Genomic DNA, 55,773 nt, shown 5'->3' on the forward strand with positions numbered 1-55,773 from the left:
ATGCTCGCCCTGATGTAAGGATCGAGCATTTATTATTTTAGAACAAAAACTTAACGCGTAAAGCTAATGTACTACATTAGCCTTAAAGCATGAGCTGATAGCTGCTTGGCACATAGCTGAACGCGCTGTCTTTGGCCTCGACATAGCCGACGGCGGGCCAGGGCATGTGATACCCGATGAACGGAATCTTATCGCTGGCCAGCATGCCGAGAATACGACGCCGGGTCGCGGCAGCGGCGGATTTGTCCATGTCGAACTTTACTTCCCAGTCGGGCTGTGCCAGCGACCAGACGTAGTGGTTGGCAAAATCGGCCGCGAGCAACAGCGACTTGCCGCCGCTTTCGATCATATAGGTCATATGCCCCGGCGTATGCCCGAAGGCGGCCATGGCGGTGATGCCAGGGGCCACGCTTGCGCCATCGCCGATCATCGTGGTCTTTTCGGCCAGCGGGCGCATGTTGGCGTCAAAGCGCTCGTTCCCGGCCGCCGCCCAGTGGTCGAACTCGGCGCTGCCGGTGACATAGCGGGCATTGGCAAAGGTCGCCTCGCCGCCCTCGCGCATCAAGCCGCCGATGTGATCGCCGTGCATATGGGTCAGCACCACGACATCAACCTGATCGGGGGTATAGCCTGCCTCATTGAGCGCGCTTGTGATCGCATCGGGATTAAGGCCGGTATCAAACAGGATCAGCTCGGAGCCGGTGTTGATCACGGTCGGGGTAAAGAAGAACTGTGCCGCATCGGTGGGGATATTGGCGGCGGCAGAGACCTCGTTGAACTCTTCGGCGCTGACGTTCAGGCCGAAAATCGAATGCGGATCAGGGCGCGGCATGGTCGCGGCCAAAAGCGCGGTCACTTCGCAATCGCCAAGCACAAAACGGTTATGGCGCGTGGTTGACGCCCCCATCATCGGGGCGCTTGCGCGGGCGGGGCCAAAGCTTGCGGCCAGCGGGACGGCGGCGGCGGCGGTCAAAAGGCTGCGGCGGGTGAGGGTCGTTTTGGTCATGTGATTCCTCCTGTTGCTGCAAGGGAGGATAGGGCATTTTATGCACACTCCTAGGGCTTCACGGCGTTTTGACGCATTCGCACGGGAAAATCCGCAAGACGGGGGGGGCAAAGCGGGGATTTCTGGACAATGACGCGCACCTGTGACACATCCACCGCGAAGCAGGAGAAGCCCATGACCACCACCCGATTTGCCCCGTCGCCCACCGGATATATCCATGTCGGCAATTTGCGCACCGCGCTGATGAATTACATGATCGCCGCCAAGGCGGGGGGCAGTTTCATCTTGCGGATCGACGACACCGATCCTGAGCGCTCGAAACAGGAATATGTCGACGCGATCAAATATGATCTGGAATGGCTCGGCCTGCACTGGGATCGCACAGAGCGCCAGTCAGAGCGGCTTGACCGCTATGCCGAGGCGGCGGACAAGCTGCGCGAGATGGGCCGGTTCTACGAGGCCTTCGAGACCCCAACAGAGCTTGACTTGAAGCGCAAGAAACAGCTCAACATGGGGCGTCCGCCGGTCTATGACCGCGCCGCCCTTGAGTTGAGCGAGGCCGAGAAGGACGCGATGCGCGCCGAGCGCGGCAATGGCGTGTGGCGCTTCAAGCTTGATCAGGAACGCATCAACTGGAATGACGGCATTCTCGGCGATATCTCGATTGATGCCGCTTCGGTCAGCGATCCGGTGTTGATCCGTGGTGATGGTCAGGTGCTTTATACGCTGGCCTCGGTGGTGGATGACGTGGAAATGGGCGTGACCCATGTGGTGCGCGGCTCGGACCATGTGACCAACACCGCGACGCAAATCCAGATCATCACCGCGCTTGGCGGCACCCCGCCGGAATTCGCGCATCATTCGCTCTTGACCGGGCCGCAGGGCGAGGCGCTGTCAAAGCGTCTTGGCGTGCTGTCGCTGCGCGATCTGCGCGAGCAGGGCGTCGAGCCGATGGCGCTCTTGAGCCTGATGGCGCGGCTTGGTTCGTCGGACCCGATCGAGCTTCGCACCGATATGGCCGAGTTGATCGAGGGCTTTGATATCGATCGCTTTGGCGCGGCCCCGACCAAGTTTGACGAACAGGATCTGTTCCCGCTGACCGCGCGCTATCTTGCCGCTCTGCCGCTTGACGCGATGGCCGAAACCATCGCCGAGGTCGGCGTGCCGGCCGAGCAGGCCGAGCAATTCTGGCAGGTGACACGCGAAAACATCACCACGCGCAAGGACCTTGCGGCGTGGTGGGAATTGTTCCGCGATGGCGCAGAGCCGGCGATCGAGGACGAGGACCGCGCCTTTATCGCCGAGGCAATGGCGCTTTTGCCCGAGGGCCCGCATGACACCGAAACCTGGGGCAAGTGGACCGCCGCCGTCAAAGAGGCCACTGGCCGCAAGGGCCGTGGTCTTTTCATGCCACTGCGCAAGGCGCTGACCGGGCAGGCGCACGGGCCCGACATGTCACAGGTTTTGCCGCTGTTGCAGGTGATCAAGGCCAAGGGCTAGGGTTATCGCTCCGGTCGCGAAGCCGCTTTTTTTCGCTCTCTAGCGGCAAGGCCAGATCGGCATACTCAAGCGCGCGCGCGGCCAGATCGCGCGCGGCACCGGCAAGCTCTGGTTCGGGCCCCTCTGCCAAGGTGCTGAGCGCGTCTTGCAGGCGTTCGGCCACCTCGATAAGGCCCGCCCCGTCGCGGGCGGTGCTGGCGAAGGTGTTCTCGATCAAGGCGCGCCGCGACACATCCGGTAGAAACAGCCGAGGAAACAGCGGCGTGTCGCTATCGGGGGTGCCATGCGCCCAGTCCAGCAACAGCTTTTCCTGCCGACAGATCACCGCAATCGCCGTGCCGGGATCGTTGATGCCCGGCGACAGCGCCCGTGATGCGGTTTCCGACAGCACCAGCAAGCCGTAAGAGGCATCCTGTTCAAAGGTGCGATAGCGCCCGATGGTCAGGCTTTTGGTGATCAGGGTTTCCGCCATCTCACCAAGCCCGGTGGCATGGCCGATCACTTGGCCTTTGATCACGTAGTCGCCGGGGCGCACGTAAAGATAGACCCGGATCTGATCGCTGGTCAGCTTGTCGCTTATGGCGCGCAGGTCGATGAATTGCACATAGCCGGTGGCGCGCGAGGCGAGCGGCTCTGCCTCACTTGGCAAAACCATGTCGCGCGTCAAGCGCTGCGCCCCAAGCGAGGGCAGGCGGCGGGTCCGCATAAGACAGGCGCGGGTGATCTCTTCGGTCGAGGCAAGCGTGGCATCCATGCTTCCAAGATCGCTGAGGTGATGAATCCAGCGCAGCAGCGCCAGAATGACAAGCACCACCACCGCCACGGTAAAGCCAAGCACAAGAACGCTCGCGCCCTCGGGATAGAACCCGGCCTTGAACAGGATCATCGCGCTGAGCGAATAGACAAACGCGCCGATAAAGGTGGCCAGAACCGTGTGCGTGGTGGTGTCGGCCAGCAAGATGCGATGCACCCGCGGTGTCGCCTGACCGGCGGCCGCATTATGCGCGGTCACCATGACGTTCAGCGAAAACGTACTTACCGCGAGCATGCCCGAGGCAAGGATCGTCAGGATCGGCATGACCGAATTGGAGGTAAAGCGGTTCTGAAGGCCGATCGGGATATAGCTCTCAAACAGGATTGCGATGGCCGAGGCCAGCACCGCCAGCAAGGCCATGAGCGCGACCCTTATCCAGAGCTTACGGCTCATCCGCAAAAGGGTCATGCCGGTGGTTGAAAGAAGCTGAAGTTTCACGAGGATCACGCCCTTTTGGCACCAGTTTGGCGCGGGGCTGCGCCCGTGTCCATATCCTGTGGCTCAGGCGGTATCGCGGATCAGGCGGGCGTTCACGCGCTCAAGGTGATCGTCGGCAAGCCCGCGCTCGGCCGCACTCAGGATTTGGTGGCGCGGATAGCGCGGCGCGGCGCGATCATCAAGGATCGGGGCCTCCCAGCCGTGGGTGGTATCAAAAAAACGCGCCACACCCTCGGGGCCAAACTCGCGGGCATAGCCCTGTACCACCACATCAAGATAGCTCAACAGGATCGGATGGGCGATGCTTGGCGTGCCATGTGCGCCCTCAGGGATGCTATAGACCGCGATCTCGGGGCGATGCGGCAAGCTGTGGGTGACCTGATCGTGTGCGGGCACGCGGGCATAGGCCGCCTCGCGCAGATCAAGCGCGGGCCAATCGGCCCCCGGCACCGCCGCGATCAGCCCGTCGATGGTGCTGGCGGGGTCGGGCACAACCGTCAAAAAGGCCACCGGGCGCAGCTCTGTAGGCCTCCAGACCCGCCGCCAGCCGCGAAGCTTCGCGGGATGGGCCGCATCGAACACATGGGTGTCGCGGTTCACGAGGCTGCCGTAGCCAAAGAAATATGCATCGCTAAGTGAGGGTATAACGTGCCCCTTTTGATCTGAATCATGGTCGCGGTGGAGTTTGCAGGCAAAGTTGGCAACATTCAAGCAAGGGGGCGGTTTCGCCATGCGGGTCACCAAACGTGCAAATATCGCCATCAGGCTGCTGATGTTCTGTGGTGCCAATCCGGGTCGGATGGTAACCAAATCCGAGATCGCGGAACGCTGTAATACGTCGGAAAGTCATCTGGCGCAGGTGATCAACAAGCTGGCCCAGCTTGGGTTTTTACATACGCAGCGCGGGCGGCACGGCGGCGTCATGCTTGGCCGTGCCATGAGCGCGATCACCGTCGGCGAGGTGTTTCGCGCGATTGAGGCCAATACGCCGGTGGCGGAATGTTTTGCCGATGTCGACAATACCTGCCCGCTGGTCGATGCCTGTCGGCTCCGTCTGGCGCTGGCCGATGCGGTCGAGGCATTCTATGCCCACCTTGACGAGATCACGCTTGAGGCGCTGGTCTGTAACAACGAGGCACTGTTCACATTGTTTTCAACACCGCCCTGCCTGAAATAGGCTTGAAGCGGCTCAAACAGTATACTAACGTACACGCAGATCGGATAGGGAGAACTGGCTTTGCCAGTGCCGAAGGAGCAACCGCCCCGGAAACTCTCAGGCGCAAGGACCTGTCCGACGACAAGAGACTCTGGAGAGATCCCGGATATATGCCGGGGCGCCGAAGGGATAGCGATCTCAGGCAAAAGGACAGAGGGGGCATCGTGACGCGGCTTTCAGGGCCAATGCGTCGTAACGGTGCCGGTGTGATCATCTGATTATCCGGGCCCAAAGGTAAGGGAGGATGCAGATGGCCGATTTGCTCACAACGCCACTGAACGCACTGCACAGGGAACTGGGCGCCAAGATGGTGCCCTTTGCCGGCTATGACATGCCGGTGCAATACCCGGCGGGCGTGATGAAGGAACATTTGCATTGCCGCGCCAAGGCCGGGCTTTTCGACGTGAGCCACATGGGGCAGGTGATCCTGCGCGCGCCGGGCGGTTATGCACAGACCGCGACCGAAATGGAAGCGCTTGTGCCGGTTGACCTTATAGGACTTGGCGAGATGCGCCAGCGCTATGGGTTTTTCACCAATGACGAGGGCGGCATTCTGGACGATTTGATGCTGGCCAATCGCGGCGATCACATGTTTGTGGTGGTCAATGCCGCTTGCAAGGTGGGCGATATCGCCCATATGCGTGCAGGCCTGCCCGGCTGCGAGGTCGAGGAAATCACCGACCGCGCGCTTTTGGCGCTGCAAGGCCCGGCCGCCGAGGCGGTGCTTGAGGGCATGGTGCCCGGCGTCGCGGCGACGCGGTTCATGGATGTGGGCATTTTCGCCTCGGAATTCGGCGAGCTGTGGATTTCACGTTCGGGTTATACCGGCGAGGATGGCTATGAGATTTCGGTGACTGAAGCCGAGACCGAGGCCCTTGCGCGCGCTTTGCTGGCGCATGATGACGTAGAGCCCATCGGCCTTGGCGCGCGCGACAGCCTGCGCCTTGAAGCGGGGCTTTGCCTGTATGGCCATGACATCGACGAGACCACGAGCCCGGTCGAGGCAAGCCTGATCTGGGCAATCCAGAAGGCACGCCGCGCGGGCGGCGCGCGCGAGGGCGGTTTTCCCGGCGCAGAGCGCATCCTTGACGAGATGGTCAATGGCGCTGCGCGTGCGCGCGTCGGATTGCGCCCCGAAGGGCGTGCGCCGATGCGCGAGGGCACGCCGCTTTTCGCGGCTGCGGAGGGCGGCGAGCCGGTGGGGCAGGTCACCTCGGGGGCTTACGGGCCGACGATCGAGGCACCGATGTCGATGGGATATCTGCCCAAGCCCTTGGCAACCGAGGGCACGGTCATTTACGGAGAAGTGCGCGGCAAGCGCATGCCGGTCAAAGTGGCGAAACTGCCGTTTACACCTGCCAATTTCAAACGCTGAACATCATCAGGGAGAAGAGCATGAAATTTACTGAAGAACACGAATGGCTGCGCGTTGAAGACGACCTTGTGGTGGTCGGAATCACCGAGCATGCCAGCGAACAGCTTGGCGATGTCGTCTTTGTCGAGCTGCCCGAGATCGGCACCCAGGTGACCAAGGATGACGAGGTGGTCGTGATCGAAAGCGTCAAGGCCGCAAGCGATATCCTGGCCCCGATTGACGGCGAGGTTGTCGAGGTCAACGAGGCGCTGGCCGACACGCCCGGCAAGGTCAATGACGACCCGACCGGTGATGGCTGGTTCTTCAAGATCAAGGCGAGCGACCTTGGCCAGATGGACGAGTACATGGATGAGACCGCCTATCAGGATTACATCAGCTAGCGTCTGATCGCGCAGTGCGGGACGCGCGCCGCGCGGGAGTATTTTTGGAACGATGAAAGCCGGGGCGCTGGGCCATGATGGTCCGGCATCTCGCGCCTGTCAGAGGGAGATCTGGGATGCCTTTCAAGCCAACAGACTATTTGCCGTATGATTTTGCCAACCGGCGCCATATCGGCCCGTCGCCCAAGGAAATGGGTGAGATGCTGGAGCGTCTTGACGTGCCCAGCCTTGAGGCGCTTATTGATGAAACCGTGCCCAAGTTGATCCGGCAGGAGGCGCCGCTTGATTTCGGCAAGCCCAAATCCGAAAGCGAGTTGCTGCATCACATGTGGCAGACCGCCTCGAAGAACAAGGTTCTGACTTCTCTCATCGGGCAGGGCTATCACGGGACGGTTACGCCGCCCGCGATCCAGCGCAACATCTTTGAAAACCCCGCCTGGTACACGGCCTATACCCCCTATCAGCCGGAAATCAGCCAGGGGCGGCTTGAGGCCCTGTTGAACTTTCAGACCATGGTCAGCGATCTGACCGGGCTTGAGATTGCCAATGCCTCGCTTCTGGACGAGGCGACGGCGGCGGCCGAGGCGATGACCATGGCGCAGCGTGTCGCCAAATCCAAGGCGCGCGCGTTTTTTGTCGATGAAAATTGCCATCCGCAGAATATCGCCGTGATGCAGACCCGCGCCGCGCCGCTTGATATCGAGATCATTGTCGGCGCGCCCGACGATCTTGAGGCCGACAGGGTCTTTGGCGCGATTTTCCAGTATCCCGGCACCCATGGTGCCCTGCGCGATTTCACCCCCGAGATCGCGGCGCTGCATGCGCAAAACGCCATTGGCATCGTGATTGCCGATCCGCTGGCGCTTACCCTGTTGAAAGAGCCCGGCGCGATGGGCGCCGATATCGCCGTCGGCAGCACGCAGCGCTTTGGTGTGCCGGTGGGCTATGGCGGCCCGCATGCCGCCTATATGGCGACCAAGGATGCCTATAAACGCGCGCTTCCGGGGCGGATTGTCGGCGTGTCGGTCGACAGCCATGGCAACCGCGCCTATCGCCTTAGCCTGCAAACCCGCGAACAGCATATCCGCCGCGAAAAGGCCACCAGCAACGTTTGCACCGCGCAGGCGCTTTTGGCGGTCATGGCGTCGATGTATGCGGTGTTTCACGGCCCCGAGGGCCTTCGGGCGATTGCCGAGCGCATTCACCGCAAGACCGTGCGTCTGGCCAAGGGGCTTGAGGCTGCGGGATTTCATGTAGAGCCAGAGGCGTTCTTTGACACGATCACGGTCGATGTCGGCCTCTTGCAGCGCGGCGTGTTGCAATCAGCGGTGCGCGAGGGCGTGAACCTGCGCCATGTCGGCGAGACCAAGATCGGCATCACGTTGGACGAGCGCACCCGCCCGGCCACGATCGAATCCGTCTGGCGCGCCTTCGGGATCATCATGGAGGACACCGATTTTACCCCCGATTACCGCGTGCCCGAGGCCTTGCACCGCGAGACGGATTACCTTGATCACCCGATTTTCCACATGAACCGGGCCGAGACCGAGATGATGCGTTACATGCGTCGCCTTGCGGATCGCGACCTTGCGCTTGATCGCGCGATGATCCCGCTTGGCAGTTGCACGATGAAGCTCAACTCGGCCGCAGAAATGATGCCTGTAAGCTGGCGGGAATTTGCCCTGTTGCACCCGTTTGTGCCCGAGGATCAGGCGCTTGGCTATAAGCAGATGATCGACGATCTAAGTGCCAAGCTCTGTGATATCACCGGCTATGCGGCGATCTCGATGCAGCCCAATTCCGGCGCGCAGGGCGAATATGCCGGCCTTTTGAGCATCGCCGCCTATCACCGCGCGCAGGGGCAGGGGCACCGCAAGGTTTGCCTGATCCCGGTCAGCGCGCATGGCACCAACCCGGCCAGCGCGCATATGGTCGGCTGGGATGTGGTGGTGGTCAAATCCGCCGCCAATGGCGATATTGATGTCGATGATTTCCGCGCCAAGGCCGAGAAGCATTCGGACAATCTTGCCGGCTGCATGATCACCTATCCAAGCACGCATGGCGTCTTTGAGGAGACCGTCAAAGAGGTCTGCGAGATCACCCATGGCCATGGCGGGCAGGTCTATATCGACGGCGCCAATATGAACGCCATGGTCGGGCTGAGCCGTCCCGGCGATCTGGGCGGCGATGTGAGCCACCTGAACCTGCACAAGACCTTCTGCATCCCGCATGGCGGCGGGGGGCCCGGCATGGGGCCGATTGGTGTGAAGCAGCATCTTGTGCGGCACCTGCCGGGGCATCCCGCAACGGGGGGCGAACAGGGCCCGGTCAGCGCCGCGCCCTATGGCTCGCCTTCGCTCTTGCCTATCTCATGGGCCTATTGCCTGATGATGGGCGGCGCGGGCCTTACCCAGGCGACGAGGGTTGCGATCCTGAACGCCAACTATATCGCCAAGCGTCTGGAGGGGGCCTATGAGGTGCTCTACAAGGGGCCGACGGGACGGGTGGCGCATGAATGCATCCTCGATACGCGCCCCTTCGAGGACAGCGCGGGCGTGACCGTGGACGATATCGCGAAGCGGCTGATGGATTGCGGCTTTCACGCGCCAACGATGAGCTTTCCTGTGCCCGGCACTTTGATGGTGGAACCTACCGAAAGCGAAACCAAGGCCGAGCTTGACCGTTTTTGCGATGCGATGCTGGCGATCCGCGAAGAAATTCGCGACATCGAAGAGGGCCGGATTGATGCGGCCAACAACCCTCTCAAGAACGCGCCGCACACGATGGAAGATCTGGTGCGCGAATGGGACCGGCCCTATAGCCGCGAACAGGGCTGTTTCCCGCCGGGGGCGTTCCGGGTCGATAAATACTGGCCGCCGGTCAACCGGGTCGACAATGTGTATGGCGACCGGCACCTGATCTGTACCTGTCCGCCGCTTGAGGATTATGCCGAAGCCGCCGAATAGCGCCCCTCGGTTGGATATGAAACACGGCCGCAGGGGCACCCCCTTGCGGCCGTCGGTTTCAGGCGGGGCAACAGACGAAAAAGGCGGCCCTTGCGGACCGCCCCTCATCGTTTGAAAATTTACTCTTGAAAACCAGAACGACCAAATAATCGGTCAGTGTCAAGCAGGGCCGGGTGCGCCATCACGTCATACCAGTCCACTCACGCAATATCACGGTAGCGTGAATAAGATGAGTCTGTCATACCCCATATAGGGTAAAATAGTGATTATTCCGCAATAAGTGCTGTGAGGCGATCCAGAACATCGCGCCAGCGCCGGAAAAACGCCAGCTGACCGGCATCCTCGAACAGGTGGAATTCGATCCAAGTGTAATCGCGCTGAAATTCTTGCAGGGTGGCAAGCGGCACCTGCGGATCCTGGGTGCCGCTCATGAAGACCACCGGAAGCTGGCCGCGCAAGGCATTGACCTCATCGCTCCAGTCACCAAGCTGACCCGAGGTTAGCTGTCGGGAAAAGGGTTCATGCGCGCAATGGGTGTCGGACAGGGCGGTGTCCGATCCGGTAACGATGGCCTCGAACACTTCGGCATCTTCAAATGTGGCCATATCGCCGGGCGAATTGCCGAAAACCGAGTGGAAGAAGCCGCGTTTGCCGATCTTGCGGGCCAGCAGAAAGCCGGCCTTGACCATGAACGGCAACAGATGCGGCGTATATTTCGCGCCCGCCAGAATGAAGCGGTGCCATTTGTCCATGCGCTCGAATTGTTCGCGCCGGGTTAGCGGAAGCATGCCGGAACAGGCGATGATCGCACTGATCATCTCGGGGTTCTGGCGGGCCAACAGAACGGCGTAATAAAAGTCGCCACTCTGACAGATGATCGGGCAGCGGGTCACGCTTTCGGCCTGCAATATCTGGATCGTATCGGCGGTCAGGGCGGCGTCGTAATCGGTGCTGCGCGCCACCATGTCCGACAGGCCATAACCGGGGCGCAAAGGCACGATAATGCGCCAGCCGCGCCTTTCGGCCTCGGCCTCGGCCGAGGCGGGCCACCGCACAAGCCCGAAATCCAGCGGCAGATACAGCACCGGCGTGCCGCCCGGATCGCCAAGCACGAGGTAATCAAGCCGCCGTCCGTCCGGGGTAACCAGCGATTGAAAATCCAGCTCCTTGAGCATGCCATCGCCGCCACTCACCACGCGGGGGCCGGTGGCCGATTTCAGGGTCAGGCTGGTCATGTCCATGACCGAAAGCGCGAGGCGCACCAGCTCCAGCTGGGAATGGGTTTCGGTTTTGGCGAGGATTGATTTGATCTGGGCGCGGATCGTATCCACCGAGCGGCCGCGCTGCGTGGCGATCTCGTTGACGGAGCGGCAATCGACGAGATGGCGCACGACTTCGGCCTCGGCGCCGCTCAGGCTGAAGGCGCTGCGCAGGATATCGCAAAAGCCCTCTGGCCAGGCGACCTCGTTTGACGCGGCAATCACAAGCGGCGTGCCATCCGCTGCCAGATGACGTTGCAGGCGCAGCACGATCAGGTGCCCCTCGACGCGCGAGCGCACGCGCAAGACGGCGCTGTCCTTGTCGCTGTCATGGATCAGAAGGCGCACGGTGGCGGCAACGGCCTCGATGTCATCGGCGTTGATCGACAGATCGCCAAGCCGCGCCTTTTCGGGCAGGTTTAGCCGTATGCGCGCCGCCTCATTTGCCGCGCGAATGCAGTTCTCTTGATCGAACACGAGCGCCGCGACCCTGTCAAAGGGGGCAAGGATGGCGTCGATCTCATCGGGGTCTTCGCTCAGCGCGATCCGGTCCAGAAATTCCCCGGCACGTCGGAAATGGCTGGCGATTTGCGGGTCATCAAGCAGGCGCGGCGCCGCGAAATCGGCGCGCGCGCGCAGCGGGCTGATCGCGCTTTCCCAATGATCCAAAAGCGCCTCATAGCGGGCCGGATCAAGCGCGACGTCATAGAGACAGCCGATCGCCTCGGCCCTGTCCTTGTCGGATAGGGTGGGGAAATCGGTATTATCCGCCTGTCGCTGGTTGGTCACCATGCCTGAGCCCATGTTGGATCAATCGGAAGTAGAATGATCTAATGTCATACGTCTTTGTTCGTTTTGAGGCGGGAATTAGGATTTTTCGTCCCAGGCCTCGCCCAGCAAACCGGCGAAATGATCGCGCAGCCGGGTCCAGGTGTCTTGATTTGCGGCGCAGAGCAGAAAGCCCTCGGAAATCTCCGTGTTATAGGCGCGCCCGTCAAGCATCATGGCAACCCCACCCGCCTGTTGGCAAGCCACAACCCCGGCCGCATGATCCCAAGGGTTAAGCATGCCCGACATCACGAAATCGACCGCCCCCTGCGCCAGAACGCGGTACTCATGGCACGAACAGCGCAGCGATGTCACCCGCGCCAGACCCGGCAAAAGCCGCGCCACAAGCTCTTGTTGCTCCTGTGTCATCAAGGAATAATGCATGTACCCCTGCAACTCGGACAACTCGCCCCCCGAGGATACCTTTGCCGGGCGCTCTGCGCCAAGGGCGGCGCCAAGGCGGGTTGGCGTGGCCTCATCCGCGATGATCCAGTCATCCGCAATCGGATCATAAAGCAGGCCAAGCACCGGCCGCCCGAAACGCGTCACGGCGATGATCACCCCGAAAAGCGGCAAGCCGTGGGCGAAATTCCAGGTGCCATCCACCGGGTCGATGATAATTGCCAGCTCTGCGGCGGAGACATCCTCGCGCAGCGACGGTTTGGCCGCGACCGCCTCTTCGCCGATGATGAGGGCATGCGGGAACATCCGCTGCAATCCGCGCGCAATCATCGCCTCGGCCTGGTGGTCTGCCTCGGTCACAAGGTCGTGCGGGCCCGATTTGGTGGTGATATCGCCCTGTGCCAGATTGCGAAACCGCGGCATGATCTCGGCGCGCGCGGCCCGGCGCACCAGGTTGATCAGCGCGCTCTGCTGGGCGGGTGTCATCGGCGAGCTAAGCGGGATGGGCAGCGAATCTGTCATGGCGTCTCCTGTCATGCTGGGTCGTTAAGGTGCCACTGCCCGCGCCGGGTTTCAATGCGGCTTACTCGCGCGTGCGAAGGGTTTGCGCGGGCCGCGCCGTCAGTGGCCCAAGCGCAAAGCCAAGCCCGGCCAGAAGGGTCACAAGCGCACCACCAAGGATGATCGCGATGGCCGAGGGCCAGATCACCGCAAAGCTGGTCTCCATCACGAAATGGCTCACCGCCCAGCCCCCGGCGATCCCCGCGCCAAGCGCCACAAGACCGGCCGCCGCCCCCAGAATGGCGGCGCGCAACACGAGGCTGGTCAGGATCCGGCCCCGCGTGGCGCCAAGCGTCTTGAGGATCGCGGCCTCATAGGTACGGGCGCGCTGATCGGCGGCGGCGGCGCCAATCAACACCAAAAACCCGGTCAAAAGCGTCACCGACGCGCCCCAGGATGTGGCCGAGGCGAGACCGGCCAGAAGCTCAGACACCTGCGCAATCGCGTCGCGCACCCGGATCGCGGTGACATTGGGAAAGCGGTCGTTGATATCGTTCAGGATCGCCGCCTCGGCCTCTTGCTCGGCATAGACCGTGGCGATGAAACTATGCGGCGCACCGGCAAGGGCCGCAGGGTTCATCAGCATCACAAAGCCCATGCCGGCGGTCGAAAAATCAACCTCGCGGAACGAGGTGATCGGCGCGGTGATGTCGCGCCCCAGAATGTTGAGGGTGATCAGGTCGCCAAGTTTCAAGCCGATTTCCCCGGCCTCTTCGGCGGCAAAGCTAAGCTGTGGCGTGCCGGTATAATCCTCGCCCCACCATGTTCCGGCGGTGAGTTCGGTGCGCGCGGGCAAGGCATCGGCATAGCTGATCGCGCGGTCGCCTTCGACCACCCAATGGCCGGGGGCGACCTCGGTTGCGGGGCGGTCGTTGATCCGGCTGATGATCCCGCGCAGCATCGGCGCGCTGTCGATCCGGCTCACGGCCGGGTCACTTTCCAACCGTTCCAGAAAGCCGGGCATCTGGTCCTTTTGCATGTCGACAAAGAAGTAGGACGGCGCGCGCTCCGGCAGGTCGGCGGCAATCGCGCGGCGCAGGTTGCCGTCAATCTGACCAACCGCGGCCAGAACGGTGAGGCCCAGACCGAGCGAGAGCATCACCGGCCCCGCCGTGGTGCCTGGCCCGCCGATGGCGGCGAGCGCCCAACTCAGGGCCGGGCGGCGGCGCAGGCGCGGGCGAAGGCCGCGCGCGGCGCCTTGTACCAGCCATGCGGCGGCGGCCAGAGAGGCCAGTGCCCCACCGATGCCGCCCGCCGTCCAGAGGGTCAGGCGCAGGTTGCCGGAAAACAGGATGGCCGAGGCCAGAAGCGTGGCGATCAGCAGCGCCGTGGCCAGCAGGTAGGGCCAGCTTGGCCAGCGGCTTGATCCCGAAACCGCATCGCGAAACAGCGCGGCGGCGCGCACGTCGCGCGCCCGCGCCAGCGGCCAGAGGGTAAAGATAAGCACGCTGAGGGTGCTATAGAGTGCGGCCTCGGCCATCGGGCGGGGATAGGGCGCAAAGACCGCCGGCACCGGAAGGCCGTCGGCAAAGACCGGTGCCAGGGCAATCGGTACACCCACGCCAAGGCCTATCCCGACCGCGATCCCGACAAGCGCCAGAACGCCGACCTGGATGAAATAGGTCAGAAAGATCGTCCGCTGATCCGCGCCAAGCGTGCGCAGCGTGGCGATCACGCGGGTTTTGCCCGCCAGATAAGAGCGCAGCGCCGAGGAAATGCCGACACCGCCCACCGCCAGCCCCGAAAGGCCGACCAGCACGAGAAACGCGCCAAGGCGTTCGACAAACTGGGCAACGCGGGGCGTGCCGTTTCGCGCATCAAGCCAGCGAAAGCCGCTTCCGGCAAGGCCGGTCTTGGCGCTCTCTTCCGCCGCCGAAAGGTTGGCGCCATCCGGCAGATCAAGCCGGTATTTGGTCTTGAACAGCGATCCGGGCGTCAAGAGGCCGGAGGTTTCAAGCGCCTCTGTCGCCACGATGGTGCGCGGGCCAAGGCCGAACCCGGCGCGCGACTGATCGGGTTCGCGCACAAGTTCCGCCATCAGGCGAAACTCTTGCGTGCCAAGGCGAAATGTGTCGCCGACCTCAAGGTCAAGCCGCTGGATCAACAGCGCATGCATCACCGCGCCGGGCAGGCCGTTGCTGTCGGCAAGCGCCTCTGCAAGCGCCATCTCGGGCAGCAATTCAACGGCGCCGACAAGCGGATAGGCGGCATCGACCGCCTTGACTTGCGTGAGCTCGCGCGCGCCCTCGGGGATCACCGCAAGCGAGCGGAAATCGGCAACTTCCGAGGTGCGGCTGGCGAATTGGTCGATCCAGTCGCGCTCGGCCGCGGTCGCAAAGCGATAGGTCAGCTCAAGTTCCGCATCGCCGCCCAAAAGCGCGGCGCCCTGCGACACAAGCCCGGCCTTGATGCTTTCGCGGATCGTGCCGACGGCGGCAATCGCGGCCACGCCAAGGATGACGCAGGCCAGAAATACCCGAAAGCCCCGCAAGCCGCCACGCAGCTCGCGCCGGGCCAGTTTTACCGCGACCCCAAGGCTCATGCGGCGGCCTCGGCGGTTTCGATCCGGCCGTCGCGAAGGCTAATCACCCGGTCACAGCGCGCCGCAAGCTCGGGGTCGTGGGTGACCAGAACCAGCGTGGCATCATGGCGGTCGCGCAGATCGAACAGCAGGTCGATGATCGCAGCGCCGGTGCTGCTGTCGAGGTTGCCGGTGGGTTCATCGGCCAGAATGATCGCCGGGCGCGGCGCGGCGGCGCGCGCCAGGGCAACGCGCTGTTGTTCGCCGCCCGAAAGCTGTGAGGGGTAATGCCCGCCGCGCGCATGCAGGCCGACCGCCTCAAGCTCTTGCGCGGCGCGCTCCTGTGCATCGGGCTGATTGGCAAGTTCAAGCGGGGTGGCGACATTTTCGATCGCGGTCATCGTCGGGATCAGGTGAAAGGATTGAAACACAATGCCGAAATTGTCGCGCCGCAGGCGGGCAAGCTGATCTTCGTTCATCGCCGAGAGGTCATGATCAAGCGCCATGACCTTGCCCGAGGTGGCACGTTCCAGCCCGCCCATCAGCATCAGCAGCGAAGACTTGCCAGATCCCGACGGCCCGATCAGCCCGACCGTCTCGCCACGGTGGACATCCAGAGAAATCCCGTGGAGTATCTGGACAAGTCCGGCATTGCCCTCAAGCGAAAGTGTGGCGTCGGTAAGCGATAAAATCGGAGAGGTCATACGAGTGCGCCTGATCAATAAGGATTTTGTGACATATGGGGCCTGCCGGGCCTTGGGCAAGGCAATAGCCGCCTTTCTCATGCTTGTCAGCCCCGCCTGGGCCGGGCCGGTCACGGTGCTCGCATTGGGCGATAGCCTGACGCAGGGCTATGGCCTTGTCGAGGATCAGGGCTTTGTGCCTCAGATGCAGAAATGGATTGCGGATCAGGGGCTTGAGGCGCGGCTTGTCAATGGTGGCGTGTCGGGCGACACCACCACAGGTGGCGCGGCGCGCGTGGAGTGGAGCCTGACACCCGAGGTTGATGCGATGATCGTGACGCTTGGCGGCAATGATCTTTTGCGTGGGCTTGATCCGGCCATGAGCCGCGGAAATATCGAGGAAATTCTCAAGGTGGCCAAGGCCAAGGGCATCGAGGTTCTGCTTGTGGGGATGACGGCGCCGGGCAATTACGGGGCCGAATACAAGGCCGATTTCGACGCGATCTATCCTGAGCTGTCAGAGGCCTATGGCACGCTTTACGCGGGCAATTTCTTTGCCGGTCTGGGCGAGGGCAGCCCGGCCGATCTTCAGGCCTATTTTCAGGCGGATGGCATTCATCCAAATGCCGAGGGCGTAGCCCGGATCGTCGAGGCGCTTGGGCCGAAGGTGGTCGAGTTGATCACCGCCGCAAAATGAAAAGGGCCCACGCGGGGCCCCATTCGCAACGTAAGGTAGCGCGCTTTATGCGAGGGCGATATTTGCCGCCGATTCACGGCCATCACGGCCCGCTTCCACGTCGAATGTCACTTTCTGGTTGTCGGCCAGACCGGTAAGGCCTGCGCGCTCAACAGCCGAAATATGAACGAAAATGTCCTTGCCGCCGCCATCGGGCGCGATAAAGCCATAGCCTTTGGTTGCGTTAAACCATTTCACGGTGCCACTTGCCATTCTGTGGTCTCCTTCTCAAGTGTTGCTGCCCGCGTTGGTGCGGCAGCCCGGCAAAGTCGTGCAAGATCGAGTGACTGAGCCGTTGATAGGAGCAGATGGTCGATAGCTGTAACGTCGCAGTGAAAAATATGGGAGCAGATTTTTTAAAAATCAAGAGACAAGACGCGATGCGCGGATTGCTGCAATCCTGATGAAATTTCACGCTTTACTGGTGTTAAAGGCAAAACCGCCGGTCCTGCGGATGGCGGAACCGGCGGCGATGTCTGATGTGGAATGGTCTAGAGAACCGTGACGACGGTGCCGGTCGGCACACGCTCGTAAAGGTCCTGCACGTGTTCGTTGATCATCCGGATACAGCCGCTTGACACCGAGCGCCCGATCGAGCTTGGCTGGGTCGTGCCGTGAATCCGGTAATAGGTGTCGCGCCCGTTCTGGAACAGGTAAAGCGCGCGCGATCCAAGCGGGTTGCCCTTGCCGCCCGGCTGAACATAGTCGTTGTCCTTGAACTTGCCATAGGCACCGGGATCACGCTCGATCATCTCGTTGGTCGGGCGCCAGGTGGGCCATTTCTTTTTCACGGCAATTGTCGCGGTGCCGGTGAATTCAAGACCGGCCTTGCCCACGCCGACGCCGTAACGCCGCGCCTTGCCCGGCGCGGTCACGAAATAGAGGAAATGCGCGCGCGGCAGGATGATCAGCTGACCGGGTTCATACTTGGGATCAAAATCCACCTCTTGCGGGGCGTATCTTGGATCAAGCTCAAAGGCGCTTGCTATGGCAGGCACAAGCGCGGGAAGGGCAACGGCGGCAAGGCCGGTGGCCAGAAATTTGCGGCGTTGGATCATTGGCTGTCTCCTGAAATTCGGCTCAGAGTATAGGATAACCCCATAAGGTTGAAACAATCAAAACCCGGTGATGGGGGCATCTTTTACGCAACTGTGGCGGTGGGGCCGCGATTCAGCCGGGTTTAGATCGCCGCCCAATCGGTGAATTTGAACGGCAGAGTGCGCCGTTGAAGGGGGCTAACGCGCGCAGGTGGCGGGGTTTTGACCTTGGTGTCCTTGGCGGGGCGGGGGGCTTGCGGGGTCATGAGGGCCTCCTTTTGATTGGGCTTATACCCGAGCTAGGCGGTGCTTGGGCCCATATCCAGAGGGGATCGAAACATCGTGAGCGGGCGTGAGCGGGCGTCAGGATAGCCCAAGGCGGCGTTCGCGCCGCATCACCATCAGGATCGTCATGATCGCGGCAAGCGCGGTGCTCAGCATGATCCCGAGCAGGGCAAACGCGCCGCTCTCGGGGGTCAGAAGCAACCCGGCAAGCGCCGAGAGAGCCGCCCCAAGCCCGATCATCAGCGCCCCCGCCAGCCCGCTCGCGGTGCCGGCAAGCTCGGGGCGCACCGAAAGGGCGCCAGCGGTGGCATTGGGGATGACCATGCCGTTGCCCAGCCCCATCAGCGTCATCAGCCCGAAAAACGTGAGCGGCGTGCCAAGCCCGAGGTAGAACAGCGTAAGGTTCACCGTGATCCCGCCGGCATTGGCCAAGGTGCCCCATAACACCATCCGGTTCACGCCAATCCGGGTGGAATAGCGCCCCGAGGCGAAGTTGCCGAGGAAGTAGCCGATGGCGGGGGCGCCGAAAAACAGGCCAAGCTTTGCGGGTTCAAGGCCAAACACCTCTGCCCCGACAAAGGGCGCGCCGCCGAGATAGGCAAAGAACGACCCTGACGAAAACCCCGACGCGAGGGCATAGCCCCAAAAGCGCCGCGAGGTCAGAAGCTCGGGATATTCGCGAAACTGTTGCGCAAGTGTGCGCCCGCTCAGCGGAGCTGTTTCGCCAAGGTCGGACCAGGCCAGCCAGAGGATCAGCGCGCCAAGCGCAAACAGAGCCCAGAAGTTGGCCTGCCAGCCGAACAGATTATCCAGCACCCCGCCAAAGGCCGGGCCGACCATCGGCACCACGGCCATGCCCATGGTGACATAGCCGATCATGCTTGCGGCGCGGTCCTGCGGGACCATGTCGCGCACGATGGCGCGGCTCAGGACCATGGCCACGACGACGCTGGCCTGCACCATGCGAAAGGTCAGGAAAACATAGACGTTGGGCGCAAAGATACAGCCAAGCGTGGCGATCAGAAACAGGCTCAGCCCGCCGATAATCACCGGGCGCCGCCCCCAGCGATCCGAAATCGGCCCCATCAGCAATTGCAGGCCGGCATTGACGCCGAGGTAGAGGGCGACCGAGAGCTGGATCAGCCGGTATTCGGTGTCAAACCACGCGGTCATGCCCGGCAGGCTTGGCAGGAAAATGTTCATCGCCAGCGCCGAAAGCCCTGCCAGCAGGATGAGGGTGATGATATGCGGTGGTGTTGTGCGGTCCAGAAACCGGACCTTGTTTTCCCGGTTCATGAGACTGGCGTAAAAGGGGCCTGTGGTGAAGTCCATGCCGGCCGCCATTTGTTCGCAAGTTTACAGATTTGCACTTTATACTTTCCAAGTATTTGCAAATTTGCGGGATTCTGCTTTGTCCTTGAGGCTAAAATCCCTATGATGCCCGCAATATCGCAAGGGGAGTGCCATGAAAGACATCCTTCAGGAATTGGAAGGCCGCCGCGCCGAAGCCCGTCAGGGCGGTGGACAGCGCCGGATCGACGCCCAGCATGCCAAGGGCAAGCTGACAGCGCGCGAACGTATCGAACTGTTGCTGGACGACGGCAGCTTTGAAGAATTTGACATGTTCAAGGCGCATCGCTGCACTGACTTCGGCATGGAGCAGGACCGGCCATATGGCGACGGTGTTGTCACCGGCTGGGGCACGATCAATGGCCGGATGGTCTATGTGTTCAGCCAGGATTTTACCGTCTTTGGCGGATCACTGTCGGAAACCCACGCTGAAAAGATCTGCAAGATCATGGATATGGCGATGCAGAACGGCGCGCCGGTGATCGGGATCAACGATTCTGGCGGTGCGCGTATTCAAGAGGGTGTCGCAAGCCTTGCCGGTTACGCCGAGGTGTTCCAGCGCAATATCATGGCCAGCGGTGTCGTGCCGCAGATCAGCCTGATCATGGGCCCCTGTGCCGGTGGCGCGGTCTATTCGCCCGCGATGACCGATTTCATCTTCATGGTGCGCGACAGCTCTTACATGTTCGTGACCGGCCCCGATGTGGTCAAGACCGTCACCAACGAGGTGGTCACCGCCGAAGAGCTTGGCGGCGCCAGCACCCATACCCGCAAATCAAGCGTTGCCGATGGCGCGTTCGAGAACGATGTCGAGGCCCTGGCCGAAGTGCGCCGCCTGGTTGATTTCCTGCCGCTCAACAACCGCGAAAAACCGCCGGTGCGCCCGTTCTTTGATCAGCCGGGCCGTGTCGAGGAGAGCCTTGATACGCTGATCCCCGACAATGCCAACACGCCCTATGACATGAAGGAACTGATCCATAAGATCGCCGATGAGGCAGATTTTTATGAGATTCAGGCCGATTTTGCCAAGAATATCATCACCGGCTTTATCCGCCTTGAAGGTCAGAGCGTTGGTGTTGTCGCCAACCAGCCGACGGTTCTGGCTGGCTGTCTTGATATCGACAGCTCGCGCAAGGCGGCGCGCTTTGTGCGGTTCTGTGATGCGTTTGAAATTCCGATCCTGACGCTGGTCGACGTGCCGGGCTTTTTGCCGGGGACAAGCCAGGAATATGGTGGCGTGATCAAGCATGGCGCGAAATTGCTGTTTGCCTATGGCGAGGCGACGGTGCCGAAGGTGACGGTGATCACCCGCAAGGCCTATGGCGGCGCCTATGACGTTATGGCCTCCAAGCACCTGCGCGGTGATTTCAACTATGCCTGGCCGACCGCCGAGATCGCGGTGATGGGCGCCAAGGGGGCGACCGAGATCATCCATCGCGGCGACCTCAAGGATGCCGAAAAGATCGCGGCGCATACCAAGGATTACGAGGATCGGTTCGCCAATCCCTTCGTTGCCGCCGAGCGCGGGTTCATCGACGAGGTGATCCAGCCGCGCAGCACTCGCATGCGGGTGAGCCGGGCGTTTGCGTCCCTGCGCAACAAGAAGCTGGCTAACCCATGGAAAAAGCACGATAATATCCCGCTTTGAGGGAGGGGTAACTTGGGGGCAGCCCCCAAACCCCCGGGATATTTAACGCAAGAAGAAACAGGGTAGATAGATAGGGCATGGGCCGGGATCGCTGGCATGAGGTCGAAGAGGAGGGCGCGCTGATCGTGGCGCGGCGGTGGCCTGTTCGGTTTGATCTGGCGGTGGCGACTCAGCTTCCGAAGGGTGGGCGGCGCTATCTTGCGCATCTCGTGCGTCAGGATATGTGGCGGGCCCTGCAGGCCTTGCGCGGGTTTGTGCCGGCGGTGCGGGTGACGCGCTCTGGCAACGGCCTTGAGGTTGTCGCCGGTGGCGAGGTTCAGGGCCGGTTTGACCGTGCCGATGCCGAGGCAAGGATCGCCGCGGTGCTTGAAGATCCGGCCAATCGTGCGCGCTGGATGCGGAGGGCGAGATGAGGATCGCGGGGCTGGTTTTGACGCTTTGCCTTGCGCAACAGGCAGCGGCGGCGCAGGAGGAGGCGCTGCTGCTGCCATCGGGGCTTGAGGCGCGGCTTTTGGAGGTGCTGACGGATCGACCGGGCGGGGGGCTTACTTATCGGTTTCGCTTTGTCGCAGAAGGGTTTACGGGCGGCGAGGCGGCACTTGAGACGGTCATGGCGGATATGGATCACCTTTGCCAGACCTACGCCGTGACGCGCCTTCCGGGGATTGGGCCGATGCCCAGCCGGATCGTGATATCACTGGCCGACAGGCCATCGGAGTTCGGGGTGTTCGACCCCGAGGTTACACAGGTTTTCGAGGCCTATAGCGTGCAAGACGGGGCCTGCATCTGGGAGATGTTTTAATGCAAACACAAGATGTTGACAGACACAGTTCAGGTGGACGCTGGAACGAGGCTTTGGCGTCACATGAGCGGGTGTTCGCCAATAGCGCGTATTCATTTTCCCGGAATTCGGCTATGCTTGCCGCTGGTTGCACCAGAGTAACCTTAACCTCGCCATTCGGGCGGTCGGCGGGATTCGTCCCCACGACCCCTGATTACGTAGACAAGAGAGACAGGAGAAATACATGTCGAACAGCATCAAGAGCGTTCTCGCAATTGGCCTTGTGGCCTTTGTCGCAGCTTGCGCACAGCCCGCACAGGAAGAATTCGTCGTTGTCGAGCCCGAGCCGATTTCGACCGAGCCGGTCATCACCGGTAAATACAAGTAACCTTTTCAAGGTTGAAATGGGGCAGGCGGCGTCGCCTGTCCCGCTTTTGTCGCGATGCGGCAATAGGACAAAGATAATTGACCTTGGTCAATACAGCCCTCTTTTGGATTCGGATACTCAATCTGCCGGTGATTGCAAACACGGGTACCGAACGAAGCCTCAAGGGGAAGATAAATGTTTTATAAAACAAAAACTGCATTTTGTTTCGTCGCAATTAGCGGACTCGTGGCCTGTGGCCAGCAGGAACCGCCGCCGCCTATCGGTGTTCAGCCAGGTTTCACAAAATATGGCGAAGCCATTTGTCCCGAGGACATGGTTTTGTCGGGTGATCTCTGTGTCTCGCCAGAATCCGCAGCGGCTGCCGCTGCTTCCGGCGTTGGCACCGCTAACGGTGGTGGCGCCGCAGCGGGCGGCACAGGCGGTGCAGATTCCGGTACGGACCCGGGTACGGACCCAGGAACGGACCCGGGAACAGGGCCTGGACCGGGGGCTGGTCCGGGCTCGGGTGCCGGTCCCGGACCGGGCGCCGGCTCGGGGACTGGCGGCGGCGTATAGGCCGCACCCATTCCATAATCACTCATCCATTCCGCAGGCGGCTGCGGGATGGACCACGGCCCCCTTTGCCGAATTTGGGGCCCTGTCATGATCAAGCACCGCGGTTTCCCCGGACGTCTTCCGGGCACTGATTTTCAATTTGTCATTCGTCGCGCCAATCCCAAGGGTGCCACGCCACTTACCGAGCGAGAGCGGTTTCGCGATCGCCGCCCCGCAGACCGGCGCGCCGATGCGGGCTTTCTGCGCGCGCTTTGGGAACATTTCGGCGATCAGCCGTTTGAGCGCGGCAATCTGGACGCCGGGCGTCTGGCCTGGCTGTTCGGGCGCGAGGTGAAAGCCTTTGACGAGAGTTTTGACCCGGAAAGCTATGACGCGCTGCTGGTGATTGACCTGGCCGTCGCGCGGTCGTCTTTTCCCGAAGCGTTCAGCGACCGGGGGGGTGAGTGATGGCGCTGGTCGGCATGAAATTGCCCATGGGTTGTGAAAATACGCGGGATACAGCCGATGCGGTCGCATTGCGCGGTTTCAGCTTGGCCGGAGCGCGCGATATCGACAGTGTAATTCAGGTTATGGATGCCCTTCCCCAAGGGGCGTTGACCAAACGTCTGATCCGTTACCCTTCCCCTTACGGGCGGCGCTGTGCTGGCTGGTACAGACCGCCCGTTTTTTCTTTGAAAGCCGGGGTTTGCGCCTATCGGCGGGGGCTCGCCGATAGGCGCCATGCAAGACCTGATCGCTTTGACGGCGCATGTGATATGGCGTTGAGTGGCGGCGATATCCAATCGCATATTTCAGGAGAGACTCCACCATGCAGACCATTCAGCGTAGAGTTGTACCGATGCTCTCGGCCCTTGCCCTCGTGGGGCTTGCGGCCTGCGGTGACACCATCCCCGAACAGGCGCTTTTGGGCGGCGGGGCCGGGGCGATCACCGGCGCCGCAGTGGGCGGCAGCGTCATCACTGGCGCCGCTGTCGGTGCTGCGGGCAATGTCGTTTATTGCCAGGCTTACCCAAGCCGCTGTAACTAAAAAGAATTCAAGCCGCGCGCCGGGCCTATTGCCCGTGTCGTGCGATGCTCAGATACGGACCATCGGCGCATAACGCGCCGGTGGTCTTTTTTATGCAAGATCCGTGCGCGCAGACGTGCGGCCAAGAACCGGAAAGAAGGGACCTAAGATGTTCAAGAAGATCCTGATCGCAAACCGTGGCGAGATCGCCTGTCGGGTGATCAAAACCGCGCGGGCCATGGGTATCAAGACGGTGGCGATCTATTCGGATGCTGACCGCAATGCGTTGCATGTGCGCATGGCCGATGAGGCGGTTCACATCGGTCCCGCACCGGCCAGCGAATCCTATATCGTGATCGACAAGGTGATGGATGCCATTCGCCAGACCGGCGCCGAGGCGGTGCATCCGGGCTATGGCTTTCTGTCCGAAAACCCCAAGTTTGCCGAGGCGCTTGAGGCTGAAGGCGTTGCCTTTATTGGGCCGCCCGTTAACGCGATTAAGGCGATGGGCGACAAGATCACCAGTAAGAAGATCGCCCAAGAGGCCAACGTCAGCACGGTTCCGGGCTATATGGGCCTGATCGAAGATGCCGAGGATGCGGTCAAGATTTCGAACGAGGTCGGCTATCCGGTGATGATCAAGGCCAGTGCCGGCGGCGGCGGCAAGGGCATGCGGATCGCCTGGAATGACGACGAGGCGCGCGAGGGCTTTCAAAGCTCCAAGAACGAGGCCGCAAGCAGCTTTGGCGATGACCGGATTTTCATCGAGAAATTCATCACCCAACCGCGCCATATCGAAATTCAGGTGCTCTGTGACAGCCACGGTAATGGCATTTACCTGGGCGAGCGTGAATGTTCGATCCAGCGGCGGCAACAGAAGGTGATTGAAGAGGCCCCAAGCCCGTTCCTTGACGAGGCCACGCGCAAGGCGATGGGCGAACAGTCGGTCGCGCTTGCTCAGGCGGTGGGATATGCCTCAGCCGGGACGGTGGAATTCATCGTCGACGGTGCGCGCAACTTCTATTTCCTTGAAATGAACACCCGCCTTCAGGTCGAGCATCCGGTGACCGAGCTGATCACCGGGGTCGATCTTGTGGAGCAGATGATCCGCGTTGCTTACGGCGAAAAGCTTGCTATGGCGCAAGGTGACGTCAAGCTGACCGGCTGGGCGATGGAAAGCCGACTTTATGCCGAAGATCCCTATCGCGGGTTCCTGCCCTCGATTGGCCGTCTGACCCGCTATCGCCCGCCGCAGGAACTTGCGATCGAGGGGGCCGTGGTGCGCAATGATACCGGCGTCTTTGAAGGCGGCGAGATCAGCATGTATTACGATCCGATGATCGCCAAGCTCTGCACCTGGGGCCATACCCGCGCCGAGGCGATCGAGGGCATGCGCAATGCGCTTGATGCCTTCGAGATGGAAGGCGTCGGGCATAACCTGCCGTTCCTGAGCGCGGTGATGGATCACCCGAAATTCGTGGCCGGTAAGATGACCACCGCCTTTATCGAAGAAGAATATCCCAATGGATTTGAAGGGGTTAGCCTTGGAGTTGACGCCCTGCGCGCGATTGCGGCAAGCTGTGCGGCGATGCACCGGGTCGCCGAAATCCGGCGCACCCGCGTGTCGGGGCGCATGGACAACCACGAACGCCACGTCGGCGAGGATTGGGTCGTGTCGCTTCAGGGCCAAAGCTTTGCGGTGACGATTGATGCCGATAAATCCGGCGCTAACGTCAAGTTTGAGGATGGTGACTGCCTCCGGGTAACAAGCGGTTGGACGCCGGGCGATCAGCTTGCGACACTGATGGTCGATGACAAGCCGCTGGTGTTGAAGGTCGGCAAGATTTCGGGCGGTTTCCGCATCCGCTCGCGCGGTGCAGATCTCAAGGTGCATGTGCGCACCCCGCGTCAGGCCGAACTGGCCGCGTTAATGCCTGAGAAACTGCCGCCTGATACATCGAAACTGCTGCTCTGTCCGATGCCGGGTCTGATCGTCAAGGTCAACGTGGCGGTCGGCGACGAGGTACAGGAAGGTCAGGCGCTTTGCACCGTGGAGGCGATGAAGATGGAAAATATCCTGCGCGCCGAGAAAAAGGCCAAGGTGACCAAGCTTAACGCCGCTCCGGGCGACAGCCTTGCGGTTGACGATGTGATCATGGAGTTCGAATAAATCAATGATCGGGGCCGCCGCTCATATGCGTAATGCGATGTCTATGCTGGTGCTTATGGCGCTGGTCACGGCCTGCGCGCGCGATGAAGAGGCGGCCCAGAGAGATCGGCTTGAGCAATGGTTCAGCCTTGGCAAAACAGTTGAGTTCAAGGCTGAGCGCGATTGTGCCGCAGCGGTGTACCAGGTCAAGAGCGGCGGGGCGAAGGCCGCCATGCCGCTGACCGATAATGTTGGCGAAATGGGCCGCGTGCTTGCTTCGCGCGGGCTTGTGGCGATGACGCGCGCGGGGCAATCGCCGGATCAGTCAATGGTGGCGCTCGCAAATTTCGACCGCGCTATCGGCATGCAAATGCGTCGGGTCGGCCTTGAGGCGCGCGCCTGCATGGGCGAGATCACCGAAAGCGCGTTTCGTCATGTGATCGTCACCACCGGCGCCACCCTTGCCTATGACAATGAGAGCGGCGCCTTGATGCTGCTTGAGCCGAGATCAGGGCTTTTGGTTGTTGCGATGGGGGCCAAATAGATGGCGCGCCAGCCTCAGCTTCCGCCGGTATGGTCGCGCAATTCCTGCTGGCGCATCGGCAGTTTGTCGATGCTGCGGGTGATTTCACGCACCCGCCAGGGCGCCGGTTTGCGCAGGTATATGACCCCGTCCTTGCCCACCAGCACCAGAGAAAACCCGCGCGGGCGCAGCGCCTTGCGCAGCTCTGAGCGGGCCGCAGGATCGGTATCTGTCAAAACCACCACGTCGCGCTCGTCAAGAAAATCAAGCCGCTCGGTTATATATCCCATCTGCTCGACATATCGCGGATCTGCGGGCGTATCGGCGAAGACAATAAGCGGCCTTTTAATCCATAGAAATTCATTCAAATTTGTCGCGGTTCCATCAAGGATGAGGCTATCCACAGGATCTTGGATCGCGTCTTGCGCGATGGCGGACATGGCAGTAAATGCTATAAAAACAAGGGGCAATAAGGGTTTCATCGGCTCTCCTACAAAACAAGATATAGGGGGGATGAGTGCAATTGCGAAGGGGCAATCGCGGCGGGTCCGAAAAATTTTACGATTAATGCCATGGTCAGAATTTCGCGAGCAGAGTGACGGGGTTGAAACAAATCTCCCGCAAGACGCGGCGATCGGGCGAAAGGCACGTATTGATATGGAAATCATCCTGCATCTGGGGGCGCATAGAACCGCCTCGACCAGCTTCCAGCATTATATGAACGCCAATCGCAAGGTGCTTGAGGCGCAGGGAATTGGATATTGGGGCCCGGATGTCACGCGCGACGGGGTGTTGACCGGGGTTATTCCCGTGGCGGGGCGCCGTACGGCGACGGAGCAACTTGACCGTGCCCGCGGTCGCATCGCGCTCCGCCTGCATCGCGCCGAGGCGGCAGGGCTTCGCCAGCTTGTTGTCAGTGACGAGAACATGATCGGCACGCCGCGCCGCAATTTGCGTGACAACCGGCTTTATGGCGGCATCGGGGATCGCATGGCGCGCTTTGCCAATGCATTTGACGGGCGCATCACCCGGGTTGCCGTTTCGGTGCGCGGGCAGGATGCCTGGTGGTCGTCGGCGATGGCCTTTGCGGTGGGACGGGGGCACCGGGTGCCTGGCCCGGACGATCTTGATCGGCTGGTGACAGTGAACCGCCACTGGCGCGATGTGATCACTGATTTGGCCTGTGCCGTTCCCGGCGCGGAAACTCTGGTGCTGCCGCATGAGGTTTATGCCGACCTGCCGGAAGAAAAGCTGCGCCAGATGACCGGCATCGACAGCCTGCCGCGCAAAGCGGCACGCGAATGGCTGAACCGCGCGCCCGATCTGGAGGAGTTGCGTAAACTTGTGACGGCGCGGGGTGGCGATTGCGCGCGTCTTGGCGAAGGCACAGGCCGTTGGCGCCCGTTTGACCGATATCAGACATTGGCCCTGCAAGAGGCTTATTCCGACGATCTGTTCTGGCTGAGCGCCGGGGCCGGTCGTCTGGCACGATTGACAGAGGAAACCGGACCGGTGAAGGCGGGACAAAACCCGCCCATCGGCCAGACGACAAGAGGACACCCCAATGACGAAGAAGAAAGACGACTGGCGTAAACTGGCCGAAGCAGAGCTGCGGGGTCGCCCGCTGGACGATTTGACCTGGAACACCCTTGAGGGCATCCCGGTAAAGCCGCTTTATACCGAAGAAGATGTCGCGGACCTGCCTCATATGGGCACGATCCCCGGACAGGCGCCCTTTACGCGCGGCGTCAAGGCAACGATGTATGCCGGACGCCCCTGGACGATCCGGCAATATGCGGGCTTTTCCACCGCCGAAGAATCCAACGCCTTTTACCGCCGCAACCTGGCAGCGGGCCAACAGGGCGTTTCGGTGGCCTTCGATCTTGCCACCCACCGCGGTTACGATAGCGACCACCCCCGCGTTGAAGGCGATGTCGGCAAGGCCGGCGTGGCCATCGACAGTGTCGAGGATATGAAAATCCTGTTCGACGGCATACCGCTTGACAAGGTCAGCGTGTCGATGACGATGAACGGCGCCGTGATCCCGGTTCTGGCCAGCTTTATCGTCGCCGGCGAAGAGCAGGGACATGACAAGAGCGTGCTATCGGGCACCATTCAGAACGACATTCTGAAAGAGTTCATGGTGCGCAACACCTATATCTATCCGCCCAAGCCCAGCATGCGGATCATCAGCGATATCATCGAATATACCAGCAACGAGATGCCGAAGTTCAACTCGATCAGCATCTCGGGCTATCACATGCAAGAGGCCGGCGCGAACCTTGTTCAGGAGCTGGCCTATACGCTGGCGGATGGTCGCGAATATGTGCGCGCGGCGATCGAGGCGGGCATGGATGTGGACAAGTTCGCCGGGCGGCTGAGCTTTTTCTTTGCCATCGGCATGAACTTTTTCATGGAAGCGGCCAAGCTGCGCGCCGCGCGTCTGTTGTGGCACCGCATCATGACCGAGTTTGGCGCCAAGAACGAACGCTCGAAAATGCTTCGGACCCATTGCCAGACCAGCGGCGTGAGTTTGCAGGAGCAAGACCCCTATAACAACGTGATCCGCACCGCCTATGAGGCGATGAGCGCGGTGTTGGGCGGCACGCAGAGCCTTCATACCAACGCGCTTGACGAGGCGATTGCCCTTCCGACCGAATTCAGCGCCCGGATTGCACGCAATACCCAGCTGATTTTGCAGGAAGAAACCGGCGTGACCAATGTGGTCGATCCGCTGGCCGGGTCGTATTACGTTGAAAAGCTGACCGCTGATCTGGCCGACAAGGCCTGGGAGTTGATCGAAGAGGTCGAGGCCATGGGCGGCATGACCAAGGCGGTTGAATCCGGCATGCCCAAGCTGCGCATCGAGGAAACCGCCGCCACGCGGCAGGCGATGATCGACCGTGGCACCGAGGTGATCGTCGGCGTCAACAAGTACCGCAAGGACAAGGAAGACCCGATCGACATTCTGGATGTGGACAACGTTGCCGTGCGCGAGAGCCAGATCGTGCGCCTGAAAACCATTCGCGACAGCCGTGATGAGGCCGCCTGTCAGGCCGCGCTTGACGAGTTGACGCGCCGTGCCAAAGAGGGTGGCAACCTTCTTGAAGGGGCCGTCGAGGCCGCGCGAGCCCGCGCCACCGTAGGAGAGATCAGCATGAGCCTTGAAAAGGAATTCGGCCGTCATCGCGCTGAGGTGAAAACCCTGGCAGGCGTTTATGGCGCGGCCTATGCAGGCGACGAAGGCTTTGCCGCGATCCAGAAATCGGTCGAGGACTTTGCCGAGGAAGAGGGGCGCCGCCCCCGGATGCTTGTGGTCAAGATGGGCCAGGATGGCCATGATCGCGGCGCCAAGGTAATCGCGACGGCCTTTGCCGATATCGGCTTTGACGTCGATGTTGGCCCGCTGTTCCAGACCCCCGATGAGGCCGCGCAGGATGCAGTCGACAACGACGTGCATGTGGTTGGGATCAGCTCTCAGGCGGCGGGGCACAAGACCTTGGCGCCGAAATTGATTGCAGCGCTGCGTGAAAAGGATGCCGGTGAAATCATCGTGATCTGTGGCGGCGTCATTCCGCAGCAGGATTACGAGTTCTTGCAAAAGGCTGGTGTGAAGGCGATCTTCGGCCCCGGCACCAATATCCCGGAGGCCGCGAAGGATATTCTGCGCCTGATCCGCGAAGCGCGCGCCTGAGGTGCCAGCGGCGGGGGGGGCAGCCCCCCGCACCCCCCGGGATATTTGGGGCCAGAAGAAAAGGGGTGAGGCATGAAGCTTGATCATCTGGCAGTGGCCGCAGAAAGCCTTGAGGCCGGGCGGGTTTGGGTTGAGGACAGTCTTGGACTGCGCTTGCAGGCGGGAGGGCAGCATGCGCATTTCGGCACTCATAACCTTTTGCTTGGGCTTGAGGATGGAATTTATCTTGAGGTGATCGCGATTGATCCGGGCGCCGAGGCGCCGGTTTGTCCGCGCTGGTTTGATCTTGATCGCTTCAGTGGCGCGCCGAGATTGAACACCTGGATCTGTCAGGTCGATGATCTGGCAGGGCTGGTGGCGCGTTACCCCGAGGCGGGGCGCCCCGTGGCGCTGAGCCGGGGAGATTTGCATTGGCAGATGGCGGTGCCCGAGGATGGGATATTGCCCTACGACACTCTTTTTCCGGCCTTGATGGAATGGGGCCGGGGCGGGCATCCAAGTGCGCGGCTCACCCCGTCGGGGGGCAGGTTGGAGCGTTTGGTTGTCAGCCACCCGCAGGCTGCGGCGCTTGCGGGCGCGCTTGGCCCCGTGCTCGACGATAGGCGGGTTGTGTTTGAAACCGGCGCGGCGGGATTGCGCGCCGAGATTGCAACGCCCTCAGGGATCAGGGTCTTGGGATGATTGTCCGTCAGGCCCGGCCCGGCGATATCGAGGCGATCCTTGCAATCTGGAACCCACTCATTCGCGAAACATCGGTTACCTTCACCACCGAGGAGAAGACGCCAGAGGGTTTGGGGCAGGACATCGCGGGTCGTGGCGAGGCGTTTCTTGTGGCTGAGCGGGGCGGCGTGATCCTGGGCTTTGCCAGTTTCGGCGCATTCCGGTCCGGGCCGGGCTATGCGCATACCGGCGAGCATACCATCATCCTTGACGCGGCGTCGCGTGGGCGTGGCGTTGGCCGAGCCCTGATGACGCGGCTGGAAGAGGTGGCGCGGAGCCAGAGGTTTCATGCCTTGGTGGCCGGGGTCAGCGGCGAAAATGTCGGGGCGATTGCATTTCACCGCGCAATCGGCTTTTCAGAGGTCGCGCGCATGCCCGAGGTGGGGCGCAAATTCGGGCGCTGGATGGACCTTGTATTTTTGCAGAAACTTCTGTGAGTGTGGCGCTGACAAGCCCTTGGAAAGCCGATAGTCTATTGCCATGTCGATCTGGACCCGCATCACCGAGGCCTTGGCGGCCCTAGCCAGCGGCGAGGGTCTTGGCGCGGTTTTTGACCGTCTGCGCACCGCGCCGGAACGTAGTGTCGGCTTTACGATTGCGGTGATTGCCCTCTCGGCGAAGATGGCCAAGGCCGATGGTCTTGTGACCCGCGATGAGGTGACGGCGTTTCGCGAGGTGTTTCAGATCGCCGCCGAGGATGAGGCCGGGGCGGCGCGTGTGTTCAACCTCGCGCGTCAGGATGTGGCGGGGTTCGAGGATTATGCCGCTCGTATCCAGCGGATGTTTCAGGCTGAGCCGGGCACGCTTTGCGTCTTGCTTGAGGGCTTGTTTCACATTGCCATGGCCGATGGGATCTATCACCCCAAGGAAGATGCGTTCCTGGCGCAGGTGGCGGGCATTTTCGGCGTGAAAGACAACGACTTTCGCGCGCTTCGGGCGCGATTTGTGCCCGAGGCACGCCCTGATCCCTATTCGGTTCTGGGGGTCGACGAGAGTATGACGCTTGAACAGGTCCGCAAGGCCTGGCGTCAAATGGTGCGCGACAGCCACCCCGACAAGATGATGGCGCGCGGCTTGCCGCAGGAGGCGATCAAGCTGGCGGAAAAGCGGCTTGTCGATATCAATCACGCCTGGGAGGAAATCCAGGATGAGATCGGCAAAGGGGGCGCAGATGCGGATCGCCACCTATAACGTGGAATGGTTCAACGCGCTTTTCGACGATGCGGGCAATCTGCTGGATGATGACCAATGGTCGGCCCGTTATAATGTGACGCGCGCCGATCAACTGGCGGCGATTGGCATGGTTTTCACCGCGATGAATGCCGATGCGGTGATGGTGATCGAGGCGCCGGATCACAACGGGCGGCGCACCACCGTGACCGCGCTTGAGAACTTTGCGAGCGTGATGAAGCTGCGGGCGCGCAAGGCGCTGGTTGGCTTTGGCAATGACACCCAGCAGGAAATCGCACTTTTGTATGACCCGGATGTCCTGACGGCAGAGCATGACCCGAAAGGCGAGATCATCCCCCAGAAGGGCAGCGACGCGGCGCCGCGCTTTGACAGCGTGTTTCGGATCGACCTTGATATCGACGACACCGCCGATCAGGTACGGTTTTCCAAGCCGCCGCTTGAGGTGGCGGTCACGACGGCGGGCGGGCGCAGGTTGCGCATGATCGGCGCGCATCTGAAATCCAAGGCGCCGCATGGCGCGCAGGGCCGTGACGAGGCGATGCGAATGTCGATTGCCAATCGTCGCAAGCAATTGGCGCAAGCGGTCTGGTTGCGCCAGCGGATCGAGGTGCACCTTAGCAAGGCCGAGCCGCTTATCGTGCTGGGCGATCTCAACGATGGTCCGGGGCTTGACGAATACGAGCATCTGTTCGGGCGCTCGTCGGTTGAAATCATCATGGGTGAGGGCGCTGAGACCAGGTTGATGCTCTATGATCCGCATGCCCGCAACGCCCTGACGCGGCGGGTCGGCGAGGTGCACAGCACGTCGCGGTTTTACCTGACCGCCGAGAAACGGTATTTGCAGGCGCTGCTGGATTACATCCTGATTTCGCCTGATCTTATGGCGCAGGGGCCGGTCTGGCGGATATGGCATCCGTTTGACGATCCTGAATGCTGGAACATGCCGGAGCTGTGCAATGCGCTTTTGACGGCGTCGGATCATTTTCCGGTGACGCTGGATATTGATCTGTGATCTTAAAATCCGCGAATTGAGTGCTTATATGACGGTTATGAAACACATACGCCCGCTCATCACCGCCCTGTTCATTGCCTCACTTGGCGCACTGCCGCTCTCTGCGCAGGACGCTGAGCAAGAGGAGCAGGGCAGATCGCTCATGGAAGAGGGCGCGCGTTTGTTCCTTGAGGGGATTAGGCGCGAAATGGGCCCGGCGCTTGAGGATCTGCGCGGCATGACCGAGGATATGGAACCGGCCCTGCGCCAGTTTGTCGAGGAAATGGGCCCGGCGCTGAGCGATCTGATGGCCAAGGTCGGCGATCTGAGCGCCTATCACGCGCCAGAGGTTCTGCCCAATGGCGATATCATCATTCGCCGCAAAACCCCGCAAGAGATCGGGCCGTTGCCCGAGGGCGAAATAGAGCTTTAACGCGGGTTCTTGACCACGGCGGTCGCCGAAAGCGATGCCGCCAGCGAGTCAAACCGCGCGCGCGCTACTTCGCCAAACAGCGGGGCCGCTTCGGGTGAGAGGCGCAATTCCAGAATTTTCTTCTTCGGGAACCATCGCATTTCGCCGAGTTTGGCGTTTTTTGTCAGCCAGAGCATCGCGGCAAAGCGCATCGCCTTGCCAAGCACTTCGGCCTCTTGGCGGTCGCGCTCGGATAAAAGCGGATCGAGATCGGCAAAGCGGCTTCCGTCGCGCTTGTTGGAATAGCGATGCAAAAGCGCCAGCCCCAGATAGACCCGTTCGGAATGCTTGAGGCCGCCAAGGTTGGCGCGGGTGGCGTTGTCAAAGCAAAGCTCGGCGCGGTAATCGGGATGCGCGCGCCAGCTTACGTCATGCAGCAGACAGGCGGCGCGAACAAGGCGGCGCCGCTCGGCCGGGGAGGATTTGAACAGCGGCTGGATGAAATGATAGATCACCTTGCCAAACCCGGGAAGGCGCGCGTCCTTGTGCTCGGCAAAGCGGCAGGCCTCGATCAGAGGATCGCGGTCGCGCAATTGCTGGGGCATCTGTTCGTAGAGCATGCCTTCGCGGATGCCATAGCTTGACACCGCAATGTCACGCGGGCGGAAGGTCTTGAGGATTTCGTGCAGCACCTCGGCGGCATGCGGCACAAGCGCGATCCGCGCCGAGGATACCCCCGATTGCGCGCGCAGCGCGTCTAGATCGTGATCGGCGATGTATTTGATGGTCTCGCGCACGGCGGCGGGTGTCATGCGGTATTCATGCAGCACATGCAGCGGATAATTGCGCCGCGCCATGTCGATCTTAGCAATCGCCCGCCACGATCCGCCGACAAGGAAAAGCCGGTTGCGTTGCTCGCCAAGCTCGGCCTGCATCGCGGTGAGGGTTTCCTTGATATGCGCCTTGCGGGCCTTCTTGCCGCCCTTGATATCGCGCAGCTTGAGCGGCCCGAGCGGCGATGAGACCCGCGCGCCCACGGTGCCGGCGTCAATCTCGGCCAGCTCCATCGACGAGCCGCCGATGTCGCAGATAAGCCCGTAAGCCCCGGGCCAGCCCAAGAGCACACCCTGCGCCGAAAGCCGCGCCTCTTCGCGCCCGTCAATCACCCAGAGTTTGAGGCCGGTCGCGGCCAGAACATCAGCGCAGAACTCGGGGCCATCCTCGGCATCGCGCACTGCGGCGGTGGCGACGGTGACAAGCGGGCCGGTTCCCATGCCCTCGGACAAAAGCTGAAACCGTTTGAGCGCCTCAAGGGCGCGCACGCGCCCCTCTGGGTTAAGGCGCCCGGTATCGGCCATGCCTGCCCCAAGGGCGCACATGATTTTCTCGTTGTAGAAATAGGCCGGGCTGCGCGCCGCGCCGTCAAACACCACAAGGCGAACCGAGTTCGAGCCGACATCGACCACGCCAACACGCGCCAGAGCGCGCGCAGAGGGTTTGTTGAAAAGGGGTCGGCCAAACGGGCCGCCGTCAAGTTCCATCGGATCGTTATGACCGTCCATGTTCACCCCAGTGTGGTGTTCCTCTCTATGCGACAGGGAGGGCTCTTGGTCAATCATCCGTATGGGTCAGTTTGGGCACATCTGATGCCCCCGCCGACCCGCGCCCGGAAAGCGAGGGGTTCTCCATGAAGAAGCGGTGGCAGTTGAAGGCAAACTCGCCCTCGGGTTTGACCGTGCGCCCAAAGCTTCCGTCGGCGGCCATGACCCAGCTTTGGGCGACATCGGCCATGTTCGCGGCCATCACCTGGCTCACGATCTGGGCCTTGACGGTGGGGTTTTCGATCTCGACCAGAGTTTCGACCCGGCGCACGAGGTTGCGGCCCATCCAGTCGGCGGAACTTATGAAAACCCGCGCCTTTTTGGACGGAAGGCCGTGGCCATTGCCGAAGCAGACGATGCGCGAATGCTCCAAAAAGCGCCCGATGATCGACTTGACGCGGATGTTTTCACTCAGCCCTTTTATGCCGGGGCGCAGGCCACAGATGCCGCGCACCACAAGGTTGATCTGCACGCCCGCCTGGCTGGCGGCGTAAAGCGCGTCGATCACGGTGGGGTCGATCAGCGCGTTCATCTTGGCCCAGATCGCGCCCGGTTTGCCCTCGGCGACATAAGCGGCCTCGGCTGCGATCATCTCGAGCAGGCGGGATTTGAGGGTGATCGGCGAAATCGCAAGGTTCTCAAGGCTGTCGGGCTGGGCATAGCCCGAGAGATAGTTGAACACCTTGGTGGCGTCGCGCCCAAGGGTGACATCGCAGGTAAAGAACGACAGGTCGGTGTAGATCTTGGCGGTGATGGGATGGTAATTGCCGGTGCCGAAATGGGTATAGGTCACAAGGTTCTCGCCCTCGCGGCGCACCACGATCGAGATTTTGGCGTGGGTCTTTAGGTCAAGAAAGCCATAAACCACATGCGCGCCCGCGCGTTCAAGACGGCGCGACTGGCGGATATTGGCAGCCTCGTCGAACCGCGCCTTGAGCTCGACCAGAGCGGTGACCGATTTGCCATCCTCGGCGGCCTCGCAGAGCGCCTCGACGATGGGCGAGTTGCGCGAGGTGCGATAGAGCGTCTGCTTGATGGCCACCACGTCGGGGTCGCGCGCCGCCTGTGCCAGAAAGCGCACCACCATGTCGAAGGTCTCGTAGGGGTGATGCAGCAGCATGTCCTTCTGGCGGATCGCGGCAAACATGTCGCCGTCGTGATCCTGCACCCGCTCGGGCACGCGCGGCGCAAAGGGCGGCCACAAGAGATCGGCGCGCGCCTCAAGCACCAGTTCCTTGAGGTCGGCCAGCCCGATCATGCCGTTCACCTCGACCACCTCTTCGGGGGTGACGTGTAATTCTTCCATGATCACTTCGCGCAGCGCTGCGGGCGCATCGGCGGAAATCTTTAGGCGCACCACCTCGCCGCGGCGGCGGCGTTTCAGGGCGACCTCGAATTCGCGCACGAGGTCTTCGGCCTCTTCCTCGACCTCAAGGTCGCTGTCGCGCAGCACGCGAAAGGCGCAATGGCCCTTGTATTTATAGCCCGGAAACAGGCTGTGAAGGTGCAAGAGCAAAAGCTCTTCCAGCGGCAGAACCCTAAACGTGCCCTCGGGCGCGGGCAGGGTGACAAAGCGGTCGATCTGCTGCGGGATCGGCAAAAGCGCCTGAAGTGGGCGCTTGTCTGATTTGCGCTCCATCTGGAGAGCGAGGGAATAGCCAAGGTTGGGGATAAACGGAAACGGGTGCGCCGGGTCGATGGCCAGCGGCGACAGCACCGGGAACACCTTGTGCAGGAACACATCCGCCAGGACCGTCTTGTCGTCCTCTGTCAGGCTGGCAATGTCGAGGATCGAAATCTGTTCCTGTTCCATCTCGTGGCGCAGGACCTCGTAGGTATCTTGCTGCGCATCCAAAAGCTTGCGCGCGTCCTCGTTGATCAGCACAAGCTGTTCGGCGGGGGTAAGCCCGTCGGCGGCCGGGGTCACGTTGCCCGCCTGTGCCAGCTCGCGCAGACCCGCGACGCGGACGTTGTAGAACTCATCAAGATTGGTCGCCGAAATCGACAGGAACCGCAGCCGCTCAAGCAGCGGCACACGCGGATTCTTGGCCTCTTCCAGAACCCGCCAGTTAAAGCCAAGCCAGCTTAGCTCGCGGTTGTAAAACCGCCCCGGTCCGGTGATATCGAGATCCGGAAGCTCGACCGGTTCGGGCATTGGGGATTTGAGGAAATCAGCGTTTGTCATGGCGGCCTTATGGCGTTGCAGTGTAACGGAAAGGTGACGCAGGGTGGCGCTATTCGGACATTTTGTCCAGCACCTTTGCCGCCATGGCGCGGTTGATCGGGCGCCCGGTTGAAAGGGCGGTTGCGTCAAGCGTCGCCACGAGCCGACGGGCCGCATCAAACGAGCGGTCCATGCGCCGCGCGAGGTAGGGCAGAATCTCGGGGTTGGGCGAGAGTTGCCGGTCGGAGAAGAGCTTCATCAAAAGCGCCGCCAGAAGCGTATCATCGGGCGCGCGCAGATGTGCCAGCGTGGTCGCCTGCATCCGGCTGGCAAGATCGGGCAGCGCGAGGGGCCAGAAATTCGGCGCGGTTTCAGCGGTGAGCAGAAGCGAATGCCCCTCGGCGAGGGTCAGGTTATGAAGGTGAAACAGCGCCTCTTCGCCGGGGGCGTCGCCCGCGATTTCATCGGCGTCCTCGACGGCGACCGGGCCGCTGGCAAGCCCCGCGATATCGGCCTCTGCAAGGTCGCGCGCGGCGATGATCTTGGCCCCGGTGAGGGTTGCCCAGACATGGGTGAGATGGGTTTTACCCGCCCCCGCAGGCCCCGCAAGCACCAGTTTTCGCGAGGGCCAGCCTTGCCAGTCCTCGATCATCGCGACGGCCTGTGCGTTGGCCGGGGCGACATAAAAGTCCTCTCGCCCGAGGGCGGTGCGCACGGGCAGATCAAAGCTCAGCTGTTCGGCCATCAATCAGGATCCTGTGCGTCCAGCCCGCGATAGAGGCGGCTGTCCTTGTATTGGCGCAGAGCAAAGCGCGTGATCACCCCGAGAGAGGCGGCGACCGGCACCGCCACCAGCATGCCGACAAAGCCGAACAGCGTGCCAAAGGCCGACAGCGCAAAGATAAGCCAGACCGGATGCAGGCCCACGGAGGAGCCGACAAGCTTGGGCGTCAGGACATTGCCTTCGATCACCTGACCCGAGACAAAGATCGCCGCGACCAACCCGATGCTGAGCCAGTCGCCCCAGAACTGAAACAGCGCCAGCCCGACCGCCAAAACCCCGCCGACAATAGAGCCGACATAGGGAATGAAGGTGATCAGCCCGGCAAAGGCCCCGACCACAAGGCCGAATTGCAGCCCCACGAGCATCAGCGCGATGGCGTAATAGGTGCCCAGCACAAGGCAGACCGTGCCCATGCCGCGGATAAAGCTGGCGAGGGTGTGGTCGATCTGGCTGGCAAGATCGCGGATTACCGGCGCATGATCGCGCGGCAACAGCCCGTCGATCTTGGCAATCAGGTGATCCCAGTCATAGAGCAGGTAGAAGGCCACCACCGGCACGATCACGACGAGAAGCACCAGATCAATCAGCGAGGCCGCAGAATTGAGCAGGGTCTGAAACACCTGGCCGCCACGCTCGCGGATGGTTTCGCCAAGCGACAGAAGGGTCTTGTGCAGGGTGGATTCCGGTTGGAAAATCGACGGGAAGTGATCAGAGAGAAACCCCTGAAGGTCACGCGCCAGTTGCGGCGCGATGTTGAAGAGCGCCACCGCCTGTTCCACCAGCAGGGGGATCACCAGAAGCGCCATGAGCACGAAGGTCAACAGCGCCACCAGCGAGATCACCACGGCCGAGGCCGCCCGGCTTAGCCCCATCCCCTCTAGCCGGTCCGCCACCGGATCGAGGAAATAGGCAATCGCCCCACCGATCACGAAAGGCAGGATCACATCGCCCAGAAACCACAGCGCCACAAGGAAGACCGCCGAAGCGAGCCCCCAGTATTTCAGCTGATCCTTGACCGGCAATGCCATCTGTTCCGCCTTTTGTCGCTTTTACCCCTCCACATTGCCCATGCGGCCCCCGGTTTCAAGGGGGCGGAGGGTGAAAGCGTGATCCTCCCTTGTCTGGACCGCCGCAAAGCCATAAACCGGGGCAAATATCCTTTGCCAGAGGTCTAACATGCGCCTGTCCCGTTACTTTCTGCCCGTGCTCAAGGAAACCCCGTCAGAGGCGCAAATTGCCTCGCACCGCCTGATGTTGCGGGCGGGCATGATCAAGCAGGCGACCGCCGGGATTTATTCCTGGTTGCCTCTGGGCTTCAAGATCCTGCGCAAGCTTGAGAATATCGTGCACGAAGAACAGGTGCGCGCGGGTCATATCCCGATGCTGATGCCGACGCTGCAATCCGCCGATCTCTGGCGCGAAAGCGGGCGCTATGACGATTACGGCGCTGAAATGCTTCGGATCACCGACCGGCATGGCCGCGATATGCTCTATGGGCCGACCAACGAAGAGCTCATCACCGATATTTTCCGGAGCCACGTCGGCAGCTACAAGGATCTGCCGCTGACGCTCTATCATATCCAGTGGAAGTTTCGCGACGAGGTACGCCCGCGCTTTGGTGTGATGCGCGGCCGCGAGTTTTTCATGAAGGACGGCTATAACTTTGACCTGACCAAAGAGGATGCGTTGCACGCCTATAACCGCCACATGGTCAGCTATCTGCGCACCTACGAGCGGATGGGCCTTCAGGCGATCCCGATGCGCGCCGATTCTGGCCCGATTGGCGGCGATGACACGCATGAGTTTCTGGTTCTGGCCGAGACCGGCGAATCCGAGGTGTTCTATGACAGCGCGATCACCGATCTGAGCCTTGGCGAGCGCGCCGTGGATTACAACAGCTGGGACGACTGCGCGGCGATTGTAAAGGAATGGACCACGCCCTATGCGCGCACCGACGAGACCCACGACGAGGCGCTGTTCAACGCCATCCCCGAGGCGCGGCGCAAGACCAGCCGTGGTATCGAGGTGGGTCAGATCTTTTATTTCGGCACCAAGTATTCCGATGCGATGGGCGCCACGGTGCAGGGCCCCGATGGCAAATCCACGCCGGTGCACATGGGCAGCCACGGCATCGGCGTCAGCCGCCTTGTCGGCGCGATCATCGAGGCGAGCCATGACGACAAGGGCATCATCTGGCCCGAGGGCGTGACGCCCTATCACGCCGGTATCGTGAACGTGAAACAGGGTGACGCCGAGGCCGATGCCGCCTGTGAGGCGATCTATGCCTCGCTGAACGCGCTTGGCCTTGAGCCGCTTTATGACGACCGCGACGAGCGGGCAGGCGGTAAGTTCGCCACGATGGATCTGATCGGCCTGCCATGGCGGATTACGGTGGGGCCGCGCGGCCTAAAGAACGGGGTGGTTGAGCTGGCCTGTCGGCGCACCGGGGAAAGCGAAGAATTGCCGCCCGAACAGGCGATTGAAAAGCTGGCGCTGGCATACGCAGGTCACGTTCTGCGCCCGAGCCTGTGAGCGAAGCCGATTTTCAGAGGTCGGTGGATGATGGCGGCGCCGATCACCTGACGGGGATGGCGATGCCGTCGCTGGCCTTGCCCGCCACCAACGGGCAAGAGGTTGATTTTGCGACCCTTTCGGGGCTTGTGGTGATCTATGCCTATCCCAGGACCGGCCGCCCGGATGTGGCGGCCCCGGCGGATTGGCACATGATCCCCGGCGCCAAAGGCTGTACGCCGCAAAGCTGTGCGTTTCGCGATCACCATGCCGAATTGCGCGCGCTTGGCGTGGATCATGTATTCGGCCTTTCCACACAGACCACCGACTGGCAGGCAGAGGCGGTGGCGCGGAGGCATTTGCCGTTCGCGCTTGTGTTGGATGCCGGGGTGCGGCTTGCCGATGCGCTTAACCTGCCGCGCATGGAGGTGGCGGGCGAGACATTGCTGCGCCGTCTGACCTTGATTGTGCGCAACGGTGTGATCGAACGCCATTTTTACCCGGTCTTTGTGCCCGAGGCCAATGCGGGCGAGGTCTGTGATTGGCTGCGCGCGCAGGGCAGTGACGCATAGCGGCGCGTGAACGGGCAAAGCCTTGCCGGGTTTGGCGGGCTTGGCCTTGACGCGAGCGGGTACAAAACGCACTGTCCGCGCAAATTTACCAAGGTGTCAGAATGGCCAGAACGCCCGCCCCCTTTGCCCCGTTTGAATGGATGATCGCCTGGCGCTATTTGCGCGCCAAGCGGGCCGAGGGCGGTGTCAGCGTGATGACATGGATCAGCCTTGTCGGCATCACGCTGGCGGTGTTTGCGCTTATCGCGACGCTGGCGGTGCGGTCCGGGTTTCGGGCGGAATTTGTCGACACCATTCTTGGCGCGAACGCGCATGTGACGGTCTATAACGCTGGCGAGGTTGACGCGCAGAGCGGGCGCATCGACCGCACCATTCAGGATTACGAGGCCATGGCCGAGCGTGTGCGCGCAGTGCCGGGCGTGACCCGCGCCGCGCCGCTGATCAAAGGGCAGGTGATGGCCAGTGCCCGCGACCGAAACGCCGGGGTGCAGGTGTTTGGCATCGCGCCGGACGACCTGCGCAGCATTCCGCGTGTCGCCGACCCCGAGACGAGCCGGGGTGATATCGCCAGCTTTGCGCAAGGCATCGCGATTGGCTCGGGCGTGGCGCAGGAATTGGGCGTCGGGATTGGCGATCGGATCAAGTTGATCTCGCCCAATGGTGTCAAGACCGCCTTTGGCACCAGCCCGCGGATCAATGCCTATGACGTGGTCTATATCTTTTCGGCCGGGCGCTATGACATCGACCGGGTGCGGGTTTATCTGCCGTTTGACGAGGCGCAGAGCTTTTTCAACCGTGAGGGGCGCGCCGACGAGCTTGAGGTGATGGTGAGTGAGCCCGAAAATGTGGATGAGCTTGCCTTGCCGCTGTTGCGCGCGGCGGGCGAGCGGGGGCAGGTCTGGACCTGGCAGGATGCCAGCGGCTCGTTTCTGCGCGCGCTTGAGGTCGAGGACAACGTGATGTTCATCATCCTGTCGATCCTCGTGCTGATCGCGGCGATGAATATCACCAGCGGCTTGATCATGCTGGTCAAGAACAAGGGCCGTGACATCGGGATTTTGCGCACGATGGGTTTGACCGAAGGCTCGGTCCTGCGGGTGTTTTTTATCTGTGGCGCGTTCACCGGCCTGATCGGTACGGCGATGGGGGTTGTTCTGGGCTGTCTCTTCGCGCTTTATATCGACCCGATTTTCAGCCTTGTGAATGTGATGATGGGCGGGCAGGTCTGGGATCCGTCGATCCGCGGGATTTACCATCTGCCGGCCAAGTTGCAGTTTGGCGATGTGATGTCGGCGGTGTCGCTGTCGCTGGCGCTGTCGTTCGTGGTGACGATCTTTCCGGCGCGGCGCGCGGCGCGGATGAACCCGGTGGAGGCGTTGCGCTATGAGTGATGTGATGCTGTGCCTTTCGGGCGTCGAGAAGACCTATAACAAGGGCGAAACTGGCGAAGTCCGAGTGCTGGCTGGCGTCGATCTTGCGCTTGCGCGCGGTGAGATGGTGGCGCTTGTGGCGCCATCGGGGGCTGGAAAATCGACGCTGTTGCATATTGCCGGGCTTTTGGACACGGCCGATGCGGGCAAAGTGGAGATAGCGGGCGAGGATATGACCGGGCTGAGCGATCGTCGCCGCACCGCACTGCGCCGACAGGAGGTGGGGTTTGTCTATCAGTTTCATCACCTGCTGCCCGAGTTCACCGCGCTTGAAAACATCGTCTTGCCGCAGCTTGCCGATGGCGTGGCGCGCAAGACCGCCGAAGAGCGCGCCCGCGGTCTTTTGGATCAGGTCGGGGTTGGCGCGCGCGCCGGGCATCGCCCCTCGGCCATGTCGGGCGGCGAGCAACAGCGGGTGGCCTTTTGCCGGGCGCTGGCCAATAGCCCAAGTGTTTTGTTGGCCGATGAGCCGACTGGCAATCTTGATCCCGGCACTGCGGATCAGGTATTTGGCGCGCTGGAGGGACTGGTGCGCGACACCGGCCTCGCGGCGTTGATTGCCACGCATAACCTTGAGCTGGCGGCGAAAATGGATCGGGTTTTGCGGCTTGATCAGGGTCGTCTTGTCGAGGCGGGGTAACGGAAAGGGCGTGGGTTTCACCCACCCTAAGGGCCCCTTTTAAGGCGCGCTTGAATTGAGAAAATTGCGCAGGATACAGAGCGCGCAGGACCACACGGAGGCCGCATGGCACAGGTATCACTTGACGAAATTGAAGCGCAAACCAAAGTGGCACTGATGCGCCATGGCGCGGCCGAATGGGTCGCGGACGAGGTCGCCTTTGCGGTGCGCAAGGCCGAGAGCGTCGGCAACCGGATTTGCGGTCTCTATTACCTTGAAAGCTATTGCCAGCAGCTTGAATCCGGGCGCGTCAAGGGCGATGTCGAGCCGGTTGTGAGCCAGCCCAAGCCCGGCACCGTGGTGGTGGATGCGAAGTTTGGCTTTGCCCAGCCCGCATTTTCCCGCGCGCTTGACGAAGCCGTCGAGGCGGCGCGCGCTTGCGGTGTGGCGAGTCTTGCGGTGGGGCATGCGCATACCTGCACCAGCCTCGGGTTTTTCACCGAGCAGATCGCCAAGCGCGGGCTTGTCGGCCTTGGCATGACCAATGCCTCGCCCATCGTGGCGCCGCCGGGGGGCAAGAGCCGGGTGATAGGGACCAATCCGATTGCCTTTTCGGTGCCCGACGGCACGGGCGGCATCGCCATGCAGTTTGATCAGTCGACCACTACCGTGGCGCTTGGCAAGATCACCATGGCCAAGGCCGCAGGTAAGCGTATTCCCGAGGGCTGGGCGCTTGATGCGCAGGGTCAGCCGACCACAGACCCCGAGGCGGCGCTTGGCGGGTCGCTTGTCAGCATGGGCGGCTACAAGGGCTGGGGTTTTGGCCTCATGGCCGAGCTTTTGGCCGCAGGCATGACCGGCGGTGTGGTCAGCCGGGATGTCAAACCGCTGAAAGCGCCCGAAGGGCCGCCGCATGATCTTGGGCAGTATTATCTGTTGATGGACCCCGACACCTCTGGTGCGTTCTATGATCGCCTTGCGCAGGTGGTCGAGGGCGTGGCGCTTGACGAAGGCGCGCGGATGCCGGGGCAGGGCAAACGCGAGACCGATCCCGTCGACGTGCCGGATGCGCTTTGGGCGCAGGTGGCCGAGCTTGCCGGATAGGGGCAGCTCTTGCAGATGACGCAGATCAATGCACGGCACGTCAAATCCGGGTCGGATGGAGCGGGCGGGAGATAAGGGAGGCGATGATGCAGATCAGAACTTGGGCCGGCATGATGGCCGTTTTATGCCTGCCGATCGGTGCGATGGCGCAGGATGCGCGCCTTGGGAAAAAGACCTATGAGCGCTATTGTGCGGCCTGTCATGGCGCGGATGCAAGCGGCAATGGTCCGATGCGTTCGGTCCTGACAGTCGCGCCGCGTGACCTTGGGGCACTGGCCAGAAACAATGGTGGGGCCTTTCCGCTGGCGCGGGTGGTGCGCCAGATTGACGGGCGGGAGCCGATGGTGGCGCATGGCGATCCGATGCCGGTTTATGGCGACTTCTTTGAGGGACGCGATGTTGTGCTCAAGGTCGAAGAGGGCGTGCAGATCAGGACCAGCCGACAGGTGGTCGATCTTGTGGCCTATCTGCAAAGGCTTCAAAGGCGCTAGGGCAGGGTGCTTGAAGAGCGTCCCGGCGGCGCTATTTTGCCTGAGCATGGAGGTGGCCCATGCGACATTTATTCTATCTGTTGGTTCTGGCGGTTGGTCTTTCCGGCCCCGCGCGCGCCGATGAGAGCGCGGCAAAAGCGGTGATTTCGGCCCAGATCGAGGCGTTTCTGGCCAATGATGTGGAACGCGCCTGGGAGTTTGCCAGCCCGACCATTCAGCACCGTTTTGGATCGCCCGAGCGCTTTGGTACCATGGTGCGAGACGGCTATCCGATGGTATGGCGTCCGTCCGATGTGACGTTTCTGGACAGTGAGGTGATTGCCGGTAAGCTCTGGCAGAACGTGCTTGTCCGGGACGCCGGGGGCGCGCTTTACGTAGTCGAATACCAGATGATCGAGAATGAGGGCGGCTGGAAGATCAATGCCGTGCGGGTGCGGCAGGCGCCCGCGGGCACGGTCTGAAGCAGGCAGAGATCAGGGGGGCGCTGCCCCCATCGCGAAGAGCGATTCCCCCGGGATATTTATGGCCAGAAGAAACCGGTATGACCGGCGCAGGACAGGGCACCGTGACGGTGGTGTGAGAGCCGGTTAACCCCCTGTTGATACTTCCCTATCCCATCGGATGCGGTGCGCCGTGCCGGGACAAGCATGGGTCATGTGCGCGTGACGCGGGATGTGGAAAGGGAACCATATGAACAAGGCAATTACCGACGGCATCGTTTTCATGCCTCAACCTTATGCGGCGGGGTTGGATCAATGGTCTAGCGGCGATGGCACGCCGGGATCGGATACCTATGAGAATGCCGTGAATGCGGCCTTTGTGCCCGCCGATCAGGATTTTGGCGGTGCGCTGGAGATTCAGAAGGTCGATGCGGTGCAAAAGCTGCGCTTTATGGGCGAAACCCCGATTTTGCCGGGCTGTTACCTTCAGGTGCGGGCGCGGATCAAGGCGATTTCCGGCAATCTGCCGAGCGTGCGGATTGCGGCATGGGCCGGCGGGGCCGGGGGGCTGGCCGTTGCCGGTGTGACGCTGAGCGGGCCGCAGGTCACGTTGACCACCTATGGCGACGTGGTGGAGGTGACGGCGATTGTCGGCACCGGAGCGCGCAACGGGGTTGATATGGCCTGGGGCACGCAGGCGCTCTTTGGGCACTTCGGGCTTGATCTTACGGGGGCGAGCGGTGGCATCGTGCGCATCGACGATATCGTCATCGAAGATGTCAGCAGGTTCTTTCTGCGCGATGTCGTGAGCGCGGTAGATGTGCGCGATTATGGTGCCGTTGGCGATGGGGTTGCGGATGATCACGCCGCGTTTGAAGCCGCCGACGGGGCCGCGAACGGGCGCGAGATCATCGTCCCGGCGGGCACCTATTTTCTTGGTCAAAGCACCACGATCCAGAACCGTATCCGGTTCGAGGGCACGCTTGAAATGGCCGAAAGCAGCATTCTGGCACTGACCAAGAATTTCGATCTGCCTGCCTATATCGATGCCTTTGGCGAGAGTGAACTTGCCTTCAAGAAGGCCTATCAGGCGCTTTTGAACAACGCAGGCCACGTCACACTTGATCTTGGTGGGCGCAAGGTCGCGCTGCGGGCGCCGGTGGATATGGCGGGTGCAGTCAACAACAAGACCACCTACAAGCAGCGCCATGTCATTGAAAACGGGCAGTTTTCCGTTTTCCCCGGTGCGAACTGGGATACCGAGGTCGTGACCTCGCAGGCGACCTATGATCCGGGCAACTCGAAGCGGCTTACCAATGTGGTGAATGTTGCCAATATCCCTGTCGGTTCGGTGATCGAAGGCAATGGGGTGGGGCGCGAAGTCTATGTGACGGCTCGAAATATCGCGGCGCAAAGGCTTGATATCAGCCAGCCGTTGTTCGATGCAGCGGGCACGCAGGTCTTCACCTTCCGGCGCTTCAAGTACATGCTGGATTTCAGCGGCTTCGAGCAGATTTCCCGCATGGTCATGTCAGAGATCGAGTTTCAGTGCAGCGGCGATTGCAGCGCCATCCTTTTGCCGCCGACCGGCACCGGGTTTCACCTTCGCGATTGCTTTATCACCCGGCCCAAGGATCGTGGCATCAGTAGCCACGGCGAGGGCGATCAGGGCATGATGATCGACCGCTGTCAGTTCCTGTCGGATGAAAGCCCGCTGTTGTCCACCGAGCGTGTCTCGATCGGATTCAATGCCAATGACATCAAGGTGCGCGATAACCGCGTGGTGCATTTTCGGCATTTCGGGGTGATTGGCGGGTCAAGCTCGATCATCGCGGGCAACCATGTGTTTCAGGGCGATTCCGCGCTGAATGGCATTCGCACCGCCGGGTTTGTTCTGACGCGCACCAATAACCGGGGCACGATCAACGGCAATTACATCGACAATTGCTTTATCGAATGGGTCAACGAGCACGATCAGGCGCCGGAATTCTCGGGCGAGTTTTCGTTCAGCGCGCTGAGCATCACCGATAACGTGTTTCTCGCCAGCGATGTAGCGCCTTGGTTCACCTTCCTTATGGTCAAGCCGCATGGGGCCGGGCATTTCCTGAACGGCGTGTCGGTGACGGGCAACTCTTTCCGTGGGATCGGCGGGGTGCTTGATCGGGTTGAAACGGTGGACACAAGCTTTACCGATCTTGATTACAACCGGATCCGCAATGTCACCTTTGACGACAACGCCTTTCACAACATCCAGACCCCCGCCGCCAGCCCGCTTGTGATGGAGCATACCGAGGCCAGCGCCGCAAGCACCTGGGTTGTGCGCCCCGCGCCGCGATTGCCATTCGGGGCCTGGGCGCAGGTTATGGAATCGGTCGTGGCTTCCGGACCGCTTCGCAACGGGGCAAATGGGGTGGAATATGTGACGCCCTATTATCAGGCCAATCAGGGCGCAAATAGCGACCAGATCAACCTGCGCTGGCCACTGGCGGTTTCGGGGACGGTTATCCTCAAGGTGCGGATCGACGACCCGCTCTGACCCAAGGGCCCTGGCGGGGTGTTCAAAAGCTCCGCCAGAGCCCCAGTTTGACGCCGTGCGTGCGCCCACCAAGCACCGTCTGGCTAAGGCCGAATTCGATGTGTTGGCCGGGTTTTGTCTCGTAGACGAACGAGGGCGCAAAGCGGGCGTAACTATTGCCGGTTACGGGGTGGCCGACCTGCAGCTGTAGGATCAGCTTGGTTTTCCGCGTGGTGGAGAGGCCAAAGGTAAAGTCGCCTTCCATAGCCACATCGCTGCCGCTGAACAGGATTGCGCGGCTGTCCACCGCAATCCAGCCGTTTCGGCCCCAAAGTGAAATCCCGCGCCCCAGCGACAGTCCCGGTCGCAACGCAGTCTGGGCATCCACTTGCCCCGCGCCCAGTTCAAACGCGAGTTTCGGGCGCCGCTCGGTACGGCCAAGGGGCCAGCGCAAAAATCCGATCACCTTGGACATCCGCTCGCCATCACCGCCCAGATCCGCCCCGGCGGTCAAGCGGTCGGCCAATCCGTGTTCCGCGTAAAAGGTAAAGCTTGGGTGATAAAATCCGTAGGCATCCGGCCCTTCGATCTGACCCGAGTTGGCGACAAAGGTTTCGCCCTTTACGCGCGCCCATGCCCCCGCCTGCGCCATGACGGCCAGGCATGGCAAAAGGATCAACGCAAGAATGAGTCGTCGCAGCATGGTTACCTCTGCGTTAACCCTCGTTAAAAAGGGTAAAGCGAGGGTTAAGGGCCCCAGAGAATTTACCCCTCTGCCCGCGCGTGATAGGCTTGTGTTGCAAAGGAGGTGCGCTATGCCCCATATCGCCCAAAGCAACAGCCATCAGACCGTTATCACAACGTTCGATGTGACCCCCGGAACCTGTCAGGATTTACTTGATCTGTTGACTGGCGCCTATCAGGATTTCATTTCCAAACAGCCCGGCTTTGTCGCGGTCGGCCTGCATGTGAACGATGCCCAGACCCGGATTGCCAGCTACTCGCAATGGCGTAAGCGCGAGGATTTTCAGGCGATGCTCAGGACCGATGAGATGCGTGTGCGCAATCGCCAGATCAGCGGGCTTTGCAAAAGCTTTGAGCCGGTCATGTATGACGTGGTGGCGACGTTTGAATGAAGAATGACGTGCCGCCCCCCGAGGAACTGACGAAAGAAGTGCACGCGCTGCGCGTCGAGCTGCGCCGCCTGAACAGCCATCGCTTTATCCGGGTCCATAATTCGATCCCGCGCATGCTTGCGTTCAACTTTGCGCGCGGGCTTGCGATTGGGCTTGGTACTGTGTTGGGGGCCTCTGTGCTATTGTCGCTTCTGGTCTGGGCGCTGAGCCAGATCGAGTTTTTGCCGATCATAGGCGAATGGGCGGCCCAGATCGCCCGGCAGGTGAAAGAACTGAATTAAAGCGCTCAATACACCTGATCTGAATCAAAGCATACGACCCCGGATTGCGCGATCCTTGCAAGAACGCAACAGGGAAGGAAACCTTATGTACAAGCATGTTCTCGTGCCGATTTCGTTTGATAATGATCGTGACGCAGCGGGCGCTGTAAGCGCCGCCAAGGTCTTGGCCGGAAAGGATGGGCGGATCAGCCTGCTTCACGTCATCGAGCATATCCCGGCCTATGCGATCTCTTACATGCCGCAGGATTACCTGATCGAGGCGCGCAAGGCGGTTGTGAAGGAACTCTCGGATCTGGCCGATACGCTGCCCAATGCCACTGCGGATGTGGTTGAGGGGCATTCGGGCCGCACCATTCTGGATTGGGCGGAAGAGAACAAACCTGACTGCATCGTCATCGCAAGCCACCGACCCGGCATGCAGGACCTGTTGCTTGGCTCGACTGCCAATCAGGTGGTCCGTCACGCCAAATGCGCGGTGCATGTGATCCGTTGATTTCAGGCGGTTTTTTGCCTGTCTCGTCGCCGCCCTTGTATCGGGGCGGCGACACCCCCAGCTTTGATGCGACACAAATCAAAGCAGGAGGATGCCCATGCAATGCCCAATCGACGGAACCCAGCTTGTTCTGGCCGAACGCGCCGGGGTCGAGATCGACTATTGCCCGCAATGTCGGGGTGTTTGGCTGGATCGCGGTGAGCTTGACAAGATCATCGACCGTTCGGCGCCCGCGGTTGCAACACCGCAGGGCTATGACGATCACGGACATCACGATGGGCAAAAGCGGCGCAAAAAGCGCGGTGGTTTCCTTGAAGAGTTGTTCGACTTCTGATCTCTGCGCGGGTTCAGTTGGTTGATCTATCGGCCTGTCCCGCCTAAGGGCTTGGCATGGCCTTTAAACTGACCCTTTGCATCATTCTGGCGATCGCCGCCCTCACCCTGACTCCGCCGGGGGCATCAGGGCCGGGTATGCCGGGCTTTGACAAGCTCGCGCATTTTTTGGCCTTTGCAGCGCTCACGATGCCTATGGCCTATACCCGCCGGTTTCCCATGATGTGGATCGTTCTGGCCGGGGCGTCCTATGGCGGGCTGATCGAGTTAATCCAGCCCTACGTAGGGCGCGGCGCCGAATGGGGTGATTGGCTGGCGGATGGTTTGGGGGCGTTTCTGGGGGCTTGGCTTGTGGGTCGGATCAGTCGCAGGGGACGGGCGGGTTGAGCGTCAATGCCGATCGCGTGCGCCGAAATCTTGAAAAGATTTCGGTCCGATTTCTTTAAAAGAAATCGTGGGTTCACCGGGGGTGAGCCACCGGATCGGCGCGCGGTTGCAAAAAATGATGATTTGTCCCGAGTTCTCTACCACCTGATAGCCGCGTCGGTGGATTTCACGCATGAAGCGCTCCATGCCAGCAAAGCGCTCCACATCCCTCGCCTTACGCCGGATCACGGCGCCTTCTTGCACGGCCTTGGATGTGAACAGGTCGTGGAGCCAGACCTCGGATGATAGGGGGGATTTACGGTTTTGCATGCGGGCAAAATGCCGTGCGGTTGGTTAAAGTGAGGTTAACCGTAGTGGATTTTAGGTGGCGTAGCTTGCCAAGCCCAAGCCCTCACCGCCCCCGCCGTTTCACATTCCCGCCATGCTGCCCCGGCCGACCTGCTGTTGAGCGGCCGCGCCCTTTGACCGCCTCGGCGCTTGCCTTTGCCACTGCCTGTTGGCGCGCGAGGGGATCGTCGGAGATCACGAGATCGACCGCTTCAAGCCGCTTGACCTCGTCGCGCAGGCGGGCGGCCTCTTCGAATTCCAGGTTCTCGGCGGCCTTGCGCATGTCGCTGCGCAGCCCCTCCAGCACCGCTTGAAGATTGGCCCCTGCCAGCGGTTTGTCGATCTTGGCTGTCACCCGGTTCATGTCCACGTCGCCCTTGTAGAGCCCTTGCAGAATGTCATCGACGTTCTTCTTGATCGTCGTCGGGGTGATGCCGTGCTCTAGATTATAGGCGACCTGTTTTTCGCGGCGCCGGTTGGTTTCGCCAAGGGCACGCTCCATGCTGCCGGTGATGCGGTCTGCATACATGATCACCCGACCTTCGGCATTGCGCGCGGCGCGTCCGATGGTCTGGATCAGCGAGGTTTCAGAGCGCAGGAACCCTTCCTTGTCGGCGTCCAGAATGGCCACAAGCCCGCATTCCGGGATATCAAGCCCTTCGCGCAACAGGTTGATCCCGATCAGAACGTCAAACGCCCCAAGCCGAAGATCGCGCAGGATTTCGATCCGCTCAATGGTGTCGATATCGCTATGCATATAGCGCACGCGGATGCCCTGTTCGTGCAGGTATTCGGTCAGATCCTCTGCCATCCGCTTGGTCAGCGTGGTGACAAGCGTGCGATAGCCTTCGGCGCTGACCCGGCGGATTTCATCCAGAAGGTCGTCGACCTGTGACCCGACCGGGCGGATTTCGACCTCGGGGTCGATAAGGCCGGTGGGGCGGATCACCTGTTCGGTGAAAACGCCGCCGGTCTGCTCGATCTCCCATTTGGCGGGGGTGGCCGAGACAAACACCGATTGCGGGCGCATCGCATCCCATTCCTCGAACTTGAGCGGCCGGTTATCCATACAGGACGGCAGGCGAAACCCGTGCTCGGCCAGCGTGAACTTGCGCCGATAGTCGCCTTTGTACATGCCGCCGATCTGGGGCACCGAGACGTGGCTTTCGTCGGCAAAGACAATCGCGTTGTCGGGGATGAATTCAAACAGGGTGGGGGGCGGCTCGCCCGGCGCGCGCCCGGTCAGGTAGCGCGAGTAATTCTCGATCCCGTTGCAGACGCCTGTCGCCTCCAACATCTCAAGATCAAAGGTACAGCGTTGCTCAAGCCGCTGCGCCTCCAAGAGCTTGCCTTCGTTGACCAGCTGATCCAGCCGTTGGCGCAACTCTTTTTTGATGCCGATCAGCGCCTGTTGCATGGTCGGCTTGGGCGTTACGTAATGCGAATTGGCATAGACGCGGATTTGCTCAAAGGTATCGGTCTTTTCGCCGGTCAGCGCGTCGAACTCGGTGATGCTTTCCAGTTCCTCGCCGAAGAACGACAGCCGCCAGGCGCGGTCTTCAAGGTGGGCGGGAAAAATCTCAAGACTGTCGCCGCGCACCCGGAACGACCCGCGCTGAAACGACTGATCGTTGCGCCGGTATTGCTGGGCCACCAGATCGGCCATGATCTTGCGCTGGTCATAGTCGCTGCCGACCTTGAGGTCCTGCGTCATGGCGCCATAGGTTTCGACGCTACCGATGCCATAGATGCATGACACCGAGGCCACGATGATCACATCGTCGCGTTCCAGAAGCGCGCGCGTGGCCGAGTGGCGCATCCGGTCGATCTGTTCGTTGATCTGGCTTTCTTTCTCGATATAGGTGTCAGAGCGCGCCACATAGGCCTCGGGCTGGTAGTAGTCATAGAAGCTGACGAAATACTCGACCGAGTTGTCGGGGAAAAATCCCTTGAATTCCCCGTAGAGTTGCGCGGCAAGCGTTTTGTTCGGCGCGAGGATGATCGCGGGGCGTTGGGTTTCTTCGATGATCTTGGCCATCGTAAAGGTCTTGCCGGTGCCGGTCGCGCCAAGCAAAACCTGATCGCGCTCGCCGTCGACAATGCCTTGCGACAACTCCTTGATCGCGGTTGGCTGATCGCCTGCCGGTTCAAAATCCGTGGCCATCACGAAACGTTTGCCGCCCTCAAGCTTGGGGCGCTTGATCAGCTCGGGCGCGGGGCTGTTGAGAGCAGATGGCGTTTTGTCGGAATGGGCATAGGGCATTGGCGCGATCCTCTGGCTGATATCACATTTGTGATCTTTGCACCGGGGTTCAACCCCAAAGACAGGCGTCGGCTGGTGCCGGGCCCGTGCAGTACACCCGTGGCACCTGCTTAGATCGGTTTTGGCCGTCACACCATGCGCTAAACCCCGGAAATTCCCCTTTCCTGCCGCAGAGCACCCGCGTAAGGCGAATCGTGCCTGTGCCTGCCCGCGGTGTGACGTTACGTCAAATTTAGGGGCGGGGCATCTTGCCGCAGTGCGGCTTGCAACGCGCCAAAGGTCGGGCGAAGGGCGGCCGATTGGTGTGTGTGCGCTAGCGGTAAACCGCTCAGAACCCCAATAAAACCGCAAATAGTAAAATAATTTACAGAGACGCCCATAATAAAGGCAAAGATTTCACCTGATTTATAGGCGCATAGGTGATAACTGTTAATTTTTTGCGCATTTCAAGGTAGGGTATGCGAAGGGATACAAAATCCAGCTTGATCGGCTTTTCAAGCGGACATTGGGACGGAGGAATTCAAGCCATGGTACAATCATCGAATGCCGCAGGTGCAAAGACACCGGATTTTCACATTGATCCAGAGGCCTATGACCGCATGTATGCGCAGTCGGTCAATGATCCGGCGACCTTTTGGGGCGAGCATGGCAAGCGGCTTGACTGGATCAAGCCCTATACCCGCGTCAAGAACACCTCTTTTGCCTACGACGATGTCTCGATCAAATGGTTCGAAGACGGCACTCTGAACGTCGCCGCCAACTGTGTCGATCGCCACCTTGCCACCCGCGGCGATCAGACCGCCATCATCTGGGAGCCCGACAGCCCCGATGAAGAGGCGCTGCACATCAGCTATAAAGAGTTGCACAGCCAGGTCAGCAAGATGGCCAATGTCCTGAAATCCATGGGCGTGGGCAAAGGCGACCGGGTTGTGATCTATCTTCCGATGATCCCCGAGGCCGCCTATTCGATGCTGGCCTGTGCGCGCATCGGTGCCATTCATTCGATCGTTTTCGCAGGCTTCAGCCCCGACGCCCTTGGCGCACGCGTCAATGGCTGTGACGCCAAGGTGGTGATCACCGCCGATCACGCGCCGCGCGGTGGCCGGGCGACCAAGCTCAAGGACAACGTCAATCAGGCGCTGTTGCATGATGTCGACGACGTGAAATGCCTTGTGGTCAAGCGCACCGGCGGTCAGATCGCATGGCGCGAGGGCCTCGATTTCTGGTGGCACGAAGAGGCCGCCAAGGTCAGCGCCGATTGCCCGCCCGAGGAAATGAATGCCGAAGATCCGCTGTTCATCCTCTACACCTCCGGCTCCACCGGGCAGCCCAAGGGCGTTGTGCACACATCGGGCGGCTATCTGGCCTATGCCGCGATGACGCATGAGTATATTTTCGACTATCACGAGGGTGATATCTACTGGTGTACCGCCGATGTCGGCTGGGTCACCGGCCACAGCTATATCGTCTATGGCCCGCTCGCCAATGGCGCCACCACCGTGATGTTCGAGGGCGTGCCGACCTACCCCGATGCGGGCCGCTTCTGGCAGGTCTGCGAAAAGCACAAGGTCACGCAGTTCTACACCGCCCCGACCGCCATTCGCGCGCTGATGGGCAAAGGCATCGGCCCGGTTGAGGGCAGCGACCTCAGCAGCCTGCGCCTTCTTGGCTCGGTCGGCGAGCCGATCAACCCCGAAGCCTGGAACTGGTACAACGAGAATGTCGGCAAGGGCAAATGCCCGATCGTCGATACCTGGTGGCAGACCGAAACCGGCGGCATTCTGATCACGCCGCTGCCCGGTGTGACCAAGCCCAAGCCCGGTTCGGCCACCAAGCCGTTCTTTGGCGTCACCCCGGTCATTCTTGACGATCAGGGCAACGAGTTGAGCGGCGCGACCGAGGGTGTGCTTTGCATCAAGGATAGCTGGCCGGGGCAGATGCGCACCGTCTGGGGCGATCACGCGCGCTTTGTGTCGACCTATTTCGAGATGTTCAAAGGCTATTACTTCACCGGCGACGGCTGTCGTCGCGATGAGGACGGCGATTACTGGATCACCGGGCGCGTCGACGATGTGATCAACGTTTCGGGCCACCGCATGGGCACCGCCGAGGTCGAAAGCGCCTTGGTCGCGCATGCCACCGTCTCCGAGGCCGCCGTTGTCGGCTATCCCCATGATATCAAGGGGCAGGGCATCTATTGCTATGTCACCCTGATGGACGGGGTCGAGGCGACGGACGAGCTTCGCACAGAGCTTGCCAACTGGGTCCGCACCGAGATTGGCCCGATTGCCAAACCCGACGTCATTCAATGGGCGCCGGGCCTGCCGAAAACCCGCTCGGGCAAGATCATGCGCCGCATTCTGCGCAAGATCGCCGAGAACGATTACGACAGCCTTGGCGACACCTCGACCCTCGCCGATCCGTCGGTCGTGGAGGAGCTGATCAGCAACCGCGCCGCACTGGCCTGAGGGGGGGAAGACGATGATGGACGGAGTGAAAATACCGCAAACCGCCGCCAATCTGGTCTTGCTTGGGCCGCCGGGGGCGGGCAAGGGCACGCAGGCGCGCATGCTTGAGGAAACCTTTGGGCTGGTTCAGCTTTCGACCGGCGACCTTCTGCGCGCGGCTGTGGCCGCGGGCACAGAGGCCGGGCGCGCCGCTAAGGCGGTGATGGAGGCGGGCGATCTTGTCAGCGACGAGATCGTCATCGCGATCCTGCGTGACCGTCTGGCCGAGGCCGATTGCGCCTCTGGCGTGATCCTTGACGGCTTTCCGCGCACCACCGTTCAGGCCGAGGCGCTTGACGGTCTGCTGGCCGATATCGGTCAGGACATCCGCGCCGCGATCAGCCTTGAGGTTGACGATAGCGCGATGGTGACCCGGATTTCGGGCCGCTACACCTGTGGC

General features: G+C 61.4%; 55 protein-coding genes and 1 riboswitch (1 of these 56 only partly in view). Of the genes, 36 read left to right on the top strand and 19 right to left on the bottom strand.

What is annotated here, in order from left to right:
• Positions 1-82 precede the first annotated feature (82 nt).
• Positions 83-1,006 (bottom strand): MBL fold metallo-hydrolase, encoded by a 924-nt coding sequence (locus ROG8370_RS05385; protein WP_085826056.1) that lies wholly within the window; start codon positions 1,004-1,006, stop codon positions 83-85.
• Between the two features lie 174 nt (positions 1,007-1,180).
• Between ROG8370_RS05385 and gltX the strand changes: the two genes are divergently transcribed.
• Entirely contained in the window at positions 1,181-2,506 is a 1,326-nt protein-coding gene (gltX, locus tag ROG8370_RS05390) for a glutamate--tRNA ligase (protein ID WP_085826107.1), read from the top strand.
• Here the strand turns inward: gltX and ROG8370_RS05395 are convergent.
• Both ROG8370_RS05395 and ROG8370_RS05400 read right to left on the bottom strand, forming a co-directional pair.
• Positions 2,490-3,758: a DUF2254 domain-containing protein gene (locus ROG8370_RS05395; RefSeq protein WP_085826108.1), complete on the bottom strand. Its 1,269-nt coding sequence runs from the start codon at positions 3,756-3,758 to the stop codon at positions 2,490-2,492. The genes gltX and ROG8370_RS05395 overlap by 17 nt on opposite strands.
• Positions 3,759-3,821: 63 nt before the next feature.
• The gene (locus ROG8370_RS05400) at positions 3,822-4,358 is read right to left on the bottom strand and encodes a gamma-glutamylcyclotransferase family protein (RefSeq protein ID WP_245827213.1); all 537 of its coding nucleotides are present in this window, start codon (positions 4,356-4,358) and stop codon (positions 3,822-3,824) included.
• A gap of 130 nt (positions 4,359-4,488) precedes the next feature.
• On the opposite strand from ROG8370_RS05400, the gene ROG8370_RS05405 reads away from it, so the two are divergent.
• From ROG8370_RS05405 to gcvP, 4 genes are all read left to right on the top strand, one after another.
• A complete protein-coding gene (locus ROG8370_RS05405; RefSeq protein ID WP_085826057.1) occupies positions 4,489-4,935 on the top strand; it encodes an RrF2 family transcriptional regulator in 447 nt (148 codons plus the stop codon).
• Positions 4,936-4,971: 36 nt separating this feature from the next.
• Positions 4,972-5,057: riboswitch (glycine riboswitch) on the top strand.
• 167 nt (positions 5,058-5,224) lie between these two features.
• Positions 5,225-6,349, top strand: coding sequence for a glycine cleavage system aminomethyltransferase GcvT (gene gcvT, locus ROG8370_RS05410; protein WP_085826110.1), 1,125 nt, complete (start codon positions 5,225-5,227; stop codon positions 6,347-6,349).
• Between the two features lie 20 nt (positions 6,350-6,369).
• Positions 6,370-6,729 (top strand): glycine cleavage system protein GcvH, encoded by a 360-nt coding sequence (gcvH, locus tag ROG8370_RS05415; protein WP_085826058.1) that lies wholly within the window; start codon positions 6,370-6,372, stop codon positions 6,727-6,729.
• A gap of 116 nt (positions 6,730-6,845) precedes the next feature.
• Positions 6,846-9,695, top strand: coding sequence for an aminomethyl-transferring glycine dehydrogenase (gene gcvP / locus ROG8370_RS05420; RefSeq protein ID WP_085826059.1), 2,850 nt, complete (start codon positions 6,846-6,848; stop codon positions 9,693-9,695).
• 266 nt (positions 9,696-9,961) lie between these two features.
• On the opposite strand, the gene ROG8370_RS05425 is transcribed toward gcvP, so the two are convergent.
• From ROG8370_RS05425 to ROG8370_RS05440, 4 genes are all read right to left on the bottom strand, one after another.
• A complete protein-coding gene (locus tag ROG8370_RS05425) occupies positions 9,962-11,746 on the bottom strand; it encodes a bifunctional helix-turn-helix transcriptional regulator/alpha/beta hydrolase (protein ID WP_085826111.1) in 1,785 nt (594 codons plus the stop codon).
• 75 nt (positions 11,747-11,821) lie between these two features.
• Positions 11,822-12,706, bottom strand: coding sequence for an inositol monophosphatase family protein (locus ROG8370_RS05430; protein ID WP_085826060.1), 885 nt, complete (start codon positions 12,704-12,706; stop codon positions 11,822-11,824).
• A gap of 61 nt (positions 12,707-12,767) precedes the next feature.
• Complete coding sequence (locus ROG8370_RS05435) at positions 12,768-15,287, bottom strand: ABC transporter permease (protein ID WP_085826061.1); 2,520 nt, start codon at positions 15,285-15,287, stop codon at positions 12,768-12,770.
• Positions 15,284-15,970, bottom strand: a complete 687-nt coding sequence (locus tag ROG8370_RS05440; protein ID WP_139838049.1) for an ABC transporter ATP-binding protein — start codon at positions 15,968-15,970, stop codon at positions 15,284-15,286. The genes ROG8370_RS05435 and ROG8370_RS05440 overlap by 4 nt, the downstream gene beginning before the upstream one ends.
• On the opposite strand from ROG8370_RS05440, the gene ROG8370_RS05445 reads away from it, so the two are divergent.
• On the top strand, positions 15,969-16,646 hold the full coding sequence (locus tag ROG8370_RS05445; RefSeq protein ID WP_370738325.1) for an arylesterase: 678 nt from the start codon (positions 15,969-15,971) through the stop codon (positions 16,644-16,646). The genes ROG8370_RS05440 and ROG8370_RS05445 overlap by 2 nt on opposite strands.
• A 45-nt stretch (positions 16,647-16,691) precedes the next feature.
• Here ROG8370_RS05445 and ROG8370_RS05450 read toward each other — a convergent pair whose 3' ends face one another.
• The 4 genes from ROG8370_RS05450 to ROG8370_RS05460 all read right to left on the bottom strand — a co-directional run bounded on the left by ROG8370_RS05450 (position 16,692) and on the right by ROG8370_RS05460 (position 19,339).
• Positions 16,692-16,898: a cold-shock protein gene (locus ROG8370_RS05450; RefSeq protein WP_085826064.1), complete on the bottom strand. Its 207-nt coding sequence runs from the start codon at positions 16,896-16,898 to the stop codon at positions 16,692-16,694.
• 278 nt (positions 16,899-17,176) lie between these two features.
• Complete coding sequence (locus tag ROG8370_RS05455) at positions 17,177-17,743, bottom strand: L,D-transpeptidase (protein ID WP_170925182.1); 567 nt, start codon at positions 17,741-17,743, stop codon at positions 17,177-17,179.
• Between the two features lie 122 nt (positions 17,744-17,865).
• Positions 17,866-17,988, bottom strand: coding sequence for a hypothetical protein (locus ROG8370_RS21250; protein WP_281252695.1), 123 nt, complete (start codon positions 17,986-17,988; stop codon positions 17,866-17,868).
• A 97-nt stretch (positions 17,989-18,085) separates the two neighbouring features.
• Entirely contained in the window at positions 18,086-19,339 is a 1,254-nt protein-coding gene (locus ROG8370_RS05460) for a multidrug effflux MFS transporter (RefSeq protein ID WP_245827214.1), read from the bottom strand.
• A 133-nt stretch (positions 19,340-19,472) separates the two neighbouring features.
• On the opposite strand from ROG8370_RS05460, the gene ROG8370_RS05465 reads away from it, so the two are divergent.
• The 8 genes from ROG8370_RS05465 to ROG8370_RS05495 all read left to right on the top strand — a co-directional run bounded on the left by ROG8370_RS05465 (position 19,473) and on the right by ROG8370_RS05495 (position 26,428).
• Positions 19,473-21,005 (top strand): acyl-CoA carboxylase subunit beta, encoded by a 1,533-nt coding sequence (locus ROG8370_RS05465; protein WP_085826065.1) that lies wholly within the window; start codon positions 19,473-19,475, stop codon positions 21,003-21,005.
• Positions 21,006-21,082: 77 nt separating this feature from the next.
• Positions 21,083-21,418 carry a hypothetical protein gene (locus tag ROG8370_RS05470; protein ID WP_085826066.1) on the top strand — a complete coding sequence of 112 codons (336 nt, stop codon included), beginning with the start codon at positions 21,083-21,085 and terminating at the stop codon, positions 21,416-21,418.
• The gene (locus tag ROG8370_RS05475; protein ID WP_085826067.1) at positions 21,415-21,807 is read left to right on the top strand and encodes a DUF6497 family protein; all 393 of its coding nucleotides are present in this window, start codon (positions 21,415-21,417) and stop codon (positions 21,805-21,807) included. The genes ROG8370_RS05470 and ROG8370_RS05475 overlap by 4 nt, the downstream gene beginning before the upstream one ends.
• Positions 21,808-22,030: 223 nt before the next feature.
• Positions 22,031-22,174, top strand: coding sequence for a hypothetical protein (locus ROG8370_RS20500; RefSeq protein ID WP_170925183.1), 144 nt, complete (start codon positions 22,031-22,033; stop codon positions 22,172-22,174).
• 642 nt (positions 22,175-22,816) lie between these two features.
• A complete protein-coding gene (locus ROG8370_RS05480; RefSeq protein ID WP_085826068.1) occupies positions 22,817-23,176 on the top strand; it encodes a hypothetical protein in 360 nt (119 codons plus the stop codon).
• A 361-nt stretch (positions 23,177-23,537) separates the two neighbouring features.
• Entirely contained in the window at positions 23,538-23,756 is a 219-nt protein-coding gene (locus ROG8370_RS05485) for a hypothetical protein (protein WP_139838051.1), read from the top strand.
• A 148-nt stretch (positions 23,757-23,904) separates the two neighbouring features.
• Complete coding sequence (locus ROG8370_RS05490; protein WP_085826069.1) at positions 23,905-25,905, top strand: acetyl-CoA carboxylase biotin carboxylase subunit; 2,001 nt, start codon at positions 23,905-23,907, stop codon at positions 25,903-25,905.
• 43 nt (positions 25,906-25,948) lie between these two features.
• Entirely contained in the window at positions 25,949-26,428 is a 480-nt protein-coding gene (locus tag ROG8370_RS05495) for a hypothetical protein (RefSeq protein ID WP_245827216.1), read from the top strand.
• Positions 26,429-26,442: 14 nt separating this feature from the next.
• Here the strand turns inward: ROG8370_RS05495 and ROG8370_RS05500 are convergent, their stop codons facing one another.
• On the bottom strand, positions 26,443-27,075 hold the full coding sequence (locus ROG8370_RS05500) for a DUF4174 domain-containing protein (RefSeq protein WP_306372362.1): 633 nt from the start codon (positions 27,073-27,075) through the stop codon (positions 26,443-26,445).
• Between ROG8370_RS05500 and ROG8370_RS05505 the strand changes: the two genes are divergently transcribed.
• The 7 genes from ROG8370_RS05505 to ROG8370_RS05535 all read left to right on the top strand — a co-directional run bounded on the left by ROG8370_RS05505 (position 27,065) and on the right by ROG8370_RS05535 (position 33,436).
• Positions 27,065-28,000 carry a hypothetical protein gene (locus ROG8370_RS05505; RefSeq protein WP_085826115.1) on the top strand — a complete coding sequence of 312 codons (936 nt, stop codon included), beginning with the start codon at positions 27,065-27,067 and terminating at the stop codon, positions 27,998-28,000. The genes ROG8370_RS05500 and ROG8370_RS05505 overlap by 11 nt on opposite strands.
• Positions 27,972-30,101, top strand: coding sequence for a methylmalonyl-CoA mutase (gene scpA, locus ROG8370_RS05510; protein WP_085826072.1), 2,130 nt, complete (start codon positions 27,972-27,974; stop codon positions 30,099-30,101). The genes ROG8370_RS05505 and scpA overlap by 29 nt, the downstream gene beginning before the upstream one ends.
• A gap of 72 nt (positions 30,102-30,173) precedes the next feature.
• Positions 30,174-30,782 carry a VOC family protein gene (locus ROG8370_RS05515; RefSeq protein ID WP_085826073.1) on the top strand — a complete coding sequence of 203 codons (609 nt, stop codon included), beginning with the start codon at positions 30,174-30,176 and terminating at the stop codon, positions 30,780-30,782.
• Positions 30,779-31,258 carry a GNAT family N-acetyltransferase gene (locus tag ROG8370_RS05520; RefSeq protein ID WP_085826074.1) on the top strand — a complete coding sequence of 160 codons (480 nt, stop codon included), beginning with the start codon at positions 30,779-30,781 and terminating at the stop codon, positions 31,256-31,258. Before ROG8370_RS05515 ends, ROG8370_RS05520 begins: the two co-directional genes overlap by 4 nt.
• A 43-nt stretch (positions 31,259-31,301) precedes the next feature.
• Positions 31,302-32,012, top strand: a complete 711-nt coding sequence (locus ROG8370_RS05525) for a molecular chaperone DjiA (protein WP_085826075.1) — start codon at positions 31,302-31,304, stop codon at positions 32,010-32,012.
• Entirely contained in the window at positions 31,993-33,024 is a 1,032-nt protein-coding gene (locus ROG8370_RS05530) for an endonuclease/exonuclease/phosphatase family protein (RefSeq protein WP_085826076.1), read from the top strand. Before ROG8370_RS05525 ends, ROG8370_RS05530 begins: the two co-directional genes overlap by 20 nt.
• A 37-nt stretch (positions 33,025-33,061) precedes the next feature.
• Positions 33,062-33,436 (top strand): hypothetical protein, encoded by a 375-nt coding sequence (locus tag ROG8370_RS05535; RefSeq protein WP_085826116.1) that lies wholly within the window; start codon positions 33,062-33,064, stop codon positions 33,434-33,436.
• Here ROG8370_RS05535 and ROG8370_RS05540 read toward each other — a convergent pair.
• The 4 genes from ROG8370_RS05540 to ROG8370_RS05555 are packed head-to-tail and all read right to left on the bottom strand — an operon-like array spanning position 33,433 to position 38,992.
• Positions 33,433-34,977 carry a Ppx/GppA family phosphatase gene (locus tag ROG8370_RS05540; protein ID WP_085826077.1) on the bottom strand — a complete coding sequence of 515 codons (1,545 nt, stop codon included), beginning with the start codon at positions 34,975-34,977 and terminating at the stop codon, positions 33,433-33,435. The genes ROG8370_RS05535 and ROG8370_RS05540 overlap by 4 nt on opposite strands.
• Before the next feature lie 49 nt (positions 34,978-35,026).
• Positions 35,027-37,201, bottom strand: coding sequence for an RNA degradosome polyphosphate kinase (locus ROG8370_RS05545; protein WP_085826078.1), 2,175 nt, complete (start codon positions 37,199-37,201; stop codon positions 35,027-35,029).
• 49 nt (positions 37,202-37,250) lie between these two features.
• Positions 37,251-37,925 carry a P-loop NTPase family protein gene (locus ROG8370_RS05550; RefSeq protein ID WP_085826079.1) on the bottom strand — a complete coding sequence of 225 codons (675 nt, stop codon included), beginning with the start codon at positions 37,923-37,925 and terminating at the stop codon, positions 37,251-37,253.
• Positions 37,925-38,992 (bottom strand): AI-2E family transporter, encoded by a 1,068-nt coding sequence (locus ROG8370_RS05555; RefSeq protein ID WP_085826080.1) that lies wholly within the window; start codon positions 38,990-38,992, stop codon positions 37,925-37,927. The genes ROG8370_RS05550 and ROG8370_RS05555 overlap by 1 nt, the downstream gene beginning before the upstream one ends.
• A 148-nt stretch (positions 38,993-39,140) precedes the next feature.
• Here ROG8370_RS05555 and proS point away from each other — a divergent pair, with 148 nt between their 5' ends.
• The 8 genes from proS (at position 39,141) to ROG8370_RS05595 (ending at position 47,667) form a co-directional block, all read left to right on the top strand.
• Complete coding sequence (gene proS / locus ROG8370_RS05560) at positions 39,141-40,496, top strand: proline--tRNA ligase (protein WP_085826081.1); 1,356 nt, start codon at positions 39,141-39,143, stop codon at positions 40,494-40,496.
• The gene (locus tag ROG8370_RS05565) at positions 40,493-41,047 is read left to right on the top strand and encodes a peroxiredoxin (protein WP_245827218.1); all 555 of its coding nucleotides are present in this window, start codon (positions 40,493-40,495) and stop codon (positions 41,045-41,047) included. The genes proS and ROG8370_RS05565 overlap by 4 nt, the downstream gene beginning before the upstream one ends.
• A 101-nt stretch (positions 41,048-41,148) precedes the next feature.
• Positions 41,149-42,438, top strand: a complete 1,290-nt coding sequence (locus tag ROG8370_RS05570; protein WP_085826082.1) for a lipoprotein-releasing ABC transporter permease subunit — start codon at positions 41,149-41,151, stop codon at positions 42,436-42,438.
• Entirely contained in the window at positions 42,431-43,117 is a 687-nt protein-coding gene (locus ROG8370_RS05575) for an ABC transporter ATP-binding protein (protein ID WP_085826083.1), read from the top strand. The genes ROG8370_RS05570 and ROG8370_RS05575 overlap by 8 nt, the downstream gene beginning before the upstream one ends.
• 105 nt (positions 43,118-43,222) lie before the next feature.
• Entirely contained in the window at positions 43,223-44,200 is a 978-nt protein-coding gene (locus tag ROG8370_RS05580; protein ID WP_085826084.1) for an Ldh family oxidoreductase, read from the top strand.
• Positions 44,201-44,286: 86 nt separating this feature from the next.
• Positions 44,287-44,691, top strand: coding sequence for a c-type cytochrome (locus tag ROG8370_RS05585; protein WP_085826118.1), 405 nt, complete (start codon positions 44,287-44,289; stop codon positions 44,689-44,691).
• Between the two features lie 59 nt (positions 44,692-44,750).
• Complete coding sequence (locus tag ROG8370_RS05590) at positions 44,751-45,152, top strand: DUF4864 domain-containing protein (protein WP_085826085.1); 402 nt, start codon at positions 44,751-44,753, stop codon at positions 45,150-45,152.
• A gap of 229 nt (positions 45,153-45,381) precedes the next feature.
• Entirely contained in the window at positions 45,382-47,667 is a 2,286-nt protein-coding gene (locus tag ROG8370_RS05595) for a glycosyl hydrolase family 28-related protein (RefSeq protein ID WP_085826086.1), read from the top strand.
• A 22-nt stretch (positions 47,668-47,689) separates the two neighbouring features.
• Here ROG8370_RS05595 and ROG8370_RS05600 read toward each other — a convergent pair whose 3' ends face one another.
• Positions 47,690-48,349, bottom strand: a complete 660-nt coding sequence (locus ROG8370_RS05600) for a hypothetical protein (protein ID WP_085826087.1) — start codon at positions 48,347-48,349, stop codon at positions 47,690-47,692.
• A 112-nt stretch (positions 48,350-48,461) separates the two neighbouring features.
• On the opposite strand from ROG8370_RS05600, the gene ROG8370_RS05605 reads away from it, so the two are divergent.
• The 5 genes from ROG8370_RS05605 (at position 48,462) to ROG8370_RS05625 (ending at position 50,276) form a co-directional block, all read left to right on the top strand.
• Positions 48,462-48,782 (top strand): antibiotic biosynthesis monooxygenase family protein, encoded by a 321-nt coding sequence (locus ROG8370_RS05605; protein ID WP_085826088.1) that lies wholly within the window; start codon positions 48,462-48,464, stop codon positions 48,780-48,782.
• The gene (locus ROG8370_RS05610) at positions 48,779-49,063 is read left to right on the top strand and encodes a DUF5665 domain-containing protein (RefSeq protein ID WP_085826089.1); all 285 of its coding nucleotides are present in this window, start codon (positions 48,779-48,781) and stop codon (positions 49,061-49,063) included. Before ROG8370_RS05605 ends, ROG8370_RS05610 begins: the two co-directional genes overlap by 4 nt.
• An 85-nt stretch (positions 49,064-49,148) precedes the next feature.
• Positions 49,149-49,556 (top strand): universal stress protein, encoded by a 408-nt coding sequence (locus tag ROG8370_RS05615; protein WP_073196990.1) that lies wholly within the window; start codon positions 49,149-49,151, stop codon positions 49,554-49,556.
• Between the two features lie 97 nt (positions 49,557-49,653).
• Positions 49,654-49,890 carry a TFIIB-type zinc ribbon-containing protein gene (locus ROG8370_RS05620; protein ID WP_085826090.1) on the top strand — a complete coding sequence of 79 codons (237 nt, stop codon included), beginning with the start codon at positions 49,654-49,656 and terminating at the stop codon, positions 49,888-49,890.
• A gap of 56 nt (positions 49,891-49,946) precedes the next feature.
• A complete protein-coding gene (locus ROG8370_RS05625) occupies positions 49,947-50,276 on the top strand; it encodes a VanZ family protein (protein ID WP_085826091.1) in 330 nt (109 codons plus the stop codon).
• Positions 50,277-50,279: 3 nt separating this feature from the next.
• Here ROG8370_RS05625 and ROG8370_RS05630 read toward each other — a convergent pair whose 3' ends face one another.
• Both ROG8370_RS05630 and uvrB read right to left on the bottom strand, forming a co-directional pair.
• A complete protein-coding gene (locus ROG8370_RS05630) occupies positions 50,280-50,585 on the bottom strand; it encodes an aspartate aminotransferase (protein ID WP_085826092.1) in 306 nt (101 codons plus the stop codon).
• Between the two features lie 82 nt (positions 50,586-50,667).
• Positions 50,668-52,866: an excinuclease ABC subunit UvrB gene (uvrB, locus tag ROG8370_RS05635; protein ID WP_085826093.1), complete on the bottom strand. Its 2,199-nt coding sequence runs from the start codon at positions 52,864-52,866 to the stop codon at positions 50,668-50,670.
• 527 nt (positions 52,867-53,393) lie between these two features.
• Between uvrB and acs the strand changes: the two genes are divergently transcribed.
• Together acs and ROG8370_RS05645 are read left to right on the top strand one after the other, a co-directional pair.
• Positions 53,394-55,334 carry an acetate--CoA ligase gene (acs, locus tag ROG8370_RS05640; protein WP_245827220.1) on the top strand — a complete coding sequence of 647 codons (1,941 nt, stop codon included), beginning with the start codon at positions 53,394-53,396 and terminating at the stop codon, positions 55,332-55,334.
• 16 nt (positions 55,335-55,350) lie between these two features.
• A protein-coding gene (locus tag ROG8370_RS05645) for an adenylate kinase (RefSeq protein WP_085826119.1) crosses the window boundary here: on the top strand, positions 55,351-55,773 show its 5' portion. The gene runs 264 nt beyond the window's last position; only the first 423 of its 687 coding nucleotides appear in the window; it begins with the start codon at positions 55,351-55,353; its stop codon lies beyond the right edge, outside the window.

Origin of the sequence: Roseovarius gaetbuli, assembly GCF_900172365.1 — a bacterium.
Lineage (GTDB): Bacteria > Pseudomonadota > Alphaproteobacteria > Rhodobacterales > Rhodobacteraceae > Roseovarius > Roseovarius gaetbuli.

Bases quoted from the DNA above. Each gene is read 5' to 3' on its own strand.
- uvrB (WP_085826093.1), bottom strand. From the start codon at position 52,866: ATGCCCTATGCCCATTCCGACAAAACGCCATCTGCTCTCAACAGCCCC.
- ROG8370_RS05530 (WP_085826076.1), top strand. From the start codon at position 31,993: ATGCGGATCGCCACCTATAACGTGGAATGGTTCAACGCGCTTTTCGAC.
- ROG8370_RS21250 (WP_281252695.1), bottom strand. From the start codon at position 17,988: ATGACCCCGCAAGCCCCCCGCCCCGCCAAGGACACCAAGGTCAAAACC.
- ROG8370_RS05425 (WP_085826111.1), bottom strand. From the start codon at position 11,746: ATGGTGACCAACCAGCGACAGGCGGATAATACCGATTTCCCCACCCTA.
- ROG8370_RS05540 (WP_085826077.1), bottom strand. From the start codon at position 34,977: ATGGACGGTCATAACGATCCGATGGAACTTGACGGCGGCCCGTTTGGC.
- scpA (WP_085826072.1), top strand. From the start codon at position 27,972: ATGACGAAGAAGAAAGACGACTGGCGTAAACTGGCCGAAGCAGAGCTG.
- ROG8370_RS05590 (WP_085826085.1), top strand. From the start codon at position 44,751: ATGCGACATTTATTCTATCTGTTGGTTCTGGCGGTTGGTCTTTCCGGC.
- ROG8370_RS05520 (WP_085826074.1), top strand. From the start codon at position 30,779: ATGATTGTCCGTCAGGCCCGGCCCGGCGATATCGAGGCGATCCTTGCA.
- ROG8370_RS05480 (WP_085826068.1), top strand. From the start codon at position 22,817: ATGATCAAGCACCGCGGTTTCCCCGGACGTCTTCCGGGCACTGATTTT.
- ROG8370_RS05430 (WP_085826060.1), bottom strand. From the start codon at position 12,706: ATGACAGATTCGCTGCCCATCCCGCTTAGCTCGCCGATGACACCCGCC.
- ROG8370_RS05605 (WP_085826088.1), top strand. From the start codon at position 48,462: ATGCCCCATATCGCCCAAAGCAACAGCCATCAGACCGTTATCACAACG.
- ROG8370_RS05625 (WP_085826091.1), top strand. From the start codon at position 49,947: ATGGCCTTTAAACTGACCCTTTGCATCATTCTGGCGATCGCCGCCCTC.
- ROG8370_RS05455 (WP_170925182.1), bottom strand. From the start codon at position 17,743: ATGATCCAACGCCGCAAATTTCTGGCCACCGGCCTTGCCGCCGTTGCC.
- ROG8370_RS05470 (WP_085826066.1), top strand. From the start codon at position 21,083: ATGGGCCGGGATCGCTGGCATGAGGTCGAAGAGGAGGGCGCGCTGATC.
- proS (WP_085826081.1), top strand. From the start codon at position 39,141: ATGCGCCTGTCCCGTTACTTTCTGCCCGTGCTCAAGGAAACCCCGTCA.
- ROG8370_RS05515 (WP_085826073.1), top strand. From the start codon at position 30,174: ATGAAGCTTGATCATCTGGCAGTGGCCGCAGAAAGCCTTGAGGCCGGG.
- ROG8370_RS05405 (WP_085826057.1), top strand. From the start codon at position 4,489: ATGCGGGTCACCAAACGTGCAAATATCGCCATCAGGCTGCTGATGTTC.
- ROG8370_RS05450 (WP_085826064.1), bottom strand. From the start codon at position 16,898: ATGGCAAGTGGCACCGTGAAATGGTTTAACGCAACCAAAGGCTATGGC.
- ROG8370_RS05600 (WP_085826087.1), bottom strand. From the start codon at position 48,349: ATGCTGCGACGACTCATTCTTGCGTTGATCCTTTTGCCATGCCTGGCC.
- ROG8370_RS05620 (WP_085826090.1), top strand. From the start codon at position 49,654: ATGCAATGCCCAATCGACGGAACCCAGCTTGTTCTGGCCGAACGCGCC.
- gltX (WP_085826107.1), top strand. From the start codon at position 1,181: ATGACCACCACCCGATTTGCCCCGTCGCCCACCGGATATATCCATGTC.
- ROG8370_RS05570 (WP_085826082.1), top strand. From the start codon at position 41,149: ATGGCCAGAACGCCCGCCCCCTTTGCCCCGTTTGAATGGATGATCGCC.
- gcvH (WP_085826058.1), top strand. From the start codon at position 6,370: ATGAAATTTACTGAAGAACACGAATGGCTGCGCGTTGAAGACGACCTT.
- ROG8370_RS05385 (WP_085826056.1), bottom strand. From the start codon at position 1,006: ATGACCAAAACGACCCTCACCCGCCGCAGCCTTTTGACCGCCGCCGCC.
- ROG8370_RS05555 (WP_085826080.1), bottom strand. From the start codon at position 38,992: ATGGCATTGCCGGTCAAGGATCAGCTGAAATACTGGGGGCTCGCTTCG.
- ROG8370_RS05485 (WP_139838051.1), top strand. From the start codon at position 23,538: ATGCAGACCATTCAGCGTAGAGTTGTACCGATGCTCTCGGCCCTTGCC.
- ROG8370_RS05610 (WP_085826089.1), top strand. From the start codon at position 48,779: ATGAAGAATGACGTGCCGCCCCCCGAGGAACTGACGAAAGAAGTGCAC.
- ROG8370_RS05545 (WP_085826078.1), bottom strand. From the start codon at position 37,201: ATGACAAACGCTGATTTCCTCAAATCCCCAATGCCCGAACCGGTCGAG.
- ROG8370_RS05550 (WP_085826079.1), bottom strand. From the start codon at position 37,925: ATGGCCGAACAGCTGAGCTTTGATCTGCCCGTGCGCACCGCCCTCGGG.
- ROG8370_RS05505 (WP_085826115.1), top strand. From the start codon at position 27,065: ATGGAAATCATCCTGCATCTGGGGGCGCATAGAACCGCCTCGACCAGC.
- ROG8370_RS05585 (WP_085826118.1), top strand. From the start codon at position 44,287: ATGCAGATCAGAACTTGGGCCGGCATGATGGCCGTTTTATGCCTGCCG.
- ROG8370_RS05440 (WP_139838049.1), bottom strand. From the start codon at position 15,970: ATGACCTCTCCGATTTTATCGCTTACCGACGCCACACTTTCGCTTGAG.
- gcvP (WP_085826059.1), top strand. From the start codon at position 6,846: ATGCCTTTCAAGCCAACAGACTATTTGCCGTATGATTTTGCCAACCGG.
- ROG8370_RS05460 (WP_245827214.1), bottom strand. From the start codon at position 19,339: ATGGACTTCACCACAGGCCCCTTTTACGCCAGTCTCATGAACCGGGAA.
- ROG8370_RS05615 (WP_073196990.1), top strand. From the start codon at position 49,149: ATGTACAAGCATGTTCTCGTGCCGATTTCGTTTGATAATGATCGTGAC.
- ROG8370_RS05575 (WP_085826083.1), top strand. From the start codon at position 42,431: ATGAGTGATGTGATGCTGTGCCTTTCGGGCGTCGAGAAGACCTATAAC.
- ROG8370_RS05630 (WP_085826092.1), bottom strand. From the start codon at position 50,585: ATGCAAAACCGTAAATCCCCCCTATCATCCGAGGTCTGGCTCCACGAC.
- acs (WP_245827220.1), top strand. From the start codon at position 53,394: ATGGTACAATCATCGAATGCCGCAGGTGCAAAGACACCGGATTTTCAC.
- ROG8370_RS05500 (WP_306372362.1), bottom strand. From the start codon at position 27,075: ATGATTTCCATATCAATACGTGCCTTTCGCCCGATCGCCGCGTCTTGC.
- ROG8370_RS05435 (WP_085826061.1), bottom strand. From the start codon at position 15,287: ATGAGCCTTGGGGTCGCGGTAAAACTGGCCCGGCGCGAGCTGCGTGGC.
- ROG8370_RS05535 (WP_085826116.1), top strand. From the start codon at position 33,062: ATGAAACACATACGCCCGCTCATCACCGCCCTGTTCATTGCCTCACTT.
- ROG8370_RS05490 (WP_085826069.1), top strand. From the start codon at position 23,905: ATGTTCAAGAAGATCCTGATCGCAAACCGTGGCGAGATCGCCTGTCGG.
- ROG8370_RS05525 (WP_085826075.1), top strand. From the start codon at position 31,302: ATGTCGATCTGGACCCGCATCACCGAGGCCTTGGCGGCCCTAGCCAGC.
- ROG8370_RS05595 (WP_085826086.1), top strand. From the start codon at position 45,382: ATGAACAAGGCAATTACCGACGGCATCGTTTTCATGCCTCAACCTTAT.
- ROG8370_RS05475 (WP_085826067.1), top strand. From the start codon at position 21,415: ATGAGGATCGCGGGGCTGGTTTTGACGCTTTGCCTTGCGCAACAGGCA.
- ROG8370_RS05495 (WP_245827216.1), top strand. From the start codon at position 25,949: ATGCTGGTGCTTATGGCGCTGGTCACGGCCTGCGCGCGCGATGAAGAG.
- ROG8370_RS05465 (WP_085826065.1), top strand. From the start codon at position 19,473: ATGAAAGACATCCTTCAGGAATTGGAAGGCCGCCGCGCCGAAGCCCGT.
- ROG8370_RS05580 (WP_085826084.1), top strand. From the start codon at position 43,223: ATGGCACAGGTATCACTTGACGAAATTGAAGCGCAAACCAAAGTGGCA.
- ROG8370_RS20500 (WP_170925183.1), top strand. From the start codon at position 22,031: ATGTCGAACAGCATCAAGAGCGTTCTCGCAATTGGCCTTGTGGCCTTT.
- gcvT (WP_085826110.1), top strand. From the start codon at position 5,225: ATGGCCGATTTGCTCACAACGCCACTGAACGCACTGCACAGGGAACTG.